Origin of the sequence: Prosthecomicrobium pneumaticum (assembly GCF_014199915.1) — a bacterium.
GTDB lineage: Bacteria > Pseudomonadota > Alphaproteobacteria > Rhizobiales > Kaistiaceae > Prosthecomicrobium > Prosthecomicrobium pneumaticum.
Map to the genome: position 1 here is coordinate 167,801 of NZ_JACHOO010000007.1, position 42,589 is coordinate 210,389.

General features: G+C 70.3%; 41 protein-coding genes (1 of these 41 only partly in view). 10 read left to right on the top strand and 31 right to left on the bottom strand.

Features of this window, described 5'->3' with window-relative positions; translation table 11 throughout:
* Nucleotides 1-1,173, bottom strand: partial view of a putative bifunctional diguanylate cyclase/phosphodiesterase gene (locus tag GGQ63_RS16725; RefSeq protein ID WP_183857746.1) — the 5' portion only. Its footprint begins 1,029 nt before the window's first position; only the first 1,173 of its 2,202 coding nucleotides appear in the window; its start codon is at nucleotides 1,171-1,173; its stop codon lies off the left edge, out of view.
* Between the two features lie 433 nt (nucleotides 1,174-1,606).
* On the opposite strand from GGQ63_RS16725, the gene GGQ63_RS16730 reads away from it, so the two are divergent.
* From GGQ63_RS16730 to GGQ63_RS16745, 4 genes are all read left to right on the top strand, one after another.
* Nucleotides 1,607-2,449 (top strand): hypothetical protein, encoded by an 843-nt coding sequence (locus GGQ63_RS16730; RefSeq protein ID WP_183857747.1) that lies wholly within the window; start codon nucleotides 1,607-1,609, stop codon nucleotides 2,447-2,449.
* Complete coding sequence (locus tag GGQ63_RS16735; protein WP_183857748.1) at nucleotides 2,430-2,843, top strand: SET domain-containing protein-lysine N-methyltransferase; 414 nt, start codon at nucleotides 2,430-2,432, stop codon at nucleotides 2,841-2,843. Before GGQ63_RS16730 ends, GGQ63_RS16735 begins: the two co-directional genes overlap by 20 nt.
* Before the next feature lie 88 nt (nucleotides 2,844-2,931).
* Nucleotides 2,932-4,122 (top strand): MFS transporter, encoded by a 1,191-nt coding sequence (locus GGQ63_RS16740; RefSeq protein WP_183857749.1) that lies wholly within the window; start codon nucleotides 2,932-2,934, stop codon nucleotides 4,120-4,122.
* Nucleotides 4,123-4,222: 100 nt separating this feature from the next.
* Nucleotides 4,223-4,510, top strand: a complete 288-nt coding sequence (locus tag GGQ63_RS16745; RefSeq protein ID WP_183857750.1) for a muconolactone Delta-isomerase family protein — start codon at nucleotides 4,223-4,225, stop codon at nucleotides 4,508-4,510.
* 4 nt (nucleotides 4,511-4,514) lie between these two features.
* Here GGQ63_RS16745 and add read toward each other — a convergent pair whose 3' ends face one another.
* Nucleotides 4,515-5,546 (bottom strand): adenosine deaminase, encoded by a 1,032-nt coding sequence (gene add / locus GGQ63_RS16750; RefSeq protein ID WP_183857751.1) that lies wholly within the window; start codon nucleotides 5,544-5,546, stop codon nucleotides 4,515-4,517.
* Between the two features lie 256 nt (nucleotides 5,547-5,802).
* On the opposite strand from add, the gene GGQ63_RS16755 reads away from it, so the two are divergent.
* On the top strand, nucleotides 5,803-7,764 hold the full coding sequence (locus GGQ63_RS16755) for a potassium transporter Kup (RefSeq protein WP_183857752.1): 1,962 nt from the start codon (nucleotides 5,803-5,805) through the stop codon (nucleotides 7,762-7,764).
* 10 nt (nucleotides 7,765-7,774) lie between these two features.
* Here GGQ63_RS16755 and putA read toward each other — a convergent pair whose 3' ends face one another.
* Nucleotides 7,775-10,870, bottom strand: a complete 3,096-nt coding sequence (putA, locus tag GGQ63_RS16760) for a bifunctional proline dehydrogenase/L-glutamate gamma-semialdehyde dehydrogenase PutA (protein WP_183857753.1) — start codon at nucleotides 10,868-10,870, stop codon at nucleotides 7,775-7,777.
* A 122-nt stretch (nucleotides 10,871-10,992) separates the two neighbouring features.
* Between putA and GGQ63_RS16765 the strand changes: the two genes are divergently transcribed.
* Both GGQ63_RS16765 and GGQ63_RS16770 read left to right on the top strand, forming a co-directional pair.
* Nucleotides 10,993-11,445 carry an Lrp/AsnC ligand binding domain-containing protein gene (locus GGQ63_RS16765; protein WP_183857754.1) on the top strand — a complete coding sequence of 151 codons (453 nt, stop codon included), beginning with the start codon at nucleotides 10,993-10,995 and terminating at the stop codon, nucleotides 11,443-11,445.
* 112 nt (nucleotides 11,446-11,557) lie between these two features.
* Entirely contained in the window at nucleotides 11,558-12,088 is a 531-nt protein-coding gene (locus GGQ63_RS16770; protein ID WP_183857755.1) for a Panacea domain-containing protein, read from the top strand.
* Nucleotides 12,089-12,554: 466 nt separating this feature from the next.
* Here the strand turns inward: GGQ63_RS16770 and GGQ63_RS16775 are convergent, their stop codons facing one another.
* From GGQ63_RS16775 to GGQ63_RS16840, 14 genes are all read right to left on the bottom strand, one after another.
* On the bottom strand, nucleotides 12,555-12,740 hold the full coding sequence (locus GGQ63_RS16775; protein ID WP_183857756.1) for a DUF1902 domain-containing protein: 186 nt from the start codon (nucleotides 12,738-12,740) through the stop codon (nucleotides 12,555-12,557).
* A gap of 63 nt (nucleotides 12,741-12,803) precedes the next feature.
* Nucleotides 12,804-13,136, bottom strand: coding sequence for an antibiotic biosynthesis monooxygenase (locus GGQ63_RS16780; protein ID WP_183857757.1), 333 nt, complete (start codon nucleotides 13,134-13,136; stop codon nucleotides 12,804-12,806).
* Between the two features lie 177 nt (nucleotides 13,137-13,313).
* Nucleotides 13,314-14,297: a dihydroxyacetone kinase subunit DhaK gene (dhaK, locus tag GGQ63_RS16785; RefSeq protein WP_183857758.1), complete on the bottom strand. Its 984-nt coding sequence runs from the start codon at nucleotides 14,295-14,297 to the stop codon at nucleotides 13,314-13,316.
* Nucleotides 14,298-14,535: 238 nt separating this feature from the next.
* Nucleotides 14,536-14,952 (bottom strand): hypothetical protein, encoded by a 417-nt coding sequence (locus GGQ63_RS16790; RefSeq protein ID WP_183857759.1) that lies wholly within the window; start codon nucleotides 14,950-14,952, stop codon nucleotides 14,536-14,538.
* Nucleotides 14,949-16,550, bottom strand: coding sequence for a phosphoenolpyruvate--protein phosphotransferase (gene ptsP, locus GGQ63_RS16795; RefSeq protein ID WP_183857760.1), 1,602 nt, complete (start codon nucleotides 16,548-16,550; stop codon nucleotides 14,949-14,951). The genes GGQ63_RS16790 and ptsP overlap by 4 nt, the downstream gene beginning before the upstream one ends.
* A complete protein-coding gene (locus tag GGQ63_RS16800) occupies nucleotides 16,534-16,863 on the bottom strand; it encodes an HPr family phosphocarrier protein (protein ID WP_183857761.1) in 330 nt (109 codons plus the stop codon). The genes ptsP and GGQ63_RS16800 overlap by 17 nt, the downstream gene beginning before the upstream one ends.
* A gap of 25 nt (nucleotides 16,864-16,888) precedes the next feature.
* Nucleotides 16,889-17,284, bottom strand: coding sequence for a dihydroxyacetone kinase phosphoryl donor subunit DhaM (gene dhaM / locus GGQ63_RS16805; RefSeq protein ID WP_183857762.1), 396 nt, complete (start codon nucleotides 17,282-17,284; stop codon nucleotides 16,889-16,891).
* Nucleotides 17,281-17,883 carry a dihydroxyacetone kinase subunit DhaL gene (gene dhaL / locus GGQ63_RS16810; RefSeq protein WP_183857763.1) on the bottom strand — a complete coding sequence of 201 codons (603 nt, stop codon included), beginning with the start codon at nucleotides 17,881-17,883 and terminating at the stop codon, nucleotides 17,281-17,283. Before dhaL ends, dhaM begins: the two co-directional genes overlap by 4 nt.
* Before the next feature lie 10 nt (nucleotides 17,884-17,893).
* The gene (locus GGQ63_RS16815; RefSeq protein WP_183857764.1) at nucleotides 17,894-18,916 is read right to left on the bottom strand and encodes an ABC transporter ATP-binding protein; all 1,023 of its coding nucleotides are present in this window, start codon (nucleotides 18,914-18,916) and stop codon (nucleotides 17,894-17,896) included.
* Nucleotides 18,909-20,015 (bottom strand): ABC transporter ATP-binding protein, encoded by a 1,107-nt coding sequence (locus GGQ63_RS16820; protein ID WP_183857765.1) that lies wholly within the window; start codon nucleotides 20,013-20,015, stop codon nucleotides 18,909-18,911. Before GGQ63_RS16820 ends, GGQ63_RS16815 begins: the two co-directional genes overlap by 8 nt.
* 3 nt (nucleotides 20,016-20,018) lie before the next feature.
* Complete coding sequence (locus GGQ63_RS16825; RefSeq protein WP_183857797.1) at nucleotides 20,019-20,246, bottom strand: hypothetical protein; 228 nt, start codon at nucleotides 20,244-20,246, stop codon at nucleotides 20,019-20,021.
* On the bottom strand, nucleotides 20,243-21,190 hold the full coding sequence (locus tag GGQ63_RS16830) for a carbohydrate ABC transporter permease (RefSeq protein WP_183857766.1): 948 nt from the start codon (nucleotides 21,188-21,190) through the stop codon (nucleotides 20,243-20,245). Before GGQ63_RS16830 ends, GGQ63_RS16825 begins: the two co-directional genes overlap by 4 nt.
* Complete coding sequence (locus GGQ63_RS16835; protein ID WP_183857767.1) at nucleotides 21,187-22,155, bottom strand: ABC transporter permease subunit; 969 nt, start codon at nucleotides 22,153-22,155, stop codon at nucleotides 21,187-21,189. The genes GGQ63_RS16830 and GGQ63_RS16835 overlap by 4 nt, the downstream gene beginning before the upstream one ends.
* A 103-nt stretch (nucleotides 22,156-22,258) precedes the next feature.
* Nucleotides 22,259-23,542: an ABC transporter substrate-binding protein gene (locus GGQ63_RS16840; RefSeq protein ID WP_246429841.1), complete on the bottom strand. Its 1,284-nt coding sequence runs from the start codon at nucleotides 23,540-23,542 to the stop codon at nucleotides 22,259-22,261.
* Nucleotides 23,543-23,918: 376 nt separating this feature from the next.
* Here GGQ63_RS16840 and GGQ63_RS16845 point away from each other — a divergent pair, with 376 nt between their 5' ends.
* Complete coding sequence (locus GGQ63_RS16845; RefSeq protein WP_183857769.1) at nucleotides 23,919-27,077, top strand: autotransporter outer membrane beta-barrel domain-containing protein; 3,159 nt, start codon at nucleotides 23,919-23,921, stop codon at nucleotides 27,075-27,077.
* A gap of 51 nt (nucleotides 27,078-27,128) precedes the next feature.
* Here the strand turns inward: GGQ63_RS16845 and GGQ63_RS16850 are convergent, their stop codons facing one another.
* The 8 genes from GGQ63_RS16850 to GGQ63_RS16885 all read right to left on the bottom strand — a co-directional run bounded on the left by GGQ63_RS16850 (nucleotide 27,129) and on the right by GGQ63_RS16885 (nucleotide 36,190).
* A complete protein-coding gene (locus tag GGQ63_RS16850) occupies nucleotides 27,129-28,301 on the bottom strand; it encodes a Gfo/Idh/MocA family protein (RefSeq protein ID WP_183857770.1) in 1,173 nt (390 codons plus the stop codon).
* 148 nt (nucleotides 28,302-28,449) lie between these two features.
* A complete protein-coding gene (locus tag GGQ63_RS16855) occupies nucleotides 28,450-29,505 on the bottom strand; it encodes a sugar phosphate isomerase/epimerase family protein (RefSeq protein ID WP_183857771.1) in 1,056 nt (351 codons plus the stop codon).
* A 31-nt stretch (nucleotides 29,506-29,536) separates the two neighbouring features.
* Nucleotides 29,537-30,562, bottom strand: a complete 1,026-nt coding sequence (locus tag GGQ63_RS16860) for a LacI family DNA-binding transcriptional regulator (protein WP_425502087.1) — start codon at nucleotides 30,560-30,562, stop codon at nucleotides 29,537-29,539.
* A gap of 239 nt (nucleotides 30,563-30,801) precedes the next feature.
* Nucleotides 30,802-31,305: a cytochrome c-type biogenesis protein gene (locus tag GGQ63_RS16865; protein ID WP_210308550.1), complete on the bottom strand. Its 504-nt coding sequence runs from the start codon at nucleotides 31,303-31,305 to the stop codon at nucleotides 30,802-30,804.
* Nucleotides 31,302-33,281 carry a heme lyase CcmF/NrfE family subunit gene (locus GGQ63_RS16870; RefSeq protein WP_183857774.1) on the bottom strand — a complete coding sequence of 660 codons (1,980 nt, stop codon included), beginning with the start codon at nucleotides 33,279-33,281 and terminating at the stop codon, nucleotides 31,302-31,304. The genes GGQ63_RS16865 and GGQ63_RS16870 overlap by 4 nt, the downstream gene beginning before the upstream one ends.
* Nucleotides 33,278-33,739, bottom strand: a complete 462-nt coding sequence (gene ccmE / locus GGQ63_RS16875; RefSeq protein WP_183857775.1) for a cytochrome c maturation protein CcmE — start codon at nucleotides 33,737-33,739, stop codon at nucleotides 33,278-33,280. Before ccmE ends, GGQ63_RS16870 begins: the two co-directional genes overlap by 4 nt.
* Nucleotides 33,736-34,551: a c-type cytochrome biogenesis protein CcmI gene (gene ccmI, locus GGQ63_RS16880; protein WP_183857776.1), complete on the bottom strand. Its 816-nt coding sequence runs from the start codon at nucleotides 34,549-34,551 to the stop codon at nucleotides 33,736-33,738. Before ccmI ends, ccmE begins: the two co-directional genes overlap by 4 nt.
* A gap of 607 nt (nucleotides 34,552-35,158) precedes the next feature.
* Nucleotides 35,159-36,190 carry an AraC family transcriptional regulator gene (locus GGQ63_RS16885; RefSeq protein WP_183857777.1) on the bottom strand — a complete coding sequence of 344 codons (1,032 nt, stop codon included), beginning with the start codon at nucleotides 36,188-36,190 and terminating at the stop codon, nucleotides 35,159-35,161.
* A gap of 119 nt (nucleotides 36,191-36,309) precedes the next feature.
* On the opposite strand from GGQ63_RS16885, the gene GGQ63_RS16890 reads away from it, so the two are divergent.
* Nucleotides 36,310-37,197, top strand: coding sequence for an SDR family oxidoreductase (locus GGQ63_RS16890; protein WP_183857778.1), 888 nt, complete (start codon nucleotides 36,310-36,312; stop codon nucleotides 37,195-37,197).
* 144 nt (nucleotides 37,198-37,341) lie between these two features.
* Here the strand turns inward: GGQ63_RS16890 and GGQ63_RS16895 are convergent, their stop codons facing one another.
* The 6 genes from GGQ63_RS16895 to GGQ63_RS16920 form a co-directional block, all read right to left on the bottom strand.
* The gene (locus GGQ63_RS16895; protein ID WP_183857779.1) at nucleotides 37,342-37,803 is read right to left on the bottom strand and encodes a glycine zipper 2TM domain-containing protein; all 462 of its coding nucleotides are present in this window, start codon (nucleotides 37,801-37,803) and stop codon (nucleotides 37,342-37,344) included.
* A 91-nt stretch (nucleotides 37,804-37,894) separates the two neighbouring features.
* Nucleotides 37,895-39,256 carry an ATP-binding protein gene (locus GGQ63_RS16900; RefSeq protein WP_183857780.1) on the bottom strand — a complete coding sequence of 454 codons (1,362 nt, stop codon included), beginning with the start codon at nucleotides 39,254-39,256 and terminating at the stop codon, nucleotides 37,895-37,897.
* Nucleotides 39,246-39,932 (bottom strand): response regulator transcription factor, encoded by a 687-nt coding sequence (locus GGQ63_RS16905; RefSeq protein WP_183857781.1) that lies wholly within the window; start codon nucleotides 39,930-39,932, stop codon nucleotides 39,246-39,248. The genes GGQ63_RS16900 and GGQ63_RS16905 overlap by 11 nt, the downstream gene beginning before the upstream one ends.
* A 10-nt stretch (nucleotides 39,933-39,942) precedes the next feature.
* Nucleotides 39,943-40,680 carry a PepSY domain-containing protein gene (locus GGQ63_RS21860; RefSeq protein WP_210308551.1) on the bottom strand — a complete coding sequence of 246 codons (738 nt, stop codon included), beginning with the start codon at nucleotides 40,678-40,680 and terminating at the stop codon, nucleotides 39,943-39,945.
* A gap of 71 nt (nucleotides 40,681-40,751) precedes the next feature.
* Nucleotides 40,752-41,294 carry a 3TM-type holin gene (locus GGQ63_RS16915; protein WP_183857782.1) on the bottom strand — a complete coding sequence of 181 codons (543 nt, stop codon included), beginning with the start codon at nucleotides 41,292-41,294 and terminating at the stop codon, nucleotides 40,752-40,754.
* A complete protein-coding gene (locus GGQ63_RS16920) occupies nucleotides 41,294-41,992 on the bottom strand; it encodes a glycoside hydrolase family protein (RefSeq protein ID WP_183857783.1) in 699 nt (232 codons plus the stop codon). The genes GGQ63_RS16915 and GGQ63_RS16920 overlap by 1 nt, the downstream gene beginning before the upstream one ends.
* A 70-nt stretch (nucleotides 41,993-42,062) precedes the next feature.
* On the opposite strand from GGQ63_RS16920, the gene GGQ63_RS16925 reads away from it, so the two are divergent.
* Nucleotides 42,063-42,254 (top strand): hypothetical protein, encoded by a 192-nt coding sequence (locus GGQ63_RS16925; RefSeq protein WP_183857784.1) that lies wholly within the window; start codon nucleotides 42,063-42,065, stop codon nucleotides 42,252-42,254.
* The last annotated feature ends 335 nt before the right edge of the window (nucleotides 42,255-42,589 follow it).

The window sequence follows — 42,589 nt, forward strand, 5'->3', positions numbered from 1 at the left end:
CATCGCGGACGCAACGCCCGCGACCGCCTGCGGCGCCGAGCGGCCGACGAGGGCGAGCGCGAATTCGTCGCCACCGATGCGGGCGAAGCGCGCCTCGGCGGGCAGGATCATGCCGAGCCGCTCGGCGAGCCGGGACACGAGTTCGTCACCGCCCTGATGGCCGATCGAATCGTTGACCGATTTGAAGCCGTTGACGTCGAGATAGACGATCGCCGCTTCCCCGCGGTGGCAGGCGGCGGAAAAGGCGGGGCTCTCGATGAACTCGTTGAAGCCGAACCGGTTGGCGAGCCCGGTCAGGCTGTCGGTACGCGCGGCGACCACGGCCTGCCGCTCGCTCGCGCCTTGCGCGAGCGCCAGCCGTCGGGCGTTGACCGCGGTCATCGCGGCAATGAAACAGAAGAGGAGCAGCGCCCCCGATACGGGCAGGAAGATGTTGCGCAGGACCTCGGTGCCGGGCGTGGGCTGGGTCCACACGAGATGCGCGATCGTGCGGCCGAAGAGGTCGATGATCGCCGGAAACGCCGCTGCTTCGGGGCTGCCGGAACGATCGAGATGGAGGTCGTCGACGAGGAAGGTGGCGCCGAGCTTCTGCAGGCTGTCGGGGCGCAGATAGCTGCCCATCACGATCAGCGGCAGGGTCGCCGGATCGACCTCCGCCGCGCGCGAGACCGGCGCGAGCCGGGTGACGCCGACGAGGAGCGGCTCGCCGCTCGTCGCGAGATAGGCGGCGCGGGCGGCACTGTTCTCGACCGGGGCGGACCGGATCAGGTCGCGCAATTGCGCGATCGCCGCGGGCGTCAGCACATCGCCGAGTGCCGGGTCGCCCTCGTGACCCCAGGAATAGGCGATCTCGCCCGCGGGCGAGACGACGGCGAGGACATCGGCGATGTTGGTCTCGGTGATACCCGTGCCGAGATTGGCCTCGATCCACTCGGCATCGCCGCGCAGATAGGCCTCATAGGCTTCTTCCCACCAGGCATAGTCGTTGGCGAGGCCCTTGATGCGGGTCTGCATCGCCTCGACGCCACCCTCGACCATGGTGCGCGCGCCGGCGGCCGCCTGCTCGTTCTGCCGCACCGCCATCCAGGCGATCGCCATCAGCACGGTGACGAGCGTCACCACGATGCCGGCGACCATGTTGAGCGTGATGCGGCCGGCGATCGGATTGGTCATGGCCAGGGGTCCTCGGTCTTCGCCGAACGCTCGCTCCGAACATTTGAGATACGCTTAAAACTCCCGACGCCACAGCACGGCGCGACTATCGCAGTTTTTGACAGGGCTCGCCACCGCTCGCGACCCTCTCGCGCAGGTCTCTGACGAATCAGAGATTTCCCGATTCTGCCGCAGCACGGAGCAACTGGGGATAGTCGATCCGAAGACGCCTCACTACCCGCTCAAAGTCAAATATGGTTGACAAAGGGTTAACGCTGTAATTCAAATTCGTTGCTCTCGATCGAATTTGTCCTGTGTATCGACGAGGAACAGCGTGCGCACTGAGCGAGCCCCGGGCGATCCCTCGCCCGCCGGTGGCCGTAGCGGCTGCCCTTTTCATGGATCCTCCGACGATCCGCCCCATGTCGACCTGACATGGTGGATCAACGGGGGCTTGCTGTGCTCGGCCGGAAAACGCGAGTTCCAGCGCGGTCGCTATCTCTGCGCCGAAACGCGAAACGGCTATCAGTTCCTTGATGCCTTCGAGCGCTTCCGGACCGAGGTGGAGGACCATAAGAAGGTCGGCTTTCTCGCCGTCGTGCCGGCGCCCGGCCGGCGCTTCGTCAACGCTGCGGCGGAGTTGCGCTTCCTCGGCGAGATCATGGTCGACGCCGGCTTCGCCGAAAGCGCAGGGGCGCTGATCGCCGGCCAGACGATCGCCGCGCCGATCGAGATGCGCTGCCCCGTCACCGGGCTCGCCACCGTCTACGAGTTCTTCCCCGTCGCCTTCACGACGCACGGGGCCAACGTCTCCGATCCGCTCTACGACCCCGCCCTCTCCGCGCCCTTCCTCGCCATCAACACGACATCGGACGCCTTCGCCTTCGGCATGCTCGTCAAGGACCTGTCGCAGCGGCAGTTCGGCTGCCAGCCCTTCGAGATCGGCGACCGCGCCGAGGTCGAGCGGCTGTTCGACCGCTGCGTTTCGGCCTGGCACAACATGTCGGTGAACACCATCACCGCCTATGGCCGGCTCTCCGCCGTCCCCTCCCGCGCGGTGCGCCTGTCGGACGACCGCATGTCCTGGTTCGCGCCGCACAACGACCCGGTCTTCGCCGAGCTCGTCAAGGAACAGCACGGGCACGAAATGCCCGTCGTCTACGCCGCGCGCCTGTGCGAGAAGTGGCTCGCCACGCTCTTCGAGGGCGCGCGCTACCTCCCGAGCCGCGACGGCCAGTCCGGCGGCGTCCCCACCTTCCATTCGGCGGATATCGGCGATGAGCTACACGGATTTTGAGTTCGTCGAGGTCCGGGCGATCAGCGACGACCACAAGGCGATCCACGCCCGGCGCGCGATCCCGGCCGGCACGTTTCTCGGCTTCTTCGACGGCAGGGCGATGATGGTCGATCTCGACCATCCCGAGACGCTCGACGATTTCTGGTGGCGCCAGTCGGTTCATCTTCGGCTCGTCGGCCGCCGGCTCGCCTGCCTCCTGCCGACAGAGACGCCGGACGGCGTCGACTATCTCAACCATTCCTGCCGGGCGAATGCCCGCGTCGTCGACCAGCTCTATGTCTATGCGGAACGCGACATCGCGCCCGGCGAGGAAATCACGGCCGACTACCGCACCTTCAATCTGGTGCCGCAGGGCATACGCTGCTGGTGCGCCGAGCCGCTCTGCGAGATCTGACGAGCCCGCCTCGCCGGCCCGCCACGGGTAAACCGGCGCACGATCGCCGGGGAAGACGCCCGCCGACGGGCAAGAGACGAGAACGCCGATGTCCCCTCTCCCTCTCCCGTTCTGGCGGGTCGCCGGTGTCCTTCTGCTGATCGGCATCGAGGCGCTGCTCTTCGGCTTCAGCTATCCCTTCTTCAGCCTGGCGCTCGAGAAGCGCGAGATCGCCAACTGGCTGATCGGCCTCAACGCCTCGCTCGCGGGCGCCGGCATCCTGTTCCTCGGCCCCTTCCTGCCGAGGCTGATCGATCGCTTCGGCGTGTCGCGTCTCGTCGCGGCGCAGTTCGCCGTCTCGCTCGCCGCCTTCGCCGCGATCGCCCTCGCCGACCATCTCGTCGTCTGGTTCGTCGCCCGCTTCATCATGGGCGCCTGCTTCTCCTCGCTGTGGACGACGACCGAGATCTGGCTCAACGGCGCCGTCGACGATCGCCGCCGCGGCCGCATTATCGGCGCCTCGGGCACGCTCTATGCCGCCTGCCAGTTCGTCGGGCCGCTGCTCCTCGGCTGGACCGGCGCGACCGGGCCGCTGCCGCTCGCCGCGGCGATGCTGCCGCTCGCCGTCGGCGTCCTCGTCGCGCTGTCGATCCGCTCGGCCGCCGGCGAGGTCGAGGACGAAGACGGTCCGGGCGATACCCGGACGCTCGCCACCGCCATCCGGCTCGCCGGCGCGCTCGTCGGCGCCGCCTTCCTGACGGGCCTCGGCGAAACCGCGATGCAGAGCCTGCTGCCGCTCTACGGCCTGGCGCACGGGCTCGACGATGCCGGCGCCTCCCGCCTCGTCGCGATCTTCAGCCTCGGCGAGGCGGTGCTCGTCGCGCTCCTCGGCTGGCTCGCCGACAAGGCCGGTCGGCGCGCCACCCTGCTCGGCACGGCGGTCGTCGCCGTCGCCGCCTCGCTCGCGCTGCCGCTCGCAATCGGATCCGAGGTGCTCCTCGCGCCGGTGCTCTTCATCGCCGGCGGCGCGGTGTCCGGGCTCTATACGCTCGGCGTCGTACTGATCGGCGCGGATTTCCGCGGCCAGCGCCTCGCCGTCGTGTCGACCGGATTCGCCATGGCCTATTCCGCCGGTTCGATTCTCGGCGCGACCCCGATCGGCTATCTGATCGATCTCGCCGGCGTCGAGGCACTGCCGCTGTCGATCGCCGCCGGCTTCGCGCTGCTCTTCGCCTTCCTCCTCTGGCAGACCCGGCCGCGACCGCGCGGGATCATCCCCCGGGCGGATGTCGATCCGTAGTCTGTATACAGTATCCTTGCGCGTCTCGTGCGGGTCTGCTCATCTGCCGCCGCCGCGCATCGTCCGCGCGGCAAACGATGAGAAAGAGGGAACCCGCAGCATGCAGTTCATGGTCGTCATGCGCCGCCGGTCGGAGCGCTTCACCGACGAGGACTTCAAGGCGCTCGTCGCCGAAGAGCAGGCCGAGGCGCGCAAGCTCTACATGGAAGGCCTGCTGCGGCAGATCTGGTACCGCGGCGACACCGGCGGCGGCGTGCTGCTGCTCGAGGCCGACGATCTCGATGCGGCGAGGGCGGCGATCAACCGCCTCCCCTTCGTCGAGCGCGACATGCTCGAACTCACCGAATTCATGCCGCTGAAACCCTTCGGCGGCTTCGGCCTGCGCTGAGCGCTCAGGACGGCAGAAGTTCGGCCGCGAGCCGGTCGATCTCCGCCGTCCACTCCGCCCGCCAGGTCCGCTTGGTGCCCTCGTCGAGCCAGGAGGCGTCGATCGCATTGATCGTGCAGGTCTTCAGTTCGGCGGGGGTGAGCGCGAGCGCCTTTGCCGCCATCGCGAATTCGGCGCCGAGATCGGTGCCGAACATCGGCGGGTCGTCGGTGTTGAGCGTCACCTTGAGCCCGGCGTCGATCATCCGCCGGATGGCGTGGTCCGGTGCCGAGAGGTCGGTGTATTCGGTCGTATAGAGGGTCGTCGAGGGGCAGCAGGTGAAGAACACGCCGGCCGCGCGACATTCCTCGACGAGCGCGGGATCATCGACGACGTGGTAGCCGTGGTCGACCCGCTCCACCTTCAAGACCTCGACCGCCTCGCGCACGAACGCCGCAGGACCGACCTCGCCGGCATGCGTCGTGACGTGCAGGCCGAGCGCCCGCGCCCGCTCATACATCGCCCGGAACACTGCGGGGCCGTCGGGCAGTTCGTCGTAATCCGTGCCGATGCCGATCACCGCGTCGCGCCGGTGCTCGGCCACCATCTCGACGAAGGCGACGCCCTTCTCCGGGCCGAGCGGCTTCGCATGCGCGGGAATGAGGCGCGACACCACGCCGTGATCGGTCTCGGCGTCGCGCATGCCGGCGAGGATGCCGTCGAGCATCTCCGGATAGGAGAGAAACTCGGCATGGGCGTGCGGGCTGAAGAAGAACTCCACGTAGCGCCCGCCGCCCGCCGCCGCGCTCGACAGCGCCTCATAGGCGATGCGGTGGAAGTCGTCCGGCCTACGCACCGCGCGGCAGACGAGATCGTAGATCTTCAGGAAGTCGATGAGATTGTCATAGCGGTAGAGCTCCATCACGTCGTCGAAGGCCGGCAGGGAGAGGCCGTTCTTCTGCGCGAGCGCGACGAAGGTGGAGGGTCGGACGGATCCTTCGAGATGGAGGTGCAGTTCGATCTTGGGGATCGCCCGCGCGAAATCCTCGATTGCCAAAGTCGGCCCTCCTTCCCATCTACCGGGTCGCCAGAGTGGCGAGCACCGCGGGGTCCTGGATAGGGCCGAATTCCGGAGCGGGCCGATGCGCTCGGCGCAACATCCCGGCCGTCGGCGGCGCACCGCCCGCAGGCGCGCCGAGGTTCGGACCGGCTGCGGCCGGCAAGGCCCGCGCAAGCGCCCGTGTTGTGCGCTTCTCGCATTCTGATATAAGGCCGGCCGCCGCCGGCACGCGCGGTGAGAAAGATGATGGCTCATGTCCGTTGATGGCCCGGCGGCCCCGCCGCCAGCCGATCTCCGACCCGCGCCCGTCGCCGAGCAAGCGGCCGCGACCGAAGCCGCGGACAAGGGTGGCCACGGCCACCCCGGCTTCTGGACGCTGACCCTCGGCTCGATCGGCGTCGTCTATGGCGACATCGGCACCAGCCCGCTCTACGCCTTCCGCGAAGCGCTGCACGCCGCCGGTCACAACGGCGCGGCGATCGCACGGGAAGACGTGATCGGCCTCGTGTCCCTGATCGTCTGGGCGCTGACGGTGATCGTCACGCTGAAATATGTCCTCATTTTGCTCCGCGCCGACAACAATGGCGAAGGCGGCACGCTCTCGCTGATGGCGCTCGCCCGCCGCTCGGTCGGCGGCGCGATGACCGTGTTCTTCCTCGGCATCGCCGGCGCGGCGCTGTTCTACGGCGACGCGGTGATCACCCCGGCGATCTCGGTCCTGTCCGCGGTGGAAGGCCTGAAGCTCGTCACGCCGGTCTTCGACCCTTACATCCTGCCGATCACCTGCGCGATCATCATCGCGCTCTTCCTCGTCCAGCGGCACGGTACCGCCCGGGTCGCGCAGTGGTTCGGCCCGATTACCGCGATCTGGTTCGCGATCATGGCGCTCGGCGGCTTTCTCCACATCGCCGACGATCCCGGCGTCTTCGCCGCCCTCAATCCGATCCATGCGGTGTTCTATCTCGCGAAGCACGGCTACACCTCGCTGATCGTGCTCGGCGCCGTCTTCCTCGCCGTCACCGGCGCCGAGGCGCTCTATGCGGATCTCGGCCATTTCGGCCGCAAGCCGATCCAGAGCGCGTGGCTCGGCTTCGTCTTCCCCGCGCTCGCGGCCAACTATCTCGGCCAGGGCGCGCTCGTCCTCGCCCATCCGGAGGCGATCACCAATCCCTTCTTCCTGCTCTATCCGAGCTGGGCGCTGCTGCCGGTCGTCATCCTCGCGACGATCGCGACCGTGATCGCCTCGCAGGCGGTGATCACCGGCGCCTATTCGATCACCCGCCAGGCGATCCAGCTCCGCCTCCTGCCGCGGATGGACATCCTGCACACCTCGGCACAGCAGGTCGGGCAGATCTACATGCCCCAGGTGAACGGCATGCTGCTGATCGCCGTGCTCGTGCTCGTCGTCAGCTTCGGCTCGTCGTCCCGCCTCGCCACCGCCTATGGCATCTCGGTCACCGGCGAGATGGTGATCACCGCGCTGCTGACCTTCGTCGTGGTCTGGCGCCATTGGCGCTGGCCGGTCTGGGCGGCGGGGCTGCTGATGCTGCCTTTCCTGGTCGTCGACCTGATCTTCCTCGGCGGCAACCTGCCGAAGATCGCCGATGGCGGCTATGTGCCGCTCGCCATCGCCGGCGGGCTGATGCTGATCATGTACACCTGGGTCAAGGGCACCCGCATCCTGTTCGAGAAGAGCCGGAAGAACGACGTCCCCTTCGCCTCGCTCGCGAAGAGCCTCGAGAAGAGCGAGATCGTGCGTGTCCCCGGAACGGCGGTGTTCCTGACGAGCGATCCGGAGACGGCCCCCTCCTCGCTCCTGCACAGCCTCAAGCACTATCGGGCCCTGCACCAGAAGAACGTGTTGCTGACGATCATCACGGCGCATACGCCGCGCGTCGAGGAGGCGGACCGCGTCCGCATCGAGCCGGTCAACGACTCCTTCACCCGCATCTTCATGACGTTCGGCTATATGGAAACGCCGAACGTGCCGAAGGCGCTCGGCGTCTGCCGCCGGCTCGGCTGGAAATACGACATCATGTCGACGTCGTTCTTCCTGTCGCGCCGCTCGATCAAGACGTCGGAGACCGGCAACATCTTCAAGCGGCTGCAGAGCGCGCTCTACGTCAAGCTGGCGATCAACGCCTCCGACGCGACGGATTATTTCCACATCCCGACCGGCCGCGTGGTCGAGGTCGGCACCCAGATGACGATGTGAGCGGCGGCCTTCAGCCGTCGCCCATCGCCATCAGGCTCGCATTGCCACCCGCGGCGGCCGTGTTGACCGAGACCACCTGTTCGAGCGCGAAGCGAGCGAGATAGTTCGGCCCGCCCGCCTTCGGGCCGGTGCCGGAGAGGCCCGAGCCGCCGAAGGGCTGGGTGCCGACCACCGCGCCGATGATGTTGCGGTTGACATAGACATTGCCGACCGGCAGCGCGGCGACGATCCGCTCCACCGTCTCGTCGATCCGGCTGTGGATGCCGAGCGTCAGCCCATAGCCGCTCGCCGCAACCGCGGCGATCACCCGGTCGAGCTCCCCCGCCCGCCAGCGCACGACATGGAGCACCGGGCCGAACACCTCCTTCGTCAGCGCCGCGGCGTCGGCGAGTTCGATGATCGCCGGCGCGACGAAATGGCCCTCGCCCGGCGCAGGTCCGGCGAGGCGCACACGCGCCGTCTGCCGCATCGCCGCGACATGGGCGTCGAGCGCCTCCTTCGCCGCCCCGTCGATCACCGGGCCGAGATCGGTCGCCGGATCGCGCGGGTCGCCGAGCGTCAGTTCGGCCGCGGCCCCTTCGATCATCGCCAGCATGCGGTCGGCGACGTCCTCCTGCAGGAAGAGGAGCCGCAGCGCCGAGCACCGCTGGCCGGCCGAGCGGAAGGCGGACGCGATCACATCGTCCGTCACCTGCTCGGGCAGCGCCGTCGCATCGACGATCATCGCGTTGAGCCCCCCGGTCTCGGCGACGAGCGGCACGATCGGACCATCCTTGGCGGCGAGCGCGCGGTTGATCGCGAAGGCCGTCTCGGTCGAGCCGGTGAAGACGACGCCGGCGACGTCCCGATGCGCGACGAGCGCCGCGCCGAGCGCGCCGTCGCCGGGCGCGAGGACGAGCGCATCGGCCGGAACGCCCGCCTCGTGCGCCAGCCGCACGGCTTCCGCCGCGACGAGCGGCGTCTGTTCGGCGGGTTTCGCCACCACGGTATTGCCGGCCGCGAGCGCCGCCGTCACCTGGCCGAGGAAGATGGCGAGCGGGAAGTTCCAGGGCGAGATGGCAAGGAAGACGCCACGGCCGCGATGGACCAGCCGGTCCGCCTCGCCGGTCGGCCCGGGCATCGCGGTCTCGACGAAGAGGCGGCGGGCCTCCGCCGCATAATAGCGGCAGAAATCCGCCGCCTCGCGCACTTCCGCGATGCCGTCGGGCAGCGTCTTGCCGGCCTCGCGGGCGAGCAGGGCGACGAGCCGGTCGCGCTGCGCCTCGAGGAGATGGGCGAGCCGCTCGAGCGCCGCGGCACGCTGTTCGACCGGGGTCCGCGACCAGGCGCCGAAGCCCGCCTTCGCCGCGGCGACGAGCGGCCCGGCCGCCTCCGGCGTCGCCTCCGCGACCGCGCCGACGACGCTCACCCCGTCCGCCGGCTCGAGCACCGGGCGCGACGGAAGCGTCTCGACCGCGACCGGCGCGATCGGCCGGGCTGCGAGCGCCCGGCCGTCCGCGGCGGCGAGCGCGGCGGCGAGCCGGCCGAGCGTCGCGGCATGGCCGAATTCGAGGCCGGCCGAGTTCTTCCGCGCGCCGTAGAGGTCCCTCGGCAGCGGCAGACGGGCGTGCCGCGCCCGCGCGCCGCCTTCGAGCGTCGATTCCGGTTTGACGAGCAAGTCCTTGATCGGAATGCGCTTGTCGCCGACCACCGAGACGAAGGAGGAGTTCGCGCCGTTCTCGAGCAGGCGGCGGACGAGATAGGCGAGCAGGTCGCGATGGCCGCCCACCGGCGCATAGATGCGGGTCGAGACGGTCGGCACCGCCTCGTGCACCGCCGCGTGCAGCGCCTCCCCCATGCCGTGCAGGCGCTGGAACTCGAAGCCCTGCGCATCGCCGGCCATCTCGAGGATGGTGGCGATGGTGAGCGCGTTGTGGGTGGCGAATTGTGGGAAGATGCGCGGCCGCAGGTCGAGCAAGTGCCGCGCACAGGCGAGATAGTTCTGGTCGGTCGCCGCCTTGCGGGTGAATACCGGATAGTCGTCGAGGCCGCGCTCCTGCGCCCGCTTGACCTCGGTGTCCCAATAGGCGCCCTTGACGAGGCGCACCATCAGCCGCCGGTCGAGCGCGGCCGCGAGAGCGCCGAGCCAGTCGATCACCGCGCCGGCGCGCTTCTGATAGGCCTGCACGGCGAGCCCGAATCCGTCCCAGCCGGCGAGGCGCGGATCGGCGAGCGCCGCGGCGATCACGTCGAGCGACAGTTCGAGCCGGTCCGCCTCCTCGGCATCGACGGTGAAGTTGAGGTCGTGCGCCCGCGCCGCGAGGGCGAGCTCGACGAGGCGCGGCACCAGTTCGGCCATCACCCGGTCGCGCTTCACCGCCTCATAGCGCGGGTGAAGCGCCGAGAGCTTGACCGAGATGCCGGGCCGGTCGGGCAGCGGCTTCTTGCCGGCCGCCGCACCGATCGCCGCGATCGCCGCGGCATAGGAGCGGAAATAGCGGTCGGCATCGTCGGCGGTGCGGGCGCCCTCGCCGAGCATGTCGTAGGAGTGCCGGAATCCCTCCGCCTCGAGCGACCGGGCGCGCTTCAGCGCCTCGCCGATCGTCTCGCCGAGCACGAAGTGGTGGCCGAGAAAGCGCATCGCCTGCCGGGTCGCGGTGCGTACCGTCGGCTGGCCGAGCCGGCGCACCAGCCCGGCGATGATGCCGTCCGGGTTCTCGCCCGGCGCGACGATCTTCGCCGAGAGCCCGAGCGCCCAGGTCGAGGCGGAGACGAACCACGTCTCCGCCCGGCCGGCATGCGCCGCCCAGCCGGCGCCGCCGAGCTTGTCCTCGATCAGCCGGTCCTGTGTCGCCGCGTCGGGCACGCGCAGCAGCGCCTCGGCGAGCACCATCAGCGCCAGCCCCTCGCGCGTCGACAGGCCGAATTCGCGCAGGAAATCCTCGATGCCGCCGATCGCGCCGGCCCGCGCCCGGATCGCGGCGATGAAGCCCGCGGCGCGGGCGTCGACCCGCGCCTCCGCGGCCGGATCGAGCCGGGCCGCGGCGATCGCGGCGCGGATCAGCGCGGCGTCGTCGCCGGCATAAGGGGGGCGGAAGGGTGGCGGCGGGCTGGGCGCGAGCGGCATGGCGGGTCCCCGGATGGATCGACCGGACTCTAGCCGGCCGCGCGCCGCGATTTCCGGCTTTGATGGCGCCCGCTGCCGTGCTTTCCTCGGCGGATCGGCGCACGGGCGGGGAAGCGACGGCCATGGACCGGATCGACCGGGCGATCCTGAAGACGCTGCAGGCCGACGGCCGGATCACCACCAACGACCTCGCCGCCCGCGTCGCCCTCTCGCCGTCGGCGACCGCCGACCGGGTCCGCCGGCTGCAGCGAGAGGGCTATATCGAAGGTTACGGCGCCCGCCTCTCGGCGAAGCGGCTGGGGCTCGACCTCCTCGTCTTCGTCGAGGTGAAGCTCGACCGCACCACGCCGGACGTCTTCGACATCTTCGCCCGCGCGGTCGGGCGCGCCCCGGAAGTGCTCGAATGCCATATGGTTGCGGGCGGCTTCGACTATCTGATCAAGGCCCGCGTCGCCGACATGGCGGCCTACCGCCGCTTCCTCTCCGACACCCTGCTCGCCCTGCCGGGCGTGCGCGAGACGCACACCTATCCCGTGATGGAGGAGGTGAAGTCGACCGACGCCCTGCCGCTGTGAGGGCGGCATGGAACGGGGATCGGGCTTCGACGAGGGACTCGCCCTAAGCCATTGACCTTTCTCGGCCAAACTAAGTCCTTGATTTGTCTTTTCAATCGCGTATATTTACAGGATGCCGATCCGCTTTAAATTTGCAGCACAGAAGGCAAGTGCGGCCATCCATTGGATGACCGCGCAGCAGCATGACCTCGATCTACACGCTGCGCTGAAGGCCTTTTACTTTGCCGATAAGTCTCACCTCCGTGAATGGCGCCGGCCAATTTTTGGGGCCACTTATCGCGCCATGCGATTTGGCCCTGTCCCCCTTGAGATATACGAGATGATGAAGGGGGAGGCGCTCTGGAAGGCAGAGCTTGGAGCGGAGAAATTTCCTTGGGAGATCTCAGGATATCGCCTTCGGCGCATCGCCAATTCTCAGCCTGACCTGGATGTATTCTCAGATTCAGAAGTTGAGCATCTGTCCCGTGGATTAGAGAAGTCGCTCTCTATGACGTTCAATGAACGGACGGAGGCGACACATGGACCCGATTGGCAGAAGGCCGAACTGGGACTAATGCGTTATGAAGACATGCTTGAAGACAGCCCGCATAAAGCGGAGACAATAGCTTATTTGGAGGCGAATGGACGGTATATGCGCCTATGATGAATACCTTGGAGGTAACGTGGATCTCCGATGAAGAGATACGCCCTCCAGGCCCAAAGATGGTCGTGTGCGTTGAGCCCCATAAGGGGTTTTATTTTCGTATTAACTCACATGACAACTGGGAGCCGTGCGTCCCGTTAATCAAGGAGCCTCACCACCGCTTCCTTCGCTGGGATAGCTTCATTGAATGCTCTATCTTGGAGATAGACAACTATATAATCGGGAAGGCTGTCAAGGAAAGAGGTATAATTGGGAAGATATCGCCGCTGCTCTGCGCAAAAATCATCGAGCAACTAGGTTATGCCCGCGGCTCGAGGCACGACAAAAACGCGATCGTATCCGCCCTCAACAAGACGATTTGACGGCATCTTTCATTATAGATTCTGATTCTAAAATATTGCCCGCCTCAATGCGCATACAGGCATAGCGCATCAGATGAGGCTATATATGTCCGCTGATCGTGTTGCTATACTCCCAACTCCGTCTCGCCGGATGTCTCGATAAGATCCATCACGATGCCGGGCAGCTTGGCCGCCAGCCCTTCGAGCGTCTCCGCCTCGGCATTCAGGCCCGGCAGGTCGCTCGATTCGACATACCAGACCCCCGCCTCGGCGTCATGGGCCGCCTTCACGAGGATCAATGGTCGCGCCATGGGACACCCCGTCGTTTCACGGCGGGGACTATCGCATCCCGCGCCCTCCCCGGCAAACGCGCCTTACAGCGCCAGTTCGCGATAGGTGCCGATCTCGGCGGCGATGCCGAGGCGCGCGATCAGGGCGCGGCGGTCGAAGCCGTCGGCGGCATGAGCGGCGGCGACCGCACGGCCGGCCGCCTCGATCGCCGCGGCGCTCTCCCATTCGGCGATCGTCACGACCATCGAGGCGCCGCCCTCGGCCTCGCGCTCGACGATCGCGTCGCGGACGAAGCCCGGCTGGCGGCGCAGTACGGCATGGGTGGCGCGCACGCGGTCGAGAAATTCCGCGCGGCCCGGGGCGGGCACGACGAACCGGTCGACCCGGTAGAGCGGCTGGGCGTTCTGGTCGGACATGGCGGAGCGATCCCTGCGCGGGCCGCCCCGATGGCGGCCCGAGGAGAAGACGCTACGACCTCGAGTTAACTCGAGGTCAAGCCTCTTTGCGCGTCCCTTCCGCTTCGGCTTCGGCGACCGCGGTGCCACCGCACCGGCTACCCGCCCGCCGCTCCGCGCCGCCGTGCCGCTCCCCGGTCAGACGCCCCAGCGGAGCGCCGGGGTGTGTACCGGTGCATCCCACAGCGCCGCCGCCTCGTCGTCGAGAAGGCTCACCGTGATCGAGCAGCCGGCCATTTCGAGCGCGGTCACGTAATTGCCGACGAGCGCGCGGGCGATCGGCACGCCGTGCTTTGCGAGCTGCTTCCGCGCCGCCTCGAACATCACATAGAGCTCCATCGCCGGCGTACCGCCGAAGCCGTTGACGAGCACCAGCGCCGGCCCCTTCTGCGGCAGGTCGCCGACGATCGCCGCCACCATTTCTTCGGCGATCGCATCGGCGGAGGCGAGCTTGACGCGCCGCCGGCCGGGCTCGCCATGGATGCCGACGCCCATCTCCATCTCGTCCTCGGCGAGCGTGAAGGTCGGCGTGCCGGCCGCCGGAACGGTGCAGCTCGTCAGCGCGACGCCCATCGACCGGGTGCGGCCGTTGACCCGGTCGCCGAGCGCCTTGAGCACATCGAGCGGCCGGCCCTCCTCCGCCGCGGCGCCGACGATCTTCTCGACGATCATCGTGCCGGCGACGCCGCGCCGCCCGGTCGAATAGGTCGAGGTTTCGACGGCCACGTCGTCGTCGGTGACGACGCGCATCACCGGGCCGGACGCCATCTCGGCCGCCATCTCGAAATTCATCACGTCGCCCTCATAGTTCTTGACGATGAGGAGCGTGCCGGCGCCGGTATCGACCTCGGCGAGCGCGGCGAGCATCTGGTCGGGCGTCGGCGATGTGAAGACCTGGCCCGGACAGGCGGCATCGAGCATGCCCCGGCCGACGAAGCCGGCATGCAGCGGCTCGTGGCCGGAGCCGCCGCCCGAGACGAGCGCCACCTTGCCGGGCTTCAGCGCCGCCCGGCGAACGAATTTCCGCTCCGCTCCGAGCGTGACGAGATCGCCATGCGCCGCGGCGAAGCCGTCGAGCGCCTCGGCGAGCACCGTCTCCGGCGCGTTGATCAGCTTCTTCATGGTCGTCCTCCCCGAAATCCTCGTTCTGTCCGTCTTCCGCCGCGCCGGCGGAAGGCCCTCACCCCGGCCCTCTCCCGCGGAGCGGGAGAGGGAGCCCGTTGCTCTCTTCCGTCGCGGCTCGGGATCCCCTCTCCCACCTGCGAAGTCGGCTGCTGCCGACTTCGCCTTCTCCACGCTCGGCTCGGCAACAGCCGAGCCGAATGGGAGAGGGTAGGGTGAGGGCTCTTCCCTTCTCGCCCTACCCCTCCACCAGCCGGGTCAGGCGCTGCACGAAGTCGCCGACCAGCCGGTCGAGATCCTGGTTCCGTTCCGCATCGCCGAGATCCGGCAGATAGATGACGTGCGCCCGCATCCGCTTCGTCTCCTTCAGCGCCGGCACACGGCGGGGATGGGCGCGGGCATAGAGTTCGAGGAACTGCCGCCGCTCCTCGGGCGAGAAATGGCAGATCTCGAACAGCGTCTCGATGTGCTGCGCCGGGATCGGCGTCGCATAGGCGGGATTGGTGATGTGCGAGACGAAGCTGCGGTTCTTGCCGAGCGCCTGTGCGATGCGGCCCCGCGTGCCCGACGGCCGGTTGTCGAGCACGCGCTGCAGCAGGTCCTTATAGGCCGCCACGGCCTCGCCCGCCTCCCCGCCGCCATCCGCCGGGCTCATCCGCCCGCCCTCAACCCCGCGAGCGCGAGCTTCACCCGCCCGACGAGGGGCGGCGCGACCGACGCCGAGCGCAAGCCGGCGCGCAGGAGCGCCGGCCAATGCGCCGGGTCGCCGCCCATGTCGCCGCAGAGGCTCACCTCGATGCCGAGCTCGGCCCCGCGCGCCACCGTATTGCGGATCAGCGCGACAACTGCCGCATGGCCCGGATCGTTGAGCGCGGCGACCGCCGCGATGTCGCGGGCGGAGGCCGTCGTATACTGCGTCAGATCGTTCGATCCGATCGAGAAGAAGGCCGCCTCCGCATAGAGCTCCGGCACGACGGCGACCGCCGGCACCTCGACCATGATGCCGAGCGGCGGCTTGCGGGCGCGAAACCCGTCGCTGCCGAGCTGGATCACCGTCGCCTCGAGCATCGCCGCGACGGTCGCGATCTCCTCCGGCACGGTGACCATCGGCAGCATGATCTTGAGGTCGCCATGCACCGCGGCGCGGCAGAGCGCGCGCAGCTGCAGGCGGAAGATCTCCGGCCGGGCGAGCGACAGGCGGACGCCCCGCACGCCGAGGAAGGGGTTGCTCTCGCCGTCGAGGGTGAGCCCGGGCACCGGCTTGTCGCCGCCGGCGTCGACGGTGCGGATGGTGACCGGCCGGTCCTCCGCCCATTCGAGAATGCGGCGATAGGCGCGGTATTGCGTCTCCTCGTCCGGCAGGCCGTCGCGGCCGGTGAAGAGGAATTCGGTGCGCACGAGGCCGATGCCGTCGCAGATCTCCGGGTCGAGCCGGTCGAGTTCCGCTGGCTCGGCGACATTGATCATCACCTTGACGGCGACGCCGTCCGCCGTCACCGCAGGCCGCGTCAGCACGTCCGCCTCGCGCGCCGCCCGGCCCGCGGCGTCCGCCCGGGCCGCACCGAAGGCGGCGAGCTCCGCCTCGGTCGGGTCGAGCACCAGCCGGCCGCGCTCGCCGTCGAGGATCGCGGCGCGGAACGGTCCGTCGGGGATCGCCCCGAGACCGACCGCCATCGGTACGCCGCGCGAACGGGCGAGCATCGCGACATGGCTCGAGGGGCTGCCTTCGGCGAGCGCGATCGCCCCGCCGGCCGACCAGTCGACGGAGAGGAAGCGCGACGGCGTCAGATCGCGGCCGACGAGGATCGCCCCGGCCGGCACGGCGGCCGCGGCACCGTCGGCGAGATGAGAGAGCACACGGTCGCGCAGATCCTCGAGATCGCTCGCCCTCGCACGGAAATAGTCGTCCTCGGAACGCTGGTAATCGGCGATCTGGCTGTCGAGCGCCTCGCGAAAGGCGGTGAGCGCGTCGGCACCCGCCTCGATCGCGTCGAAGGCCGGCTCGGACAGGCTCTCGTCCTCGAGCATCGCGACCTGGAATTCGAGGATGTCGGCGCCATCCTCCTCGTTCGCCGCCATCAGCCCTGCGAGATCCTCGATCGCCGCGGCGATCGCCTGACCGAGCGCCGCGCGTTCGACCGCCACGCCGGCGAAGGCGCGGTGCGCCGTGCCCGTCTCGACGAGGCGGTGGACCGGCCCGTGCGCGAGGCCGGGGGCGGCGGCACGGCCGGAGAGTTCACGGATTGGCGGCATGGGCGGTTCCGGCGGCTTCCGCCGTCCCTTCCCCTTCGTCGAAGTCGCGCTCGACCAGCGCGACGAGCGCCGCGACCGCGGCCGCCGCATCCGCGCCGGTCGCGCGGAAGGAGAGCACCGTGCCCTGCGGCGCCTTCGCCGCCATCACCTTGACGATGCTCTTCGCGTCGATCCACGGCCCGGCCGGCCCGGCCGCCAGCTCGAGCTTCGCCGCAAAAGTCTTGGCGAGCTTCGTCAGCTTGACCGAAGGACGCGCGTGCAGGCCCACCGCATGGGTCAGAACCACGCTCGCCTCGGCATCGAACCCGCTCATCGTGTCGTTCCTTGTCCCGTCCGGCTCACGCCGGAGAAAGCTCTTCCGCGGTGCGCTTGACGATCTCGAGCGCCGCCCCGCCCGAGGCCTCGGTGGCGGCGATCACCGCGCCCTCGACGATCGGCGCGTTGCACACGACGATCCGCCCCGCCCGCTCCGGCGGCTGCATCTCGACGGCCATCTCGCTGTTCGTCTCGGCGCCGCCGAGATCGACCAGGATGGCGACGCCCGCCTCCGACCAGGCCCGGTCGATCGCAGCGAGAATCGCCTCGACCGAAGTGCCGAGCCCGCCCGCCGGATCGCCGCCGCACCAGGCGAGCGGCACCTCGTCGCCGACCATCTGGCGGACCATTTCCGCCGTCCCTTTCGCCACGTCGGGCGAATGGGAAACGATGACGATGCCGACATTCGCCGCGCTCACGACCGCGCCTCCGGGGAAAGCGCCGCGGCCGCCGCGGCGACGATGAGTGCACTCGAGCGGGCGCCGGGGTCCATGTGACCGATCGACCGGTCGCCGAGGAAGGAGGCGCGGCCGCGCACCGCCCGCATCGGCACGGTGGCCTCGGCCGCCTCCGCCGCCGCCCGCGCCGGATCGCCGCCATCGGCGAGCGCGGCGGCGACCGGCGCCAGCACGTCGAGCATCGTCTTCTGGCCGACATCCGACTTGCCGCGCGCCTTCACCGCCTCGATCGCCGCAGCGAGCGCCTTCGCGAGGGCCGCGCGATCGGCCGGCTCCGGCAGTTCCTTGCCGAGCGTCATGGCGAGCGTGCCGTAGAGCGGGCCGGACGCGCCGCCCACCTTCATGACGAGCGTCATGCCGATCCCCTTCAGGGCCTCCGGCATCGGCTTCTGCGCGAGGCCGTCGAGATCGGCGAGCACCGCCTCGAGGCCGCGCTTCATGTTGATGCCGTGGTCGCCGTCGCCGATCGCCTGATCGAGCTGCGTCAGCTCGTCGGCGTGGTCGATCACCGCCCGCGCCACCGTCTCGATCAGCGCTCTTCGGCCGTCAACGTCGAGCATGTCGTCTCCCTCACAGCCGCGCGCCGGCCGCATCGAAATAGAGCGGATTCTTAAGCTGAAGTGAAACCCCGTCGCCGGGCCGCAGCTCCGTCGCGGCGTCGACGAGGGTGACGAGCTTGTGGCCGGCGACCGCGACGTGCAGGTGGTTCTGGTCGCCGAGATGCTCGATCCACTCGACCCGCCCGTTCGCCGCGCCGCTCGCCACCGCACCGTTCACCTTGCCGATCGCGATGTGCTCGGTGCGGGCGCCGATCGTTGCCGCGCCGGCCGGCGCGGCGGCGTCGGGCAGCAGCCCGACCGGCAGGAGGTTGATCGCCGGGCGGCCGAGCCGGGCGGCGACGTGGAGATTGGCCGGCGCCGTATAGATCTCGCGCGGCGTGCCGATCTGGACGAGGCGCCCCTCCGACAGGATGCCGATCCGGTCCGCCATCGTCATCGCCTCGATCTGGTCGTGCGTGACATAGAGCATGGTCGAGCCGAGTTCGGCCTGGATGCGCTTCAGTTCGAGCCGCAGATCGGCGCGCAGCTTGGCGTCGAGCGAGGAGAGCGGCTCGTCCATCAGATAGATCGCCGGCCGGCGCACCAGCGCCCGGCCGATCGCGACGCGCTGCATCTCGCCGCCCGACAGCCGCGTCGCCCTGTTCTCGAGCTTGTGGTCGATGCGCACGAGCTTCGCCACTTCGGCGACGCGCGCCTTCACCGCCGCCTCGCTCATCCGCCGCGCCGGCGAGCGGAGCGGAAAGGCGAGGTTCTCGAACACGGTCAGATGCGGATAGAGCGAATATTGCTGGAACACGAAGGCGGTGTCGCGCGAAGCCGGCTCGACCCGCGTCACGTCCCGCCCGCCGATCAGGATCGAGCCGGCCTCCGGCCGCTCGAGCCCGGCGATCAGCCGCAGCGTCGTCGTCTTGCCGGCCCCGGTCGGCCCGAGCAGCACGACGAACTCGCCGTCGGCGATGTCGAGCGACAGCTCGGAGACCGCCTCGGTGTCGCCGAAGCTCTTCGAAACGCCGCGCAGAGAAACCTCAGCCATGCCCCGCCTCCCGTGCCGCGATCTCGCGCGCCGCGGTGGCGAGCGCCCGGCCGCCCGCCGCCTCGAACAGCGACAGCCGCGCCGCGTCGAAGGCGAGGCCCACCGTCTCGCCGGTCGAAATGCGGACATCGGCCGGGATGCGGGCCTTCACCATGCCGCCCGCGGTCTCGACCGTGACGATCTGCTGCGTGCCGAGATATTCCGTGCCGTAGACCGCGCCGCGCAGGCGCGAGGCGTCATCGAACCGGACATGCTCCGGCCGTGCGCCGAGCACATGGCCGCCCGTCGCGCCCTCGCGCAGTTCCGGCACCGCGACCGGCGCCCCCTGGACCGTGACGCTGCGGTCGCCCGGCGCGAGCGTGCCTTCGAAGGCGAGGAAGTTCATCGGCGGCGAGCCGATGAAATCGGCGACGAACATCGTCGCCGGATGGTCGTAGATGTCGCGCGGCGTGCCGAACTGCTCGATCACGCCGTGGTTCATCACGGCGATCTTGTCGGCCATCGCCATCGCCTCGTGCTGGTCGTGGGTGACGTAGACCGTGGTGGCGTGGATGCGGTTGTGCAGCTCGCGCAGCTCGTTCACCATCAGATCGCGGAATTCCGCGTCGAGCGTGCCGAGCGGCTCGTCCATCAGGAAGCATTTCGGCCGCCGCACGATCGCCCGGCCGAGCGCGACGCGCTGGCGGTCGCCGCCGGCGAGGCCGGAGACGCTGCGGTCGAGCAGATGGTCGATGCGCAGGAGCCGCGCCGTCTCCTCGACGCGGGCGCGGATCTCGGCCTTCGGCATGCCCTGGGCGAGCAGCGGGAAGCCCATGTTCTTGCGCACGTTCATGTGCGGATAGAGCGCGAAGAGCTGGAACACGAAGGCGATGTCGCGCTCGCGCGCCCGGCGGAAGGCGACGTCCTCGCCGCCGAGCAGGATCTGGCCGCTGGTCGGCAGTTCGAGCCCGGCGATCATCCGCAGCGTCGTCGTCTTGCCGCAGCCGGACGGCCCGAGCATCACGAAGAACTCGCCGTCCTCGACGACGAAGTTGGAGTTCTTGACCGCCACGAAGGCCCCGAACGCCTTCTGGAGGTTCTGCACCCTGATCTCGGCCATCGCCTACTCCGGGAATTTCGAGACGATGATGAACATCGCCGTGCCGGCGAGCATGGTCAGGAACGACCAGGTGTAGAGCGGCAGCGCGAAGGGCTGGAAGAGCATCAGGAAGCCGATGCCGATCACCGCCGTCGCGAGGTTCTCGAGCCGGCCGCGCCGCAGGAGGAGCGGCCAGTTGGAGGCGCGCTTGCGGCCCTTGCGCGCCTTTGCCGTCGTGTCGGTGGCGCTCATTTCCGCACCGCTCCGAAGGTGATGCCGCGCAAGAGCTGCTTGCGCAGGAGGATGGTGAAGACGAGGATCGGCACGAGGAAGATCGTCGTCCCGGCCGCCACCGCCGGCCAGTCCTGTCCGCCCTCGCCGATGATGGTCGGGATGAAGGGCGGCGCGGTCTGCGCGGTGCCGGAGGTCAGCAGCGCCGCGAAGGCATATTCGTTCCAGGCGAAGATCAGGCAGAAGATCGCCGTCGCCGCGATGCCGGTCGTCGCCTGCGGCAGCACCACCTTGCGGAAGGCCTGCAGCCGCGTATAGCCGTCGATCATCGCCGCCTCTTCGTATTCGCGCGGAATCTCGTCGATGAACCCCTTCAAGAGCCAGACGGCGAGCGAGACGTTCACCGCGGTATAGAGAAGGATCATGCCGAGCGCGGTGTCGGAGAGGCCGAGCTCGCGATACATCAGATAGATCGGGATCGCGACGGCGATCGGCGGCATCATCCGGGTCGACAGGATGAAGAACAGGAGGTCGTCGGCGAGCGGCACCCGGAAGCGCGAGAAGCCATAGGCCGCGAGCGTGCCGAGGAACACCGCGCAGAAGGTCGAGCCGAAGGCGATGACGAGCGAGTTCACGAAGCGCGGCAGGAAGTTCGACGGGCCGGCGATGACCATGTTGCGCTTGCGGGTGGTCTCGTCGCAGAAGCCGGTCGGCGCCGGCAGCGCGTCGATGTATTCGCGCGTCTGCCGCGTCCGCGTCGTGAACAGATTGCAATAGCCCTCGATCGACGGGGTGAAGACGATCTTCGGCGGATAGGCGATCGAGTCCGGCGGCGTCTTGAAGCTCGTCGCGAAGATCCACAGGAGCGGGATCATCGAGATCAGCGCGTAGACGATGACGAGCGTCGCGGCGACCCGCTTGGCGGTGGTGCTCGGCACGACGACCGAATGGGCGGCTGCGCTCATCGGCTCTTCACCCGGTTGAGGACCTTGACGTAGATGTTGGCGAGGCCGAACACCGCGACGAACAGGATGATCGCGAAGGCGGAGGAATAGCCGGTCCGCCATTTCTCGAAGGCTTCGCGCTTCAGGGTGATCGAGGCGACCTCGGTGGTCGAGCCCGGTCCGCCGCCGGTCAACAGATTGACCATGTCGAACATCTTGAAGTTCTCGATGCCGCGGAACAACACCGCGAGCATGATGAAGGGCAGCGCCATCGGCAGGGTGATCGACCAGAACTGGCGCCAGTTGGAGGCGCGGTCGACCTCGGCCGCCTCATAGATGTAGTCGGGAATGGAGCGCAGCCCGGCGAGACAGATCAGCATCACATAGGGCGTCCACATCCAGGTATCGACGATGATGATCGACCAGGGCGCGAGCGAGACGTTCGACAGCATCTGGATGTCGGTCGTCGGAAGACCGGTGACGAAGGACACGATGTAGGCGAACAGGCCGATCTGCGGCTCGTAGAGGAAGCGCCAGAAATTGCCGACCACCGCCGGGGAGAGCATCATCGGCACGAGGATGATCGTCGTCCAGAAAGCGTGCCCGCGGAACTTGCGGTCGATCAGATAAGCGAGCGTGAAGCCGATCACCGTCTGCAGCACGATCGTCCAGAAGACGAAATGGGCCGTCGCCTGCATGGCGATCCAGGTATCGGCATCGTTGAGAATGCGGGAATAATTGCTGAGGCCGATATTCTTGATCGGCTCGTTCGGCCGGTTGGCGCGGTAATTGGTGAAAGAGAGCTGGATCGCCCAGATCAGCGGGAAGATGTTGATGGCGAGCAGGAGCAGAATGGTCGGCGCGATGAACAGCCAGGCGACCATCCGGTCGGAGAGGCCGCGCACCCGCTTGGCGATGCCGTCCGGCGTCCGCCGCGCCGCGGCTTCGGTCGCCCGGTCGAGGAGCGTCGAGGATGTCTCGGTCACGACTGATCTTCCGCCGGCCGCAGACGGGCCGTCTCATGGCGTTGTCGGGGAGCCCGCCCCGCGCCGGAACAGGGGCGCGGGGCGGCATGGGTGACGGGACGGCTCAGAGCTTGCCGTCGTCCTCGAACACTTCGGTCCAGTCGGCGACGAGGCCGTCGAGCGCCTCCTTGGCCGTGCCCTGGCCGGCGACGACATAGTCGTGGAAGCGCTTCTGCGAGGCCTGCAGCAGCGAGGCGTAGCTCGGCTCGGCCCAGAAATCCTTCACGATCGCCATCGATTCGAGGAAGGTCTTGGCGTAGGGCTGGCTCGCCGGGAAGGCCGGATCCTCGACCACCGCCTTCAGGCAGGAGAAGCCGCCGAGCGACCACCACTTCTTCTGCACGTCGGGGTTGGCGAACCACTTGATATATTTGAGCGCGTCTTCCTGCTTGTCGGAATAGGAGACGACCGAGATGCCCTGACCGCCGAGCTGGGCGAACTGCTCGCCGTCCGGACCGGCCGGATTGGCGAAGAAGCCGACCTTGTCGCCGCCGACCGCCTCGTCCTTCTGCAGGCCGGGCCAGGTGAAGGCGAAGTTCATGTGCATCGCCACCTGACCGGATTTGAAGGCATCGACGCCCTCGCCCATATAGCTGTTCGACGCGCCCGGCGGCGTGCAGCAGTCATAGAGCGCCTTGTAGAATTCGAGACCCTTCACGGACTTCTCGGAATTGACGAAGCCTTCCATCTCGTACGGCTTGTCCGGGTTCTCGTATTTGAAGCCGAACGAATAAAGGACGTCCATCACGCCCATGGTGATGCCTTCCGAGCCGCGCTCGGTATAGATCGAGGCGCCATAGACCTTCTTGCCGTCGATGTCCCGGTTCTGGAAGAACTCGGCGACCTGCTTCAGCTGGTCGAAGGTCTTGGGGGCGTCGAGATCCCAGCCGTATTTCTCCTTGAATTCCTTCTGCAGCTCGGGCCGCGAGAACCAGTCCTTGCGGTAGGTCCAACCGACGACATCGCCCATCGCCGGCAGCGCCCAGTAGTTCGGCGTGTTCTTCGGCCATTCGGAATAGCCGACCACCGTCGCGTCGACGAAGTCGCTCATCTTGATTCCTTCCTTGTCGAAGAAATCGTTGAGCTTGACGTAATGGCCGTTCTCGGCCGAGCCGCCGATCCACTGGCTGTCGCCGATGATCAGGTCGCAGAGCTTGCCCTTCGAGTTGAGCTCGTTGAGGAAGCGGTCGGCGTAATTGGTCCAGGGCACGAATTCGAACTTCATGCCGATGCCGGTCTGCGCCGTGAAATCCTTCGACAGCTCGACCAGCGCATTGGCCGGGTCCCAGGCGGCCCAGCAGAGCGTCAGCTCGCTCGCCTTCGCCGCGGTGCCGGAGCCGAGCCCCATCGTCGCCGCGACACCGAGCGCGCCGAAAAGCGCGAACAGCTTCTTCATCGATATCCCTCCCTCAACTGCCCGGAGCCCCGCCCCGCGGCACGGCATGCCCAACCGATCGCGCCCGCGGAAAAAGGCGGCGCGGCCATGCCCACCCTCCTCCGGCGTCATGGCGTGTCAGTTCGTCTGATCGGACGCGCCGGCTCGTCCGGCGTCTGTTTAGTGATTGTGTTTAGTAGATCGCGTTTCGCTAAACAGCGCAACAAGGATTCTTCAGTGTTTTATGCTGCATTGCGGCAGGATTTTCACTAAACATCGCGCTTGCGAGATAAGGCGCCGCCGGGGCGGTTTCAGCGTCCGTTAACCATGCCGGGCTTAACTCTCGGGCATGCTCCCGCTGAGACCGATCGCCCCGCGCCGGCCGGCCCGGCCCGCCCTCGCGGGTCCGTTCCGCCGCTCTCCGCTCGCCGCCGCGCTGCTCGCATCGAGCGCGCTCGCCGCGGCCGCGGCCGACCGCACGATCGACGGCACGGATGCGCGCATCGACACCGGCACGGTCGCCTACGGCACGCTGCTCGTCGGCGGCATCGCCGATGCGAGCCTCTCGATCCTCACCTCGGCGACGGTCGACACCGCGACGGCCATTCTCGGCCAGACGGCCGGCGTCGCGGGGACCGTCTATCTGCGCGGCGGCGGCACCAACTGGACGAACAGCGGCACGCTCACCGCCGGCGACGCGGGCAGCGGCACGGTCGCGGTCGGCGAAGGCGCGACGCTCGACACCGCCGACACCGTGCTCGGCGCGCAAGCCGGCGCGCGCGGCATGGTCACCGTCTCGGGCGGCGGCACGGTGTGGACCTCGACCGGCACACTGACGGTCGGCGCGGGCGGCAGCGGCAGCGTCGTGATCGAGTCGGGCGGCGCGGCCGCCCCGTTCGCGATGACGCTCGCCGACGCACTCGGCTCGGAGGGCGCCGCGACGGTGACCGGCGGCGGCTCGACGCTCACCGCGACCGGCACGACGACGGTCGGAGCCGCCGGCACCGCCACGCTCGCCGTCGCCGAGGGCGCATCCGCCGGCCTCGCCGACGTGGTGATCGGCGAGGCTTCGACCGGCAGCGGCGCCGTCTCGGTCGATCGCGGCGGCTCGTCCTGGATCAGCAGCGGCACGCTCACCATCGGCCGCAACGGCACGGGCCGCTTCGAGATCACCGCCGGCGCGGACGCCGATGTCGCGACGACCGTCCTCGGCGAGGCGGCGGGGGCGGAAGGCTCCCTCTCCGTCTCCGGCGGCGGCTCGACCTTCACGGCAACCGGCCCCACCACCATCGGTGCCGCCGGCACGGGCAGCGTCACGGTCGCCTCGGCCGGTGTGGCGACGCTCACGGACGCGACGCTCGGCCTCGATGCCGGCGGCTCGGGCACGCTGACGGTGACCGGTGGCGGCTCGACCGTGACGAGCACCGGCACGCTGACCGTCGGCGATGCCGGCACGGGCACGATTTCGATCACGGCCGGCGGCGCGGCGGAGACCGCCGATGTCGTCCTCGGCGCCGCCGCGACGGGCGTGGGCAGCGTCGTCGTCTCCGGCGGCGGCTCGACATTGGCGAGCACCGGCACGCTGACCGTCGGCGGCGCCGGTACCGGCACCTTCACGGTCGCGGCCGGGGGCACCGCTTCGCTCGCGACGCTCGCAGCCGGCGCCGATGCGGCCGGCGCCGGCACGGTGCGGGTGACCGGCGGCGGTTCGGCGCTCGCCGTCTCGGGCGCGGCGACGATCGGCGTCGCCGGGGACGGTGCGCTGCAGGTCGACGGTGGCGCCACGGTGGCGGTCGGCGGCACGCTCACCCTCGCGGCGGAAGCCGGCTCATCGGGCACACTGGCGATCGGCGGCCTCTCGGGCGCGACCGCCCTCTCCGCCGGCAGCCTCGCAGCCGATGCGCTCGTCTTCGGCGCGGGCGACGGCACGCTCGTCTTCAACCATGCCGAGGACCTCTATGCCTTCGACGTGGCGATCAGCGGCGGCGGCACGATCCGCGCCGAGGGCGGCACCACCCTCCTGTCCGCCGACAATTCCGGCTTCACCGGCACGACGACGGTCGCCGGCGCCACCCTCCTCCTCGAGGGCACGCTCGGCGGCGACGCGCCGGTCGAGGCCGGCGGCACGCTCGGCGGCACGAGCGCCGGCGGCGACGCGATCCTCGGCGACGTCACCTTCGAAACCGGCGCCACCTATCGCGTCGTCGCCTCGGAAGGCGGCATGACGGCGCTCGATGTCGGCGGCCTCGTCACCCTCGCCGATGGCAGCCTGCTCGAAATGGTGCTCGACACGCCGGGCGGCTTCATGGCCGGCGACAGCTTCGCGATCCTCACCGCGACGGGCGGTGTCACCGGCACCTTCACCCTTGCCGACCCGCGGCTCACCGCCTTTCTGGCGCTCGATCTCGATTCGGACGGCAGCGCCGTCACGCTCGACGTGGTGCAGGATCGTGCCTTCGTCTCGGCGGCCCGCACGCGCAACCAGATCGCCGTCGCGACCGCCGCCGACACGCTGCCCGTTGGCGGCGCGCTCCATACCGCGATCCTCAATCTCGCCGACGAGGCCACGGCCCGCACGGCCTTCGACGATCTCTCCGGCGCCGTGCACGGCTCGGTCGCGGCGATGCTCGCCGAGGATGGCGCGCGGCTCCGCGCCGCGGCGACGGAACGGCTGCGCGCGGCGCGCACCCTGCCGCCGCAAGGGCTCGCGGTCTGGGGTTCGGTCGACGGCGCGTTCGGGGAACTCGCCGCGGACGGCAATGCCGCCGGCCTGTCGCGGCGCGGCGGCGGCTTCGTCGCCGGTCTCGACGCGCCGCTCGGCGAGGCGCGCATCGGCGCGCTGCTCGGCTATCGGCGGACCGGCTTCGACGTCTCGGGCGAGAATGCGTCGGGCACCGCCGACACGATCGAGCTCGGCCTCTATGGCGGCGGCGCGCTCGGGCCGGTCGCGGTCCGGCTCGGCGCGGCCTATGCCCATCATGCCGTCGAGACCGAGCGACGCATCGTCCTCCCCGGCCTCGCCGAGACGGAGCGGGCGGATTACGGTGCCGACAGCGTCCAGGCCTTCGGCGAGGTCGGCTATGCGATCGCGGCCGGCGCGGTCGCCTTCGAGCCCTTTCTCGGCCTCGCCGCGGTCTCGGTCTCGACCGACCGCTTCGCGGAGGAAGGCGGCGAGGCGGCGCTGTCCGGCCGCTCTTCGGCCGATCTCCTCTTCTCGACCGTCGGCGTCCGTGCCGCGGCCGATTTCGCGCTCGGCTCGGTCGAAGGGATGATCGGCTGGCGCCATGCCGCAGGAGACCGGGCGGCGGCGGCCGATCTCGCCTTCGCCGGCGGCGGCAGCGCCTTCACGGTGCACGGCGCGCCGGTCGCGGCCGATGCGCTCGTCGCCGATGCGCGGCTCCGCCTCGCGCTCGGCGCCCGCGCGGCGGCGAGCCTCGGCTATGGCCTGCAGCTCGACGGCGCGGCGCTCGGCCAGTCCCTCGAAGCCCGCTTCACGGTCGATTTCTGAAGCGAGAAGGGGCGCCGCGGCGCCCCTCCCGACCGCTGCGGAATGCGCCGGTCAGACCTTGGTCCAGACATTGCCGGCCCGCGAGGAGCGGACCGAGGCGTCGATGAACTTCATGCCCGCGACGCCGTCGGCGACCGTCGGATAGACGACGTCGGCATCCGGCGCCCGGCCCACGCGCGCCGCGCGGATGGCGCGCGCCGCCTCGGCATAGATCGTCGCGAAGCCCTCCAGATAGCCCTCCGGATGGCCGCCCGGCACGCGGGTGACGCGACCGGCGACCGGCAGCGCACCGGCGCCGCCGCGGGTCAGCAGTTGCTTCGGCTGGCCGAAGGGCGTGAACCACAGATAGTTCGGGTCGGCCTGCGTCCATTCGAGCCCGCCCTTGGTGCCGTAGACGCGCAGCTTGAGGCCGTTCTCGTTGCCGACCGCGACCTGGCTCGCCCACAGCATGCCCTTCGCGCCGCCCTTCCATTTCGTCAGGATCTGCACGTCGTCGTCGAGCTGCCGGCCCTCCACGAAGGTGGTGAGCTGCGCCAGCACCTCGTCGAGTTCGAGGCCGCTCACGAAGGCCGCGAGATTATAGGCGTGCGTGCCGATGTCGCCGATCGAGCCGCCGGCGCCCGAGCGCTTCGGATCGGTCCGCCACTCCGCCTGCTTCGAGCCGGAACGCTCGGCCGGCTCGGTCAGCCAATCCTGCGGATATTCCGCCTGGACGAGCCGGATCGTGCCGAGATCGCCGCGCGCCACCATCTCGCGCGCCTGCCGGATCATCGGATAGCCGGTGTAATTGTGGGTGAGCACGAACACCTTGCCGGTCTTCTCGACCAGCGCGGCGAGCTCCTCGGCCTCGGCCACGGTCGTGGTGATCGGCTTGTCGCAGATCACATGGATGCCCGCCTCGAGGAAGGCCTTCGCCGCCGGGGCGTGCATGTGGTTGGGCGTGACGATCGCCACCGCCTCGATGCCGTCCTCCCGCGCCGCCTCGGCCTTCGCCATCTCCTCGAACGAGCCATAGGCGCGGTCGTCGGCGATGCCGAGTTCCTTCGCCGAGGCCTTGGCACGCGCGGGGTCGGAGGACAGCGCTCCGGCGACCAGTTCGAACTGGTCGTCGATGCGCGCCGCGATGCGGTGCACGGCGCCGATGAACGCCCCCTGCCCGCCGCCGACCATGCCGTAGCGGATGCGCGTGCCGCCCGCTTCTTCCTTGCTGGCTTCGATCGCCATGTCGTTTCTCCCGTCCGGGTTTCTGTCGTCGTCGAAGGGGCGCTCGGCGCCCCGGCGGCCGCCCCGTCGTGCCCGGGCACCGCCCGGGCATCCATGTCGTCCCTGCGCCCCGCCGTTCCACCGGGCCGCGTGGGCTCGCCGCGTGGGCTCAGCCGATGCCGAGCATCTTCCGGTTCGCCGCGTCGTCCGTGCCGGCGCCGGCGAAATCGTCGAAGGCGCGCTCGGTGGTGCGGATGATGTGGCTCCGGATGAACTCCGCGCCCTCGCGGGCGCCGTCTTCCGGATGCTTGAGGGCACATTCCCATTCGAGCACGGCCCAGGAGCCGTAATCATACTGGGTGAGCTTCGAGAAGATCGCGCCGAAATCGACCTGGCCGTCGCCGAGCGAGCGGAAGCGGCCGGCCCGGTTCACCCAGGACTGGAAGCCGCCATAGACGCCCTGCCGCCCGGTCGGGTTGAACTCGGCGTCCTTGACGTGGAAGGCGCGGATCCGCTCGTGATAGATGTCGATATAGTCGAGATAGTCGAGCTGCTGCAGCACGAAGTGCGAGGGATCGTAGAGAAGGTTCGCCCGCGCGTGGTTGCCCGTCCGCTCGAGGAACATCTCGTAGGTGACGCCGTCGTGCAGGTCCTCGCCCGGATGGATCTCGTAGCAGACGTCGACGCCGTTCTCCTCGGCGTGGTCGAGGATCGGCGTCCAGCGCTTCGCCAGTTCGTCGAAGGCGGCCTCGACGAGACCGGCCGGCCGCTGCGGCCAGGGATAGATGAACGGCCAGGCGAGCGCGCCGGAGAAGGTCGCGTGGGCGCCGAGCCCGAGCCGCTTCGAGGCGGTGAGCGCCCGCTTCACCTGGTCGACCGCCCATTCCTGCCGGGCCGCCGGATTGCCCTTCACCTGCGGCGCCGCGAAGCCGTCGAAGGCGGCGTCATAGGCCGGGTGGACGGCGACGAGCTGCCCCTGCAGATGGGTCGAGAGCTCGGTGATGGCGAGGCCGTGCGACGCCGCGATGCCCTTCACCTCGTCGCAATAATCCTGCGATTCCGAGGCCTTGACGAGGTCGAACAGGCGCCCGTCCCAGGACGGGATCTGGACGCCCTCATAGCCGAGCGATGCCGCCCAGCCGCAGATCGCGTCGAGCGAGTTGAACGGCGCCGCGTCGCCGGCGAACTGGGCGAGGAAGATCGCCGGTCCCTTGATGGTCTTCATGTTTCTCTCCCGTGCTTGTTGTCGGTCGTGGTCAGGGAATGTTGTCCCGGACGAAGATGTCGATGTTGATGCGCTCCTGGCCGGCGACGATCGGCGCCCCCTCCCGCAGCGCGAGCAGCACCCGCGCGGCGCTGCGCGCCATATGGCCGGGGTCCTGCGCGACCACCGCGTCGATCACGCCGCGCACCAATTGCCGCCGGTTGAAGGCGGTCAGCTCGTGCGCGACGAACACCACGTCGCGCGTCCGCCCCGCCGCCTCGAGCGCGGCGACGACACCGGGATTGCCGGCGCCGACATTATAGAGCCCGACGAGGTCGGCGTGCTCGCGCAAGAGCGCCCGGGCGAGCGTCTCGACGCGCGCATTCTCGTCCCGCCCCTCGCGCACCGGCAGGACTTCGAGGCCCGGATATTCCCGCGCGATCACCTGTTCGAATCCGTATTGCCGCTCGATGTGATCGCGCAGCGCCAGCGACCCGGCGATCAGCCCGACCTTGCCGGTCCGCCCGCCGAGAAACCGGCCGAGCAGCGTGCCGGCGGTCCGCCCCGCGGCGTAATTGTCGATGCCGACGAAATGCGCCCGCCGTGTGCCCGGCAGGTCGGAGACGAGGGTGACGACCGGCGTGCCGGAATCGGCGAGCGCATTGATCGCCTCGACCACCGCCGGATGGTCGAGCGCCACCACGGCGACACCGTCGAGCCCGTCCGGCAGCCTTTCGAGCGCCCCGGCGAGCGCATCGCCGTCGAACACGTCGACATGGGCGACGTCGATCCGCACCCGCTCCTGCACGAAGCGTTCGCCGGTCGTGCGGATCTCGGCCTCGAGCGCCTTCATGAATTCGTTCGAGCCCTGCGGCAGCAGGATCTGCAGGCGGAAGTCCCGCGCGCGGGCGAGCCGCGAGGCGAGCCGGTCCGGCTGGTAATTGAGCCGCTCGATCGCCGCCTGGACCCGGTCGATGGTCCGCACATGCACGCCGGCGCGCCCGTTCAGCACGCGATCGACCGTCGCGAGGCTGACCCCGGCCTCCCTGGCGACGTCCTGCAGCGTCGTCTTCTTCAACACGGCCTCTCCCTGGCCCTGATGGGATATCATCGGATTCTGAGGTAGGCAACTCAGGCCACGGCCATGAGCTGCGCGCAGCGCACCAATCGAGCCGCGGCCGAGAGGTGCGGCGGCGCACCGGACATGCGCCCTGCCCACCGGCTGCGCGAGCGGCTTCACGCCGGCGGCAGACCGCCGGGAACGATGGATCCGGAATGGGGAAAAGGCCGCTCGGTCGATATGCCGGGCCGGTGCCGTCAGCGCGCGCGCGTCGGCGGCTCGGCGGGCGCGTCCGCCGCCTCGAGCCGGGCGAGCGCGGCGCGCTCCGCTTCGCTGAGCGGAGCGGTCGCCGCCGGGGCGCCGCGGCGGCGCATGACGCCGAAGGCGATCGCCGCGCCGAGCAGGAGCGCGCCGATCGGCGTCGCCCAGAGGAGCACGGTGTGCGCCGAGAGCCGCGGCTTCAGGAGGATGAACTCGCCATAGCGGTCGACGAGGAAATCGCGCACGGCTTCGTCGCTGTCGCCCGCGGCGATCCGCTCGCGCAAGAGGATGCGCAGGTCGCGGGCGAGCGCGGCGTCGCTCTCGTCGATCGACTGGTTCTGGCAGACGAGGCAGCGCAGCTCTTCGGACAGCGTGCGCGCCCGCGCCTCCGCGGCGGGATCGGCGAGCTTCTCGTCCGGCTCGACGGCGAACGCCGGCAGCGCGACGAGGCCGGCGAAGAGGAGGGCGAGGAGCCGGCCGGACAGCGCCCGCATCGTCATTCCGCCGCCGCGAGGGCGCGCGGCCGCGCCGGCTTCGGCGCCCCGACCCGCAGCCGCCGGTCGGAGAGCGACGCGACCCCGCCCGCCGCCATGACGAGCGCGCCGAGCCAGATCAGCGTGACGAGCGGCTTGACGTGGATACGGGCGGTGATCGTGCCGTCGGTCGCCGCGTCGCCGAGCGAGACGTAGAGCTGGGTCAGGCCGAACGTCTCGATCGCGGCTTCCGTCGTCGGCATCGCGCGCACCGTATAGACCCGCTTCGCCGGCTCCATCACGGCGACCACCGTGCCGCCGCGCCGCACGCTGAAGCGGGCGGCCGTCTCGGTGAAATTGGCGCCGGAGCGCGGCAGGTAGCCGTCGAGGGTGAGCTGGTAGGCGCCGATCGCCACCGTCTCGCCGGGCTTCACCGCGGCGATCGCCTCCTCCTCGAAGGCCGTCGAGGCGACGATGCCGAGCACGGTGAGGCCGATGCCGAGATGGGCGATCGTGGTGCCGAGCGCGGCGCGCGGCAGGCCCTTGAGCCGCGCGAGGCTGTCCTGCACCGGCGCGCGGAAGAGCTTGATCCGCGCCGCCGTCTCCGACAGGGCGCCGACGATCAGCCAGGTGCCGAGCCCGAGCCCGAGCAACGCGAGCACCCGTCCCGTACCGGTGAGCGCGAGGCCGACGACGACGACGGCGATCGCCGCGCCGAGCGCGACATAGAGCCGTTCGAGCGCCGCATAGAGGTCGCCGCGCTTCCAGGCGAGCAGCGGCCCGAACGGCACGGCGATCAGCAGCGGCACCATCAGCGGGCCGAAGGTCAGGTCGAAAAAGGGTGCGCCGACCGAGATCTTCTCGCCCGTCAGCGCCTCGAGCGCGAGCGGATAGAGCGTGCCGACGAAGACGGTGGCGCAGGCCGCCGAGAGGAAGAGGTTGTTGAGGACGAGGGCCCCCTCGCGGCTGATCGGCGCGAAGATGCCGCCGGCCGAGAGCGTCCCGGCGCGGGCCGCGAAGAGCGCCAGCGACCCGCCGATGAAGACGCAGAGGATGACGAGGATGACGACGCCGCGCGTCGGGTCGCTCGCGAAGGCGTGCACCGAGGTGAGCACGCCCGAGCGCACCAGGAAGGTGCCGAGCAGCGACAGCGAGAAGGCGAGGATGGCGAGCAGCACCGTCCAGATCTTCAGCGCCTCGCGCTTCTCCATCACGACGGCGGAGTGGATCAGCGCGGTCGCGGCGAGCCAGGGCATCAGGCTCGCATTCTCGACCGGATCCCAGAACCACCAGCCGCCCCAGCCGAGCTCGTAATAGGCCCAGTAGGAGCCCATCGCGATGCCGAGCGTCAGGAACACCCAGGCGGCGAGGGTCCAGGGCCGCACGAAGCGTGCCCAGGCGGCGTCGATCCGCCCTTCGATCAGCGCGGCGACGGCGAAGGAGAAGGCGATCGAGCAGCCGACATAGCCGAGATAGAGGAGCGGCGGGTGGATCGCGAGGCCGATGTCCTGCAAGACCGGGTTGAGGTCGTTGCCCTCGAAGGGCGCCGGCGACAGCCGCGCGAACGGGTTCGAGGTCCACAGGATGAAGCCGAGAAAGGCCGCGCCGATCCAGCCCTGCACGCCGATCACCAGCGCCCGCGTCTTGTCCGGCAGGTTGCGGCCGAACAGCGCGACGAGCGCCCCGAACAGCGCCAGGATCAGCACCCAGAGCAGCATCGAGCCCTCGTGATTGCCCCAGACGCCGGCGATCTTGAAGATCAGCGGCTTCGAGGAATGCGAGTTCTCGACGACGTTCAGAACCGAGAAGTCGGAGACGAGATAGGCCTGTGTCAGCGCCGCGAAACTCGTCGCGACGAGGAGAAGCTGCGCGAGCGCGGCCGGCCGGCCGATGGCGGCGAGCCGTGCCTCGTTGCGGACGGCGCCGACGACCGGCACGACGCTCTGCACGAGCGCCACGGCGAAGGCGAGCGCGAGCGCGAAATGGCCCAGTTCGACGATCATTGCGTCGCCACCGGCGCGGCGCCGGCCTCCGGCCGCCATTCCCCGCTCGCCTTCAGCGCGTCGACGACCTCCTTCGGCATATAGGTCTCGTCGTGCTTGGCGAGCACGTCGTCCGCGGCGAACACGCCGTCGGCGCCCACCCGCCCCTCGGCGACGACGCCCTGCCCCTCGCGGAACAGATCCGGCAGCAGGCCGGTGAAGGCGACCGGCACGCGCGCCTTGCCGTCGGTCACCGCGAAGCGCACCAGCCCGCCGGGCTCCTTCTCGACGCTGCCGGTCTCGACGAGACCGCCGAGCCGCAGCCGGCGTTCGGGCGGCGGCGGGTTGGCCGCGATCTCGCTCGGTGTGGCGAAGAAGGAGATGCCGTCCGACAGCGCATAGAGCGTCAGCCCGACCGCGGCGCAGAGCACCACGCCGGCCAGTCCGATCAGCGTCAGGCGCCGTCCCTTGCGCGTCATGTTCCGGTTCCTTCGAGCGCGGCGAGTTCGGCGCGGGCCCGGGCGAGCCAGGCCGCATCGGGCGGCGCGTCGGCGATCAGCGCCTTCCAGGCGGCGATCGCATCGTCGCGCGCGCCGGCCGCGCCGAGACCGAGTGCCAGAAAGAAGCGCGCCCTGTCTTGCTTTGGATCAAGCGCCAGCGCCGCGTCGAAGGCGGCCTTCGCTTCGGGCGAGAGCTTCTCGCCCGCCGCATGATAGAGCGCCTCGCCGCGCATCGCCTCGCGCTCGGCATCCGGCCCGAGCAGCCGGCCGGCATTCTCGAAGGCCCGCGCCGCATCCGCATAGCGGCCGATGCGCAGATAGACCGGTCCGACCAGCTCCCAGCCGCGCGCATCGTTCGGATCCTCGGCGAGATGCTGCTCGACCCGGGCGAGCATCACCGCCGGATCGTTCGGCACCGGCCGTGCCGCGAGCGGCTGGTCCGGCATATCGGGCGAGCCGAGCGCCAGATAGGCGGCGAGCGCCACCGCGGGCACGCCGATGAGCGCCAGCCCGAGCGCCAGCCGGGCGAGCCCGGGCCGCACCGGCGCCGCGGCTTCCGTGCCGTCGGTCTTCAGAAGCCGCCTTGCGATCTCGGTCCGCGCCGCCTCGGCCTCGGCGGCCGGCACGACGCCGCGCGCCACCTCGCGGTCGATCTCGGCGAGCTGGTCGCGATAGATCGCCCGTTCGGCGGCGAGCCGGCCGACCACGCCACGCGGCGCCCGGGCGAGCGGCATCAGGAGCGCGATCGACGCCGCCGCCGTCATCGCCGCCATCAGAACGAAAAGCACCATGCCGTCGCTTCTAGCGCCAAGCCCGCCGTTCCGCACCCGACATAACGTCGCGAGACGTTCACGCTCTCGCCAGCAGCGCGTGCGCGGGCGGCTCTTCTTCCTCTCCTTCTCCACGGAAGAGGGAGGCGGCGCGGCGTTTCTGATGGTGCCCGGGCTCGAGAGCGGCGAGCCCCTCTCCCGCCGCGCGGGAGAGGTTGGGTGAGGGTCTTCTCTCGGATCGGCGAAGGCAGGAACCCACCCTCACCCTTCCGGCCTACGCGTCTCGGCCGCCTGCGGCGTCCTGCGACGCCAAGGCCGGAAGCCCTCTCCCGCCGGGCGGGAGAGGGAGTCCCGACCGGCAGCTCAGATCACCTCTCGCGCACGCGCGGCGAGCCCCTCTCCCGCCGCGCGGGAGAGGTTGGGTGAGGGTCTTCTCTTCCTTCGCCGATGAAGAAGAACCCACCCTCACCCTTCCGGCCCAACCGTCTCGGCCGCCTGCGGCGTCCTGCGACGCCAAGGCCGGAAGCCCTCTCCCACTCGGCTCGGCTGTTGCCGAGCCGAGCGTGGAAAAGGCGAAGTCGGCAACAGCCGACTTCGCGAGCGGGAGAGGGGGCGGCAGGCGCGGCGCTCAGGCGCCTGCCGAAGACGCGTCCGACCGACGAGCGCAAAGATCGGCGACCCCCTCTCCCGCCCCGCGGGAGAGGGCCGGGGTGAGGGTCTGCTCTTCCTTCCCGATTTTCTCTTCCATCGCCGTCGCGCCGCGCCGGCCATAGGCGCGCGGCGCGCAGCCGGTCACCCGCTTGAAGGCGGTGCTGAAGGCGCTCTCCGATTCATAGCCGAGCGAAAGCGCGATCGTGCCGACCGGCTCGCCGCTGCGCACCAGCCGGTCGGCGGCGAGCGTCATCCGCCAGCGCGTCAGATAGTCGATCGGCGCCATGCCGACGGTCTGGCGGAAACGGAGCGCAAAGCTCGAGCGCGACATGCCGGCGAGCGCGGCGAGCGCGGCGAGCGTCCAGCGCCGCGCCGGATCGGCGTGCACGGCCTCGATCGCCGCCCGCATCGGCCGGTCGGCGAGCGCGAACAGCCAGCCGACGCCGCCCTTCATCCCCTCCGCCAGATGCCGCCGCAGCGCCTCGATCAGCAGCATGTAAGCGAGGTGCTGGGCGATCAGGTAGCCGCCCGGCCGCGGTTCGGAGAGTTCCTGCCGCATCCGCTCGACCGCGAAGCGGAGCGCCGCCCGGTCGGCCTCCTCGCGCAGATGGACGATCGGCGGCAGCATGCCGAGGAGCAGGTCGGCGTGCTCGCCCTCGAGGGTGAAATGGCCGCCGACGATCGTGAAGGCGCCGCCGCCCTTGACGAGCGCGAGGCCGCCATTCGGCCGGGTCGGGAGGATGGTGCGATAATCGGCGGGCGGCAGGTCGAGATCGCTCGCCAGCCGGAACGGCCGGCCGCGCGGCAGCAGGAAGCAATCGCCCGCCTCGAGCCGCACCGGCGCATCGACGCCCTCGACCGCGAGCCAGCAGCCGCCATGGGCGACGCTGTAGCACTTGATGCCGTCGTGCCGGCGAAAGCCGAACGACCAGTCGCCGCCGGCGTCGAAGCCGCCGAACATGTAGCTGCGCGGCTTCAGGAGGGAGAGCACGTCGGAGAGCGGATCCATCGCCATATCCCGGACGATCGCGAAAGGAATACGGACCCTATCGCATAGATCGTATGCCGTCGCCCTCTATTGTCGCGACGAGGCGGTCCTCAAGCCGCCCGATGCGAAGGATGACGGTGATGCGGGTGTTGGTGACGGGTGCGAGCGGCTTCGTCGGCTCGGCGGTGGTGCGGGAGCTGATCGCGGCGGGCCATAGCGTGGTCGGCCTCGTCCGCTCGGACGAGGGGGCGGAGGCCGTCCGGGCCGCCGGGGCGACGCCCCGTCTCGGCACGCTCGACGACCCGGAAGACCTCGCCCGGGCAGCGGAAACGGTCGAGGGCGTGATCCACACCGCCTTCAACCACGATTTCTCGCGCTTCGCGGAAAACTGCGAGAACGACCGGCGGGTGATCGGCGCGCTCGCCGCCGTGCTCGCCGGCTCGGACCGGCCGCTCCTCGTCACCTCGGGCAGCGCACTCGCCGCCGCGGGCCGCCTCGCGACGGAGGCCGATCCCGCCGCCTCGCGCTCGCCGCGCATCGCCTCGGAGGAGGCCGCCGCGGCGGCGCTCGCGGCGGGCGCCCGGGCGATGGTGGTGCGGCTCGCCCCGTCCGTGCACGGCGCGGGCGATCACGGCTTCGTGCCGATGCTGATCGCGCTTGCCCGCCGCACCGGCGTCTCCGCCTATATCGGCGACGGCCTCAACCGCTGGCCGGCGGTCCACCGCCTCGATGCGGCGCGGCTCTACCGGCTGGCGCTCGAAAAGGGCGAGGCCGGCCGCCGCTATCACGCCGTCGGCGAGGCCGGCATCCCCTTCCGCGACATTGCGGCGGCGATCGGCCGCGGCCTCGGCCTGCCGGTCGCCTCGGTGGCGGGCGCGGAGGTCGAGGCGCATTTCGGCTGGTTCGCGCATTTCGCGGCAATGGACAACCCGACCTCGGCGGAGGCGACGGAAGCCGCGCTCGGCTGGCAGCCGGCCGGCCCGACCCTCCTCGACGATCTCGTCCCGGCGGGCTACTTCGCCGCCTGACGGCCGCGGCCGGTTCGTATCGGCGGAAGCGATCCGGCCCCGGAAACGAAAAGAGCGGGCGCGGCGGGTCCCCCCGCCGCGCCCGCTCTCTCCATGCCCGGTCGGGGCGTGCCGTGCCGCCGGCCGCAGCCGGCGGCAGCCGCCTCAGCTCACCGGCCGCCAGGTGCCGTCCGGCTGGCGGCAGGCGGTGCCGCGCGCCACTTCCGGCTCGCCGTCGATCCAGATCCGGTGCGTATAGTCGCGGCAGTCGTAATCGTTCACGCGGTAGCGCTGGCCGGGCACGATCTCGCCGCGATAGCGGCTCTCCTGCCATTCGACCGGCGCGCCGGGCCGGCCATATTCGAGCGCGTCATATTCCGCCCGCTGCGCCCGCTCGGTCGCCTGCTGATCGAGCCGCTGGCCGATCGCGCCGCCGAGCCAGGCACCGGCCGCAACGCCGGCGATCGTCGCCGCGACCCGGCCCGAACCCGAGCCGAACTGGTTGCCGACCACGCCGCCGAGAATCGCGCCGCTCAGCGCGCCGACATTCTGGCGCGGCCCGGTCTCCGAACATCCCGCGAGCAGCATCGCCGCCAACCCGCCCGCGACCAACGCCTTCACCGTCATCGTCACCCTCGCAAAAGCCGCGAGGCGGCACCCCGCCCCATTCCTCCCCGCTTCCCAAGAGACCGTGGCGGAAGTTGGGTGCGCCGCCCTTTCACGCCGCCGGCAGCTTCAGTTCCGCGCGCAGGCCGCCGAGCGGGGCGCGGTCGAGGCGGAAGCCGCCGCGATAGAGCTGGGCGAGTTCGGCGACGATCGACAGGCCGAGCCCCGAGCCCGGCTTGCTCTCGTCGAGCCGCTTGCCGCGCCGCATCACCTCGGTCGCCTGTTCCGACGTCAGCCCCGGCCCGTCATCGTCGACCCACAGGACCAGCGCCCGCTCCGGATCCCCTTCGGCGCCGAGCAGCGCGGCCTTCACCGAGACGGTCGTCATCGCCCATTTGCAGGCGTTGTCGACGAGATTGCCGGCCATCTCCTCGAGATCCTGCTGCTCGCCGCGAAACTTGACGCCCTTGTCGATCTCGATCGTCACCGTGACGCCGCGCTCGGCATAGATCCGGTTCATCGCGCGGCCGAGCCGGGCGATCACCGGCTCGACCTCGGTCAGCGCGCCGATCACCTGCGCCCGCGCCGCGATGCGGGCACGGTCGAGATGGTGGTTGATCTGCATGCGCATGATCTCGGCCTGTTCGGCGACCTTCTGGGCGAGCGGGCCGGACGTGGCGCGCGCCTCGTTGGTGATCACCGAGAGCGGCGTCTTCAGCGCATGCGCGAGATTGCCGACATGGGTGCGCGCCCGCTCGATCACCTCGCGGTTCGAATCGAGCAGGGCGTTGAGTTCCTTGGCGAGCGGCTCGATCTCGGCGGGGAACGGCCCCTCGATATGGTGCTCCTTGCCGCTGCGCAGATCCGCGAGGCCGCGCCGCACCCGGTCGAGTGGCCTGAGACCCCAGCGCACCTGGATGGCGGTCGAGAGAATGAGCCCCGCGCCGAAGGCGGCGAGCGTCAGCACGACGCTCGTGCGGAAGGAGGCGATCTCCTCGGCGAGCTCGCCCGCGTCGCCGGCGACGATCACCTCGAAGCGGTTCTGCGCGTCGAAGATGATCATCCGCTCGAGCACCCGCAGCGACTGGCCGCTCGGCCCGGCGAGCGTCGCCGAGACGACGCCCTCGTTCCGCTCGATGTTCTGCGCCCTGGTCATGTCGAGCGTGTCGGTGAAGAGCGATTCGGAGGCGAGCACGACCGGCCCGCCGACCCGCTCGACCTGCCAGTACCAGCCGGAATAGACGAGTTCAAAGCGCTGTTCGCCGAGATTGCCGGGGTCGCCGAGCCGGCCGGGCTCCTGCTGCGCGAGCGTGCCGACGAGCGTCTTCAGATAGACGGCGAGCCGCTCGTCGAAGGCCCGCTCGACGGTCTGGCGGTAGAGCGAGGTGAGGATCACGCCGGCGACGACGAGCGCCACCGCGGTCCACAGCGTCGCCCCGGCGGTGAGGCGGGCGGCGAGCGAATTAGGGCGCATTGCCGGCCGGCTGCGTCCCCGGCGCGACGATCCGGTAGCCGAGGCCGCGCACGGTCTCGATCAGCTCGCCCGGCAGTTTCTTGCGCAGCCGGCCGACGAAGACCTCGATCGTGTTCGAGTCGCGGTCGAAATCCTGGTCGTAGAGATGCTCGATCAGCTCGGTGCGCGAGATCACCCGGTTGCGGTGGTGCATCAGATATTCGAGCACCTTGTATTCGTGCGAGGTGAGCTTGATCGGATTGCCGTTGACCGTGACGCGGCCGGACTTCGTATCGATCCTGAGCGGCCCGCATTCGATCTCGTTGGTGGCGTGCCCGGCGGCGCGGCGCACCAGCGCGCGGATCCGGGCGAGCACCTCCTCGATATGGAAGGGTTTTGCGACGTAGTCGTCCGCGCCGGCGTCGATGCCGGCGACCTTGTCGCTCCAGCGGTCGCGGGCGGTGAGGATCAGCACCGGCATCGCCCGCCCCTCGCGCCGCCAGGCCTCGAGCACGCTGATGCCGTCCATCGACGGCAGGCCGATGTCGAGCACCACCGCGTCATAGGGCTCGGTCTCGCCGAGGAAGTGGCCGTCCTCGCCGTCGGTCGCCGCATCGACGACATAGCCGGCTTCGGAAAAGGCGGCGACGAGCTGCCGGTTCAGGTCCGGATCGTCCTCGACCACCAGAATGCGCATCGGCGACCTCCTATCGGCCCAGCAGATCTCCGGAGAGAGCATCCACCCGATAGCGCTGAACCGCCCCGCCGTCGACGATCACGTTCACAACATAGATATAGCCGCCGCCGCCCTGGCAGAGCTGCGCCGAAACCACCTCGCCGCCGACCATGTCGGCGATGTTGCCGCGGATCCGGCTGAGCGAGGCCGCCTCGCCGCTCGCCACCACGCGCCGCGCCTCGCTCGGCGACAGGCAGGCGCCGTCGGCCGCGGTGTCGCGCCGCCGCGCCGGCGGATCGTCCGCAAAGCCGTCCCCGGCGAAGCCACCATCGTCGGCCCGGCCGCGCAGCCGGTCGCGCAGCGGCGCCGGGTCGCCGTCGCCGAGACGGTCGGGCCGCGCCCGCCGCATCTCGGCCGGCGGGTCTGCGTCGCCCCGGTCCCGCCCGCCGCGATCGCGCCGGTCGAAGCGTCCCTGGGGTGCCGGATCGTCCTGTCCCCAGTCCCGGCCGCGGTCCGGCCGGCCCCGCTCCTGCCGCCCGCCGAAGCCGTCCTGCCGGTCCTCGAAGCGGCGGCCGCGCCGGTCCGCCGGCGCCTCGCCGCCGAAGCGCTCGAGCCGGTCGCGCAGGCGTCTGCCGCTGCCGGTGCAATCCGGCCCATAGCCGCCCCAGGCGCATTCCTGCGCCACGACCCGCGGCGGCCCGGCGAGATCGGGGCCGCTCGTCACCAGGGTCGCCGCAACGAGCAGCGGGGCGAGAAGGCGCATACGCATGCCCCTCCCTAGCGCGCCCGACATGAACGCGCCCTGAATGCCGCAGCGAAGGCCGCTGCGCGGCGGCCGCCTCACACCTTTCCCGACCGCTTCTCGTCGGTCCGCCGCCAGACATAGACCCCGAGCACGGAAGCGCCCATGCCGTAGAAGCCGAGCAGCAGGCCGCCGACATCGGCGAGCACGCCGAGCGTCTCGACCGCACCCGCCAGGATCTTGACGACGAGCGCGAGCGCCATCGCCCCGAAGGCGGCGGCGTAGACGAGGCCGAACACCGGCCGCCAGATCCGCTGCAGCAGCGAGGCGGATGCCGCCTCGCTGCGCATCGTCTCGGCGGTCGCCTCGGTCGCCGCCGCGACGGCCCGGAAGAGTTCGGCCCATTCCGCGGCGCGGTCGGTCTCGAGGGTGCGCACCTGCGCGGCGGCGGCGTCCGGGGCGGCCCGGATCCGCTCGGCGATCGCGTCGGGCGCCGGCCCCGTGCCGAGCGCGGCGCCGACCGCCTCCACGACACGGGCGGCCCCCGTCCCGCCCTTCGCGCGGAGGATGCCGGCGAGCAGCGGTGCGCCGAGCTCGACGAGGAGCGGGGCGAGCCCCGCGGCGGCGATCGGAAGAGCCATCAGAGCGTCTCCTTGAGCGTGCGGAACCAGGCGAGAAGCGCGGCGCGATGCCGAAAGGCGAGCGCCAGCCCGAGCCCGGCGAGAATCCCGGCGGCGATGAGCGCGACGAGGCCCGCCGAGCCCCCGCCGCCCGCGACGGCAGCGCCCGCCCCGGCCGCGGCGAGCCCCGCGGCGGTCGCGTCCCGGACCGGAGCGGACGAATCCGCGGGTCCGGCCGCGGCGGCCGGCGCGGCATCCGGCGCCGCTGCGGCGTCGGCCGGGTAGCGGCCGCGGAAGATCATGTCGGCCTCGACGGCGCGGCGGCGGACGAGGCCGGCGAGCGTGCGTCCGTCGGCCTTCACCCATTGCTTCAGCCCCGCCTCGGCGGCGGCCGCGTCGCCCGCCCGATAGGCCTTCACCCAGGAGGCGCGATCGATCGCGCCGCAATTGAAGTCGAACGACACCGCCCCGTCGAACACCGCCTGCGGCACGGCTCCGAGCGCCGCCGTCACCCGCGCCTCGAACCGGGCGAGGTCGGCGGCGAGGATCGCCTCCGCCTCCGCCGCGGTGACCCGCATGCCGGCCGAGACCGCCGGCGGCCCCGCCGCTCCGGTATGGCCGTAGCCGATCGTCCAGCGCCCCGCCGGGCAGCGATAGGCGGAGAGCGCCAGCCCCTCGAACGCCGCGATCGCCGCGCGGCCGCGTTCGCTCGTCCTCACGCGCGCGTCCTCGTGCGATCGTGCCCACCCGGTCGTCCCATGGCGCACCTCCCATGCTATCGTTTGGGGAATGGAACAGCTCTTCTTCAGCTTCATCCGCATGGCGCACTGGCTGCGCCGGCGCCCGTCGCGCGCCTTCGTGATCGCGGCGACGGCGGCGATCCTCCTCGCGGCGGCGATCGTGCTGGTCGAGACCTTCATCGGCTGGCCCGACGCGCTCCGCGTCGACCGCGCCCCCCGCTTCCCCGGCCTCGCACGCTGAAGAGGCGGGGGCGCCCCCGGGCAGAGCCGCCCCGACCCCGATCGGCAATCCCCCTCCCCCCTTGTGGGGGAGGGCCGGGGTGGGGGGTGATTACGCCGAAACCGGATACCCTCGCCGCACCAAAGCACCCGTCACCCCGGCCTCCGTGCCGGGGGCCATAATCGTGCCGCCGGGCCGCCCGAGCACCGCCGCCACCCCGCGCACCCGTCATCCCGGGCGAGGCGTAGCCGAGACCCATCACGCAGAGCCCGGGCCGGGTCCGATTGGGCGACCGTCGCGCGGTGTGATGGGTCTCCGCCTTCGCGGGAATGACGGATGGACGGCGTCCGCCGGGA

Excerpts from the sequence above, each read along its gene's own strand:
- GGQ63_RS16735 (WP_183857748.1), top strand. The coding sequence starts at position 2,430 with ATGAGCTACACGGATTTTGAGTTCGTCGAGGTCCGGGCGATCAGCGAC.
- GGQ63_RS16740 (WP_183857749.1), top strand. The coding sequence starts at position 2,932 with ATGTCCCCTCTCCCTCTCCCGTTCTGGCGGGTCGCCGGTGTCCTTCTG.
- GGQ63_RS16745 (WP_183857750.1), top strand. The coding sequence starts at position 4,223 with ATGCAGTTCATGGTCGTCATGCGCCGCCGGTCGGAGCGCTTCACCGAC.
- GGQ63_RS16755 (WP_183857752.1), top strand. The coding sequence starts at position 5,803 with ATGTCCGTTGATGGCCCGGCGGCCCCGCCGCCAGCCGATCTCCGACCC.
- putA (WP_183857753.1), bottom strand. The coding sequence starts at position 10,870 with ATGCCGCTCGCGCCCAGCCCGCCGCCACCCTTCCGCCCCCCTTATGCC.
- GGQ63_RS16765 (WP_183857754.1), top strand. The coding sequence starts at position 10,993 with ATGGACCGGATCGACCGGGCGATCCTGAAGACGCTGCAGGCCGACGGC.
- GGQ63_RS16770 (WP_183857755.1), top strand. The coding sequence starts at position 11,558 with ATGCCGATCCGCTTTAAATTTGCAGCACAGAAGGCAAGTGCGGCCATC.
- GGQ63_RS16775 (WP_183857756.1), bottom strand. The coding sequence starts at position 12,740 with ATGGCGCGACCATTGATCCTCGTGAAGGCGGCCCATGACGCCGAGGCG.
- GGQ63_RS16780 (WP_183857757.1), bottom strand. The coding sequence starts at position 13,136 with ATGTCCGACCAGAACGCCCAGCCGCTCTACCGGGTCGACCGGTTCGTC.
- dhaK (WP_183857758.1), bottom strand. The coding sequence starts at position 14,297 with ATGAAGAAGCTGATCAACGCGCCGGAGACGGTGCTCGCCGAGGCGCTC.
- GGQ63_RS16790 (WP_183857759.1), bottom strand. The coding sequence starts at position 14,952 with ATGAGCCCGGCGGATGGCGGCGGGGAGGCGGGCGAGGCCGTGGCGGCC.
- ptsP (WP_183857760.1), bottom strand. The coding sequence starts at position 16,550 with ATGCCGCCAATCCGTGAACTCTCCGGCCGTGCCGCCGCCCCCGGCCTC.
- GGQ63_RS16800 (WP_183857761.1), bottom strand. The coding sequence starts at position 16,863 with ATGAGCGGGTTCGATGCCGAGGCGAGCGTGGTTCTGACCCATGCGGTG.
- dhaL (WP_183857763.1), bottom strand. The coding sequence starts at position 17,883 with ATGCTCGACGTTGACGGCCGAAGAGCGCTGATCGAGACGGTGGCGCGG.
- GGQ63_RS16815 (WP_183857764.1), bottom strand. The coding sequence starts at position 18,916 with ATGGCTGAGGTTTCTCTGCGCGGCGTTTCGAAGAGCTTCGGCGACACC.
- GGQ63_RS16820 (WP_183857765.1), bottom strand. The coding sequence starts at position 20,015 with ATGGCCGAGATCAGGGTGCAGAACCTCCAGAAGGCGTTCGGGGCCTTC.
- GGQ63_RS16825 (WP_183857797.1), bottom strand. The coding sequence starts at position 20,246 with ATGAGCGCCACCGACACGACGGCAAAGGCGCGCAAGGGCCGCAAGCGC.
- GGQ63_RS16830 (WP_183857766.1), bottom strand. The coding sequence starts at position 21,190 with ATGAGCGCAGCCGCCCATTCGGTCGTCGTGCCGAGCACCACCGCCAAG.
- GGQ63_RS16840 (WP_246429841.1), bottom strand. The coding sequence starts at position 23,542 with ATGGGGCTCGGCTCCGGCACCGCGGCGAAGGCGAGCGAGCTGACGCTC.
- GGQ63_RS16845 (WP_183857769.1), top strand. The coding sequence starts at position 23,919 with ATGCTCCCGCTGAGACCGATCGCCCCGCGCCGGCCGGCCCGGCCCGCC.
- GGQ63_RS16850 (WP_183857770.1), bottom strand. The coding sequence starts at position 28,301 with ATGGCGATCGAAGCCAGCAAGGAAGAAGCGGGCGGCACGCGCATCCGC.
- GGQ63_RS16855 (WP_183857771.1), bottom strand. The coding sequence starts at position 29,505 with ATGAAGACCATCAAGGGACCGGCGATCTTCCTCGCCCAGTTCGCCGGC.
- GGQ63_RS16865 (WP_210308550.1), bottom strand. The coding sequence starts at position 31,305 with ATGACGATGCGGGCGCTGTCCGGCCGGCTCCTCGCCCTCCTCTTCGCC.
- GGQ63_RS16870 (WP_183857774.1), bottom strand. The coding sequence starts at position 33,281 with ATGATCGTCGAACTGGGCCATTTCGCGCTCGCGCTCGCCTTCGCCGTG.
- ccmE (WP_183857775.1), bottom strand. The coding sequence starts at position 33,739 with ATGACGCGCAAGGGACGGCGCCTGACGCTGATCGGACTGGCCGGCGTG.
- ccmI (WP_183857776.1), bottom strand. The coding sequence starts at position 34,551 with ATGGTGCTTTTCGTTCTGATGGCGGCGATGACGGCGGCGGCGTCGATC.
- GGQ63_RS16885 (WP_183857777.1), bottom strand. The coding sequence starts at position 36,190 with ATGGATCCGCTCTCCGACGTGCTCTCCCTCCTGAAGCCGCGCAGCTAC.
- GGQ63_RS16890 (WP_183857778.1), top strand. The coding sequence starts at position 36,310 with ATGCGGGTGTTGGTGACGGGTGCGAGCGGCTTCGTCGGCTCGGCGGTG.
- GGQ63_RS16895 (WP_183857779.1), bottom strand. The coding sequence starts at position 37,803 with ATGACGGTGAAGGCGTTGGTCGCGGGCGGGTTGGCGGCGATGCTGCTC.
- GGQ63_RS16900 (WP_183857780.1), bottom strand. The coding sequence starts at position 39,256 with ATGCGCCCTAATTCGCTCGCCGCCCGCCTCACCGCCGGGGCGACGCTG.
- GGQ63_RS16905 (WP_183857781.1), bottom strand. The coding sequence starts at position 39,932 with ATGCGCATTCTGGTGGTCGAGGACGATCCGGACCTGAACCGGCAGCTC.
- GGQ63_RS21860 (WP_210308551.1), bottom strand. The coding sequence starts at position 40,680 with ATGCGTATGCGCCTTCTCGCCCCGCTGCTCGTTGCGGCGACCCTGGTG.
- GGQ63_RS16915 (WP_183857782.1), bottom strand. The coding sequence starts at position 41,294 with ATGGCTCTTCCGATCGCCGCCGCGGGGCTCGCCCCGCTCCTCGTCGAG.
- GGQ63_RS16925 (WP_183857784.1), top strand. The coding sequence starts at position 42,063 with ATGGAACAGCTCTTCTTCAGCTTCATCCGCATGGCGCACTGGCTGCGC.